General features: G+C 65.2%; 50 protein-coding genes, 2 tRNA genes, 1 pseudogene and 2 riboswitches (2 of these 55 running past the window's edge). Of the genes and pseudogenes, 33 read left to right on the forward strand and 20 right to left on the reverse strand.

The genetic code is table 11. The annotated features are described in order from the left end of the window. From OU995_RS16170 to gcvT, 4 genes are all read right to left on the reverse strand, one after another. Positions 1–564, reverse strand: the start of a protein-coding gene (locus OU995_RS16170) for an L-serine ammonia-lyase (protein ID WP_267831039.1). 903 nt of this gene lie to the left of the window's left edge; only the first 564 of its 1,467 coding nucleotides appear in the window; the start codon lies at positions 562–564; the stop codon falls past the left edge of the window. Positions 565–588: 24 nt separating this feature from the next. After that, positions 589–3,477 carry an aminomethyl-transferring glycine dehydrogenase gene (gene gcvP / locus OU995_RS16175; RefSeq protein WP_267831040.1) on the reverse strand — a complete coding sequence of 963 codons (2,889 nt, stop codon included), beginning with the start codon at positions 3,475–3,477 and terminating at the stop codon, positions 589–591. Positions 3,478–3,597: 120 nt separating this feature from the next. Further along, positions 3,598–3,972, reverse strand: a complete 375-nt coding sequence (gcvH, locus tag OU995_RS16180; RefSeq protein WP_267831041.1) for a glycine cleavage system protein GcvH — start codon at positions 3,970–3,972, stop codon at positions 3,598–3,600. 107 nt (positions 3,973–4,079) lie between these two features. Next, positions 4,080–5,207 carry a glycine cleavage system aminomethyltransferase GcvT gene (gene gcvT / locus OU995_RS16185; protein WP_267831042.1) on the reverse strand — a complete coding sequence of 376 codons (1,128 nt, stop codon included), beginning with the start codon at positions 5,205–5,207 and terminating at the stop codon, positions 4,080–4,082. A gap of 112 nt (positions 5,208–5,319) precedes the next feature. Next, positions 5,320–5,460: riboswitch (glycine riboswitch) on the reverse strand. A gap of 28 nt (positions 5,461–5,488) precedes the next feature. Then, a riboswitch (glycine riboswitch) is annotated at positions 5,489–5,612 on the reverse strand. Positions 5,613–5,716: 104 nt separating this feature from the next. Between gcvT and OU995_RS16190 the strand changes: the two genes are divergently transcribed. The 5 genes from OU995_RS16190 to OU995_RS16210 all read left to right on the forward strand — a co-directional run bounded on the left by OU995_RS16190 (position 5,717) and on the right by OU995_RS16210 (position 13,296). After that, complete coding sequence (locus OU995_RS16190; protein WP_267831043.1) at positions 5,717–8,530, forward strand: hypothetical protein; 2,814 nt, start codon at positions 5,717–5,719, stop codon at positions 8,528–8,530. A 55-nt stretch (positions 8,531–8,585) separates the two neighbouring features. Further along, the gene (locus OU995_RS16195) at positions 8,586–9,245 is read left to right on the forward strand and encodes a response regulator transcription factor (RefSeq protein WP_267831044.1); all 660 of its coding nucleotides are present in this window, start codon (positions 8,586–8,588) and stop codon (positions 9,243–9,245) included. Next, complete coding sequence (locus tag OU995_RS16200) at positions 9,242–10,609, forward strand: ATP-binding protein (protein ID WP_267831045.1); 1,368 nt, start codon at positions 9,242–9,244, stop codon at positions 10,607–10,609. Before OU995_RS16195 ends, OU995_RS16200 begins: the two co-directional genes overlap by 4 nt. Before the next feature lie 149 nt (positions 10,610–10,758). Continuing rightward, positions 10,759–11,553, forward strand: coding sequence for a DUF4349 domain-containing protein (locus OU995_RS16205; protein ID WP_267831046.1), 795 nt, complete (start codon positions 10,759–10,761; stop codon positions 11,551–11,553). Positions 11,554–11,661: 108 nt separating this feature from the next. Next, a complete protein-coding gene (locus OU995_RS16210) occupies positions 11,662–13,296 on the forward strand; it encodes a DegQ family serine endoprotease (protein ID WP_267831047.1) in 1,635 nt (544 codons plus the stop codon). Positions 13,297–13,388: 92 nt separating this feature from the next. Here the strand turns inward: OU995_RS16210 and OU995_RS16215 are convergent, their stop codons facing one another. Then, positions 13,389–13,700 (reverse strand): c-type cytochrome, encoded by a 312-nt coding sequence (locus OU995_RS16215; protein ID WP_267831048.1) that lies wholly within the window; start codon positions 13,698–13,700, stop codon positions 13,389–13,391. A 317-nt stretch (positions 13,701–14,017) separates the two neighbouring features. Between OU995_RS16215 and OU995_RS16220 the strand changes: the two genes are divergently transcribed. The 4 genes from OU995_RS16220 to dnaQ all read left to right on the forward strand — a co-directional run bounded on the left by OU995_RS16220 (position 14,018) and on the right by dnaQ (position 17,473). Beyond that, positions 14,018–14,206: a TIGR04438 family Trp-rich protein gene (locus OU995_RS16220; protein ID WP_420714735.1), complete on the forward strand. Its 189-nt coding sequence runs from the start codon at positions 14,018–14,020 to the stop codon at positions 14,204–14,206. Between the two features lie 440 nt (positions 14,207–14,646). Next, complete coding sequence (locus OU995_RS16225) at positions 14,647–15,555, forward strand: tetratricopeptide repeat protein (protein ID WP_267831050.1); 909 nt, start codon at positions 14,647–14,649, stop codon at positions 15,553–15,555. Between the two features lie 79 nt (positions 15,556–15,634). Next, positions 15,635–16,471 carry a prolipoprotein diacylglyceryl transferase gene (gene lgt, locus OU995_RS16230; RefSeq protein ID WP_267831051.1) on the forward strand — a complete coding sequence of 279 codons (837 nt, stop codon included), beginning with the start codon at positions 15,635–15,637 and terminating at the stop codon, positions 16,469–16,471. Positions 16,472–16,741: 270 nt separating this feature from the next. After that, positions 16,742–17,473, forward strand: coding sequence for a DNA polymerase III subunit epsilon (dnaQ, locus tag OU995_RS16235; RefSeq protein ID WP_267831052.1), 732 nt, complete (start codon positions 16,742–16,744; stop codon positions 17,471–17,473). Between the two features lie 97 nt (positions 17,474–17,570). On the opposite strand, the gene OU995_RS16240 is transcribed toward dnaQ, so the two are convergent. Continuing rightward, positions 17,571–17,747, reverse strand: a complete 177-nt coding sequence (locus tag OU995_RS16240) for a hypothetical protein (protein WP_267831053.1) — start codon at positions 17,745–17,747, stop codon at positions 17,571–17,573. Positions 17,748–17,790: 43 nt separating this feature from the next. Between OU995_RS16240 and OU995_RS16245 the strand changes: the two genes are divergently transcribed. The 10 genes from OU995_RS16245 (at position 17,791) to OU995_RS16290 (ending at position 26,575) form a co-directional block, all read left to right on the forward strand. Then, positions 17,791–17,865 (forward strand) — tRNA-Val (locus OU995_RS16245). Between the two features lie 118 nt (positions 17,866–17,983). Beyond that, positions 17,984–18,058, forward strand: a tRNA-Val gene (locus OU995_RS16250). A 350-nt stretch (positions 18,059–18,408) separates the two neighbouring features. Then, positions 18,409–19,698 (forward strand): hypothetical protein, encoded by a 1,290-nt coding sequence (locus tag OU995_RS16255; RefSeq protein ID WP_267831054.1) that lies wholly within the window; start codon positions 18,409–18,411, stop codon positions 19,696–19,698. A 26-nt stretch (positions 19,699–19,724) separates the two neighbouring features. Beyond that, positions 19,725–20,000, forward strand: a complete 276-nt coding sequence (locus tag OU995_RS16260; RefSeq protein ID WP_267831055.1) for a hypothetical protein — start codon at positions 19,725–19,727, stop codon at positions 19,998–20,000. 9 nt (positions 20,001–20,009) lie between these two features. Beyond that, positions 20,010–21,074 carry a DUF2169 family type VI secretion system accessory protein gene (locus OU995_RS16265; protein ID WP_267831056.1) on the forward strand — a complete coding sequence of 355 codons (1,065 nt, stop codon included), beginning with the start codon at positions 20,010–20,012 and terminating at the stop codon, positions 21,072–21,074. After that, entirely contained in the window at positions 21,071–22,216 is a 1,146-nt protein-coding gene (locus OU995_RS16270; protein ID WP_267831057.1) for a beta-ketoacyl synthase, read from the forward strand. The genes OU995_RS16265 and OU995_RS16270 overlap by 4 nt, the downstream gene beginning before the upstream one ends. Next, entirely contained in the window at positions 22,207–23,259 is a 1,053-nt protein-coding gene (locus tag OU995_RS16275; protein ID WP_267831058.1) for a DUF4150 domain-containing protein, read from the forward strand. Before OU995_RS16270 ends, OU995_RS16275 begins: the two co-directional genes overlap by 10 nt. Positions 23,260–23,285: 26 nt before the next feature. Further along, positions 23,286–24,275 (forward strand): type VI immunity family protein, encoded by a 990-nt coding sequence (locus OU995_RS16280; RefSeq protein ID WP_267831059.1) that lies wholly within the window; start codon positions 23,286–23,288, stop codon positions 24,273–24,275. A gap of 146 nt (positions 24,276–24,421) precedes the next feature. Further along, the gene (locus OU995_RS16285; protein WP_267831060.1) at positions 24,422–25,411 is read left to right on the forward strand and encodes a type VI immunity family protein; all 990 of its coding nucleotides are present in this window, start codon (positions 24,422–24,424) and stop codon (positions 25,409–25,411) included. Positions 25,412–25,657: 246 nt separating this feature from the next. Further along, positions 25,658–26,575, forward strand: a complete 918-nt coding sequence (locus OU995_RS16290; protein WP_267831061.1) for an NUDIX hydrolase — start codon at positions 25,658–25,660, stop codon at positions 26,573–26,575. Between the two features lie 10 nt (positions 26,576–26,585). On the opposite strand, the gene OU995_RS16295 is transcribed toward OU995_RS16290, so the two are convergent. Next, positions 26,586–27,317, reverse strand: a complete 732-nt coding sequence (locus OU995_RS16295; RefSeq protein ID WP_267831062.1) for an arginyltransferase — start codon at positions 27,315–27,317, stop codon at positions 26,586–26,588. Between the two features lie 33 nt (positions 27,318–27,350). Continuing rightward, positions 27,351–28,151, reverse strand: a complete 801-nt coding sequence (gene aat, locus OU995_RS16300; protein WP_267831063.1) for a leucyl/phenylalanyl-tRNA--protein transferase — start codon at positions 28,149–28,151, stop codon at positions 27,351–27,353. Between the two features lie 59 nt (positions 28,152–28,210). On the opposite strand from aat, the gene OU995_RS16305 reads away from it, so the two are divergent. Both OU995_RS16305 and OU995_RS16310 read left to right on the forward strand, forming a co-directional pair. Next, positions 28,211–28,558, forward strand: coding sequence for an ArsC family reductase (locus OU995_RS16305; RefSeq protein ID WP_267831064.1), 348 nt, complete (start codon positions 28,211–28,213; stop codon positions 28,556–28,558). Positions 28,559–28,571: 13 nt separating this feature from the next. Beyond that, positions 28,572–29,258, forward strand: coding sequence for a riboflavin synthase subunit alpha (locus OU995_RS16310; RefSeq protein ID WP_267831065.1), 687 nt, complete (start codon positions 28,572–28,574; stop codon positions 29,256–29,258). A 295-nt stretch (positions 29,259–29,553) separates the two neighbouring features. On the opposite strand, the gene OU995_RS16315 is transcribed toward OU995_RS16310, so the two are convergent. Beyond that, on the reverse strand, positions 29,554–31,269 hold the full coding sequence (locus OU995_RS16315) for an asparagine synthetase B family protein (protein ID WP_267831066.1): 1,716 nt from the start codon (positions 31,267–31,269) through the stop codon (positions 29,554–29,556). Between the two features lie 173 nt (positions 31,270–31,442). Between OU995_RS16315 and OU995_RS16320 the strand changes: the two genes are divergently transcribed. Together OU995_RS16320 and OU995_RS16325 are read left to right on the forward strand one after the other, a co-directional pair. Beyond that, positions 31,443–32,549: a glycosyltransferase gene (locus OU995_RS16320; RefSeq protein ID WP_267831067.1), complete on the forward strand. Its 1,107-nt coding sequence runs from the start codon at positions 31,443–31,445 to the stop codon at positions 32,547–32,549. Beyond that, positions 32,546–33,676, forward strand: coding sequence for a glycoside hydrolase family 99-like domain-containing protein (locus tag OU995_RS16325; protein WP_267831068.1), 1,131 nt, complete (start codon positions 32,546–32,548; stop codon positions 33,674–33,676). The genes OU995_RS16320 and OU995_RS16325 overlap by 4 nt, the downstream gene beginning before the upstream one ends. Before the next feature lie 3 nt (positions 33,677–33,679). Here OU995_RS16325 and OU995_RS16330 read toward each other — a convergent pair whose 3' ends face one another. The 9 genes from OU995_RS16330 to OU995_RS16370 are packed head-to-tail and all read right to left on the reverse strand — an operon-like array spanning position 33,680 to position 43,319. Beyond that, complete coding sequence (locus OU995_RS16330; protein WP_267831069.1) at positions 33,680–35,080, reverse strand: 3-deoxy-D-manno-octulosonic acid transferase; 1,401 nt, start codon at positions 35,078–35,080, stop codon at positions 33,680–33,682. After that, positions 35,073–36,545 (reverse strand): lipopolysaccharide biosynthesis protein, encoded by a 1,473-nt coding sequence (locus OU995_RS16335; RefSeq protein WP_267831070.1) that lies wholly within the window; start codon positions 36,543–36,545, stop codon positions 35,073–35,075. Before OU995_RS16335 ends, OU995_RS16330 begins: the two co-directional genes overlap by 8 nt. Next, complete coding sequence (locus tag OU995_RS16340) at positions 36,542–37,636, reverse strand: GNAT family N-acetyltransferase (RefSeq protein ID WP_267831071.1); 1,095 nt, start codon at positions 37,634–37,636, stop codon at positions 36,542–36,544. Before OU995_RS16340 ends, OU995_RS16335 begins: the two co-directional genes overlap by 4 nt. Then, the gene (locus tag OU995_RS16345; RefSeq protein ID WP_267831072.1) at positions 37,633–38,979 is read right to left on the reverse strand and encodes a glycosyltransferase; all 1,347 of its coding nucleotides are present in this window, start codon (positions 38,977–38,979) and stop codon (positions 37,633–37,635) included. Before OU995_RS16345 ends, OU995_RS16340 begins: the two co-directional genes overlap by 4 nt. A 16-nt stretch (positions 38,980–38,995) precedes the next feature. Further along, complete coding sequence (locus OU995_RS16350) at positions 38,996–40,177, reverse strand: DegT/DnrJ/EryC1/StrS family aminotransferase (protein WP_267831073.1); 1,182 nt, start codon at positions 40,175–40,177, stop codon at positions 38,996–38,998. Further along, positions 40,174–40,974 carry a hypothetical protein gene (locus tag OU995_RS16355; RefSeq protein ID WP_267831074.1) on the reverse strand — a complete coding sequence of 267 codons (801 nt, stop codon included), beginning with the start codon at positions 40,972–40,974 and terminating at the stop codon, positions 40,174–40,176. Before OU995_RS16355 ends, OU995_RS16350 begins: the two co-directional genes overlap by 4 nt. A gap of 12 nt (positions 40,975–40,986) precedes the next feature. After that, positions 40,987–42,117, reverse strand: a complete 1,131-nt coding sequence (locus tag OU995_RS16360; protein WP_267831075.1) for a hydrolase 1, exosortase A system-associated — start codon at positions 42,115–42,117, stop codon at positions 40,987–40,989. A gap of 44 nt (positions 42,118–42,161) precedes the next feature. Further along, positions 42,162–43,049 (reverse strand): hydrolase 2, exosortase A system-associated, encoded by an 888-nt coding sequence (locus OU995_RS16365; protein ID WP_267831076.1) that lies wholly within the window; start codon positions 43,047–43,049, stop codon positions 42,162–42,164. 18 nt (positions 43,050–43,067) lie between these two features. Next, positions 43,068–43,319: an acyl carrier protein gene (locus tag OU995_RS16370; RefSeq protein ID WP_267831077.1), complete on the reverse strand. Its 252-nt coding sequence runs from the start codon at positions 43,317–43,319 to the stop codon at positions 43,068–43,070. 121 nt (positions 43,320–43,440) lie between these two features. Between OU995_RS16370 and OU995_RS16375 the strand changes: the two genes are divergently transcribed. From OU995_RS16375 to OU995_RS16390, 4 genes are read left to right on the forward strand one after another with little or no spacing between them, the layout of a single operon-like run. After that, complete coding sequence (locus OU995_RS16375) at positions 43,441–45,123, forward strand: acyl-CoA ligase (AMP-forming), exosortase A system-associated (protein ID WP_267831078.1); 1,683 nt, start codon at positions 43,441–43,443, stop codon at positions 45,121–45,123. Then, complete coding sequence (locus OU995_RS16380) at positions 45,110–46,366, forward strand: pyridoxal-dependent decarboxylase, exosortase A system-associated (RefSeq protein ID WP_267831079.1); 1,257 nt, start codon at positions 45,110–45,112, stop codon at positions 46,364–46,366. The genes OU995_RS16375 and OU995_RS16380 overlap by 14 nt, the downstream gene beginning before the upstream one ends. A 13-nt stretch (positions 46,367–46,379) precedes the next feature. Next, positions 46,380–47,417, forward strand: coding sequence for an acyltransferase family protein (locus OU995_RS16385; protein ID WP_267831080.1), 1,038 nt, complete (start codon positions 46,380–46,382; stop codon positions 47,415–47,417). A gap of 12 nt (positions 47,418–47,429) precedes the next feature. Next, the gene (locus tag OU995_RS16390) at positions 47,430–48,341 is read left to right on the forward strand and encodes a sialate O-acetylesterase (RefSeq protein ID WP_267831081.1); all 912 of its coding nucleotides are present in this window, start codon (positions 47,430–47,432) and stop codon (positions 48,339–48,341) included. On the opposite strand, the gene OU995_RS16395 is transcribed toward OU995_RS16390, so the two are convergent. After that, complete coding sequence (locus tag OU995_RS16395; protein WP_267836282.1) at positions 48,325–50,238, reverse strand: acid phosphatase; 1,914 nt, start codon at positions 50,236–50,238, stop codon at positions 48,325–48,327. The two genes, OU995_RS16390 and OU995_RS16395, sit on opposite strands and share 17 nt — an antisense overlap. A gap of 329 nt (positions 50,239–50,567) precedes the next feature. On the opposite strand from OU995_RS16395, the gene OU995_RS16400 reads away from it, so the two are divergent. From OU995_RS16400 to OU995_RS16425, 6 genes are all read left to right on the forward strand, one after another. Next, positions 50,568–52,685, forward strand: coding sequence for a type VI secretion system Vgr family protein (locus OU995_RS16400; RefSeq protein ID WP_267831082.1), 2,118 nt, complete (start codon positions 50,568–50,570; stop codon positions 52,683–52,685). Positions 52,686–52,697: 12 nt separating this feature from the next. Continuing rightward, positions 52,698–53,963, forward strand: a complete 1,266-nt coding sequence (locus tag OU995_RS16405) for a DUF2169 family type VI secretion system accessory protein (RefSeq protein ID WP_267831083.1) — start codon at positions 52,698–52,700, stop codon at positions 53,961–53,963. A 2-nt stretch (positions 53,964–53,965) separates the two neighbouring features. Continuing rightward, the gene (locus tag OU995_RS16410) at positions 53,966–54,322 is read left to right on the forward strand and encodes a DUF4150 domain-containing protein (RefSeq protein ID WP_267831084.1); all 357 of its coding nucleotides are present in this window, start codon (positions 53,966–53,968) and stop codon (positions 54,320–54,322) included. A 141-nt stretch (positions 54,323–54,463) separates the two neighbouring features. Beyond that, complete coding sequence (locus OU995_RS16415; protein WP_267831085.1) at positions 54,464–55,390, forward strand: hypothetical protein; 927 nt, start codon at positions 54,464–54,466, stop codon at positions 55,388–55,390. Between the two features lie 23 nt (positions 55,391–55,413). Continuing rightward, complete coding sequence (locus tag OU995_RS16420) at positions 55,414–56,424, forward strand: hypothetical protein (RefSeq protein ID WP_267831086.1); 1,011 nt, start codon at positions 55,414–55,416, stop codon at positions 56,422–56,424. Positions 56,425–56,426: 2 nt separating this feature from the next. Next, complete coding sequence (locus OU995_RS16425; RefSeq protein WP_267831087.1) at positions 56,427–56,912, forward strand: hypothetical protein; 486 nt, start codon at positions 56,427–56,429, stop codon at positions 56,910–56,912. Positions 56,913–57,126: 214 nt separating this feature from the next. Here OU995_RS16425 and OU995_RS16430 read toward each other — a convergent pair. Beyond that, a pseudogene (locus tag OU995_RS16430) lies at positions 57,127–57,259 on the reverse strand (IS5 family transposase) (its annotated part continues 520 nt past the right edge of the window); the annotation flags it as partial.

A 57,259-nucleotide genomic window follows, 5' to 3' on the forward strand; every position in this document is an offset into this window, starting at 1 on the left:
CAGCGCCAGCAGTTCGGCACCGGTCTTGAAGGGGTAGGGCAGCACCGTCGTGTCCGGCGCAATCTGCTTCTGGCGGGAGCCATCGGCCAGCACTTCTTCGGTGACCACAAAACCGCCACCCACCGAGTAATACACCCGGTTCTGCAGCTCGTTGCCATCGGCATCAAACGCGATCAGGCGCATGCCGTTGGCATGCAGCGGCAGGCTCTGGCGCCGGTACAGCACCAGGTCCCGCGCTTCATCAAAGGCGATCTCATGCTCGCCGCCCAGCGCCAGGCGCTTGCGGCCCCGGATGTCTTCCAGCAACGCGGGAATGCCCTCCACATCGACCGTGTCCGGCTCATGGCCGGCCAAGCCGAGCAGCACGGCCTTGTCGCTCCCGTGCCCCTTGCCGGTGGCGCCGAGCGAACCGTAGAGCGCGGTGGCCACGCGCACCGTGCGCTCCAGCTGCCCTTCATGCCGCAGACGCTGCACAAAAAGCCGGGCCGCCCGCATCGGGCCGACCGTGTGGGAGCTGGAGGGACCGATCCCGATCTTGAAAAGGTCAAAAACAGAAACGGCCATCAGGGCACCCCCTTGAGCTGAGACTTACGCGTAGTCCGACACCGGCGGGCAGCTGCACACCAGGTTGCGGTCGCCGTAGACGTTGTCCACACGACCCACCGGCGACCAGTACTTCACCTGGCGCAGGGCCGCGACCGGATAGGCCGCTTCATCCCGGCTGTAGCCATGGGTCCATTCGGTCTTCAGCAGGCTTTCGGCGGTGTGCGGCGCATTAACCAGCGGGTTGTCCGCCTGCGGCCAGTGGCCGGCTTCCACCTTGCGGATCTCTTCACGGATCTGGATCATGGCCGCGACAAAACGGTCCAGTTCGAACTTGGATTCGCTCTCGGTCGGTTCCACCATCAGCGTGCCTGCCACCGGGAACGACAGCGTCGGCGCATGGAAGCCGTAGTCGATCAGGCGCTTGGCCACGTCTTCGGCGGAGATGCCGCTGCTGTCCTTCAGCGGACGCAGGTCCAGAATGCACTCGTGGGCCACGCCGCCGCCCTTGACGCCGTCGATGTTGCCGCTGAAGTGGATGTCGTAGTGGTCCGACAGGCGGGCCGCCACGTAATTGGCCGACAGGATGGCGGTTTCGGTCGCGGCCTTCAGGCCGGCTTCGCCCATCATGCGGATGTACATCCAGGAGATGGGCAGCACAGCGGCATTGCCCAACGGGGCGGCACTCACCGCACCGATGGACGTCTTTTCACCCAGGCCGGCGCTGCGATGGGCCGGCAGGAACGGCACCAGGTCTTCCACCACGCAGACCGGACCAACGCCCGGGCCGCCACCGCCGTGCGGAATGCAGAAGGTCTTGTGCAGGTTCAGGTGGGACACATCGCCCCCGAACTGGCCCGGCGCCGCCACGCCCACCAGGGCATTCATGTTGGCGCCGTCCACATAGACGCGGCCGCCATGCTCATGCACCAGCGCGCAGATTTCCTTCACATGCGTGTCGAACACGCCATAGGTGGAGGGGTAGGTGATCATGATCGCGGCCAGTTGGGCGCTGTGCTGTTCGCACTTGGCCTTCAGGTCGGCCAGATCGATGTTGCCTTCCTTGTCGCACTTGGTCACCACCACCTGCATGCCCACCATCTGGGCGGAAGCGGGGTTGGTGCCGTGGGCCGATTCGGGGATGAGGCACACCTTGCGATGCGCTTCGCCGCGCGATTCGTGCCAGGCCTTGATGATCAGCAGGCCGGCATATTCGCCTTGCGAGCCGGCATTCGGCTGCAGCGACACACCCGCATACCCGGTCGCCTGGCACAGCCAGGCGGTGAGCTGCTGGTCCAGCTGGGCATACCCCTGCAGCTGGCTTTGCGGTGCAAACGGATGCACCTGGGCAAACTCCGGCCAGGTGATGGGGATCATCTCGCTGGTGGCATTGAGCTTCATGGTGCACGAGCCCAGCGGGATCATGCTGCGGTCCAGCGCCAGGTCCTTGTCCGACAGCTGGCGCAGGTAACGCAGCATCTCGGTTTCGGAGTGGTGGCGGTTGAAGACCGGATGGGTCATGAAGCTGCTGCTGCGCACCAGCTCGGCCGGGATCAGGGCTTGCACCGCAGCGGCGCCTGCGAAGGCGTCCGGCACCGTCTTGCCCTGGGCGAAGACGGTCAGCAGGGCCTGGAGGTCGGTGCGGCTGGTGGTTTCGTCCAGCGACAGGCTGATGCTGTCTTCGACCGCGCGGCGCAGGTTCATGCCCGCAGCGACGGCAGCGGAGAGGATCGCGGCGGTGTGGGCGCCGGTCTGCACATGCAGGGTGTCGAAGGCCGCTTCGTGGGCCAGCGTCAGGCCCAGGCCCTTCAGGCTCTTGGCCAGCACGGCGGTGTAGCCGGCCACGCGTTGCGCAATGCGCTTGAGGCCTTGCGGGCCGTGATACACCGCGTACATGCTGGCCACCACGGCCGGCAGCACTTGAGCGGTACAGATGTTGGACGTGGCCTTCTCGCGGCGGATGTGCTGCTCGCGGGTCTGCAGCGACAGCCGATAGGCGGGCTTGCCATGGCTGTCCACCGACACGCCGACCAGGCGGCCCGGCAGGCTGCGCTTGAATTCATCACGGCAGGCCATGTAGGCGGCATGCGGGCCACCGGCGCCCATCGGCATGCCGAAGCGCTGGGTCGTGCCCACGGCGATATCGGCGCCTTGCTCGCCCGGCGCCTTGATCAGCGTCAGGGCCAGCAGGTCGGCGGCCACCACCAGCAGGCCACCTTGGGCATGCACGGCATCGGCGATCGGCTGCAACGGACGGATCAGGCCGTTCACGCCGGGGTATTGCACCAGCGCACCGAAGCATTCAGCCTGGCCGGCATCCGTGGCGGGGCCGACCTGCACGGTGATGCCCAGCGGCTCGGCGCGGGTGCGGATCACTTCCAGGGTCTGGGGCAGCACATCGTCGGCGACGAAGAACACCTGGCTCTTGCTCTTGCCCACGCGGGCGGCCAGGGTCATGGCTTCGGCGGCGGCGGTGGCTTCGTCCAGCATCGACGCGTTGGCGATGGCCAGGCCGGTCAGGTCGCAGACCATGGTCTGGAAGTTGACCAGCGCTTCCATGCGGCCCTGCGAGATTTCTGCCTGATAGGGCGTGTACGCGGTGTACCAGGCGGGGTTCTCGAGGATGTTGCGCAGGATCACGCCCGGGGTCAGGGTGCCGTAATAGCCCTGACCAATGAAGCTCTTGAGCAACTGATTGCGACCGGCGATGGCCTTCAGTTCGGCCAATGCCTGGGCTTCGGTGACCGCCTCCGGCAGGTCCATGCGCGCGGCGCGCTTGATGCTGGCGGGCACGATGGCGTCGATCAGCGCTTCGCGCGAGGCGGCGCCGATGGCGGACAGCATCAGGGCTTCATCGGCGGCATCCGGGCCGATGTGGCGGGCATGGAACTCGATGTTGTTCTCGAGTTCGGCAAAGGAGGGCAGGGCGGACATGGCGGTGATCCTGAAGGGCGGCGAGGCGGGCGGCCGGCGAGGGGCGGGGCAGGGGGATCCGGCAACCGTGGGCGGGCAGGGCCAGCGGCCCTGCGCGCCACGGTCATTGAAGCAACGGGATCAGCTGTTCTTCAGCAGTTCGTCGTAGGCGGTGCTGTCCATCAGGCCATCCAGCTCGGCCGCATTGGCCAGCTTGACCTTGAAGAACCAGCCGGCCTTGAGCGGGTCGGAGTTGGCCAGGGACGGGTCGTCGCGCAGCGATTCGTTCACTTCCACGATCTCGCCGGACACCGGAGCGTAAACGTCGGCAGCGGCCTTCACCGACTCCACCACGCCCGCCACTTCCTTGGCGGCATAGGTCTTGCCAACTTCCGGCAGGTCAACAAACACCACGTCGCCCAGGGCGTCCTGGGCATGCACGGTGATGCCCACGGTGGCGGTGCCGTCGGCGTGGATCTCGACCCATTCATGGTCGGGCGTGTACTTGATGGTCATGAGAGGCTCCGTCAAAAAGGGCGGAAGAGTCGCTGAAAAATCCGGATCAGATTCCGGGTGGATCCAGGTGGATCCCGTGGGATCCGGGCGGATGTGCTGAAACAGGCTCAGCCGCGGAAGTATCCGTTGGGTGTGAACGGTGTGGAAGAGACCGTCATCGGGGTGCGCTTGTCGCGCACCAGGGCGAACAACTGGGTGCCCAGTGCCGCGTGGGCCTTGGCCACATAGGCCAGGGCCACCGGCTTGTTAATCGTGGGGCCCAGCGTGCCGCTGGTGACCACGCCAACTTCCTCACCGGTCTCGGTGACCAGCTTGGCGCCTTCGCGCACCGGCATGCGTTCGCTGCCCACCAGGCCCACCCGCTTGCGGGCTGCGCCTTCGGCCAGTTGGCGGCCCACCACGGCGGCACCGGGATAACCGCCGGCACGTTCGCCGCCCACACGGCGCACTTTCTGGATGGCCCAGGTCAGCGAGGCTTCCACCGGGGTGGTGGTGGTGTCGATGTCGTGCCCATACAGGCACAGGCCGGCTTCCAGCCGCAGCGAATCCCGCGCGCCCAGGCCGATGGGCTTCACTTCGGGTTGGGCCAGCAGCTTGCGCGCCAGTTCCACCGACCGGTCGGCGGCCACCGAGATTTCATAACCGTCTTCGCCGGTATAGCCCGAACGGGTGACGAAGGTGGGGATGCCGTCCAGTTCAAAGAAGCCGCCGGTCATGAACACCAGCTTCGCCACGTCGGCATTCAGGCGCGACAGCGCGGTCACCGCCTGCGGGCCCTGCAGCGCCAGCAGCGCCTGGTCGGGCAGCGGGCGCACCTCGCAGCGGCCCCCCAGATGCTTGTGCATGTGGGCGATGTCCTGGTCGCGGCAGCCGGCATTGACCACCACAAACAGGCCATCGGTACGGCGGGCGACCATCAGGTCATCCAGGATGCCGCCCTCGTCATTGGTGAACAGGGCATACCGTTGCTTGAACAGTTCCAGCCCGATGATGTCCACCGGCACGAGGGTTTCCAGGGCGGCGGCGGCGTCATCGCCCACCAGCAGCACCTGGCCCATGTGGGAAACGTCGAACAGGCCAGCCGCCGTGCGGGTGTGGCGGTGCTCGGTCATCACGCCGGTGGGATATTGCACCGGCATGTCGTAGCCGGCAAAGGGAACCATTTTGGCGCCCAGTTCCAGGTGCAGGGCGTGCAGCGGGGTCTTGAGCAGGGGCGTGGTGACGTCAGCGGACATGGGAGAACTCCGGGGCATTCAAAAGACCGTCCCGACCATGGCGGCGAAGCGTTGAGGCGCCGGGAGTGCCCGAGGCGATTCAACAATCCGCAGCCGGCTGGCTGGGGTGGGGGATGCCCTCGCTGTCCGCTTTACCTGAGAGATTGGCCATCGGCCGTGCCAACGCACGGTCGCGGCTTGCCCCTTCGGTGGGCGGGCTCAACACCCAGCGCATGCGCTGGCATCCACCCCGCCTCTCTCCAGTGAGGAACGTCTGCGGTGCCGGAAACGCCGGTGCTGCAGACGTCTTGTCAGTCCTTTTGCCTGAGCGTTCGCAGCCGTTGCATCGGTTTTCCGGTGCCTCCACCACTGCGCCTTCGGCGGCTCCCCTGGCTTGCGCGGGGAACTCTCTCCTGACGCTCGCATTGTAGTCATGGATTGCTAGCGCGGCGACTTGTCATCCGAACTCTGTGCGAAACGGCCTCCACCAAGACGGCCCACTTGATGAGAGGCCAGCCGGCCTGACTGCCATGATGACTTATCGGATCAGCGACGCGATCACCAGGGACAGCATTCCGCTCCAAGCGATGCATCGGGCCGATTCATCCCCCCAGCCACCTTTGACGCTGCCCAAGGCTGCGGTCACGCCGCCCGATGTGGCGGATTGGTATGGTGCACCACCCGCTCAGGCTCGTGAATTGCTGGACCGCGAATGGAATGTGCGGACCAAGGTGCAGTTTGTGCCAGACAACTTTCTGGTGTTGCCGAAGCAACTCCAGCTCTCGCCAGCGGGCAGCGCGGACTGGGTGGACCCGTTGGGCGCCGAGACGGCGCGCGCCAACGCCACGCTGCTGCCGTTGGCACCGGCCCGTCTGCCGACTGAAAGGACAGGCAGCGGGGTCAACGTCACGCCAAGCTCGGGCACAGGCCCTTCTGCAGGGACGCTCTGGTCCAAGGCCCTGCCGCATGGGTCGGTCCTGCAGCTCCAGCCTCCCTTGCACGCCAGCGCCACCGCGTCCCCGCTGTTTCAGGCTGCCTTGATGACGAGCGGTGTCACCGATCTGTTTGTGGTGGATGCGCTGGTGCCGCCGCCGGACGCGTCCAAGGCCCCGCTGGCGTTCAACCAGAAGAATCCGGCCGTGCCGGCCGTGCTGAAGCGGCAGGCGGAATGGCCCTTGCGGTCGGACGGACCGTTGGCCACCTTCGATGTCAGCACCATTCGGCCGGTCCAGGGGCAGAAGTTCCCCATGCCCAGAATGCAGATGAACTTCCAGTTGTCCGACACCGCTGGCGGCAAGTTGACGCATCAGTGTCGTGTGCATTGCCTGAATCTGGATGATCCCCAATGGTGCCGGCAGATGCTGCGTGGGCTGATGGTGGACTCGATGGACCCCAGCAAGCGGCCGCTCATGCCGGCGGTGATGTGTGAGGACGGTGCCAACAAGTCAGGTGTGGTGGCCACGGCGCTGCATGCCATGCAATGCCTGGAGGCCATGAACCTTGGCACCCTCCGCATGAGCAGTCCCGAAGACCTGGCCCGCCAGATGGACGCGTTTGTGGCGGCCGGTCAGGCTCAGCGCAGCCCCTCCTTTGCGGCCATGTTGGATGGCATCGACATGCCCAAGCTTGCCAATGACATCTGGGAAGCCTGGACCGACAACCTGAGTTCGCCGGAGACCATGGCGGTGCAGGTACGCCAGCAGCTGTTGAGGGGTGGCGTGCCGACCGTTTCTGATGCGCAGACCGCAGGCGCCAGCGCGAGCGATGTTGTGGATTCGTCTTCGACCCCGGGTGCCGCAGTCACGTCACGGTCCGTCGCGCAGCGGCCGGCGCCTTTGACCTGGGATCGCGTCGGCAGCCCGGTGTCTCACATTTCGGACGATTCGGGGTGTCTGTCTGCGGATGCTCAGCAGAGCAGTCGCGATTCGGTGTTCGACTTCCAGCCGTTGCATCCGTTGCAGCCGGTGGCGGAACTGTCGGAGGAAGAACGCGCGCGCAGCCAGCCAGCCTCCCAGCGCGGCGCGGTGCCCGGCACGGAGGGAGTGCAGACGCCTGCGTTGCCCACGGCGGTGGCTTCGACGCTCTCTCGATTCATGGACAGCTCCGCGACCACCGGCCATTTCAAGGAAATCTCCTTGCCAAGGCACGACGGCGGTCGGGCGCGAACGCTGACGCCTTCCAACCGCATCTCGGACAAGGCTTACGCGACCCTGAGCCGCATCGGCACGGCGCGGCCGGACCGCCCGGCCAAAGCGCAGCAGCCGACCGTGTCGCCGGACGTGCCTCAAGAGCTGAACTACGAAAGGACTGCGTTCCGCGACGATGGGACGCCCCGCATGAATGTGGGTGAACAGACGTTGCTGATGCATCACACCCGCGAGCGGGCGGAGCAGGCAACGAGCGCGGACTTGGCGGCCCTTCATCCGGACGTTCGCCGCGCGTGGTTGCCGGGGGGTGACAGCTTTGAGCGTTTCAAGCTGCAATTGGACGGTTTTGTGAAGGAGATGACGGCCCCCACCGGCCTGTCGGGCTATCTGCGCGCGAAGCTGTCCGATCCCGTCACCCGTGCTCTGGCGCCGCACATCGCGTGGGCCACTACGCTGGCGGAGGAGATTCAGATCGGTCTGGCGCGCGCCATGGAACCGACCCATAGCGCAAATAACGCGGTGCCGGATCCGAGTCAAGCGGCGCTGTTGACCCGGGAAACCATCAAGCAGTTGCTGGAGCAGCGCTTCAATGCGCTGACACCGAGCCAGCAGAGCCGCTGGCGCGAGCGCGTGTCTGGCAAGAGCGATCGCTTCAACCAGGCGCTGCAGGAGAGCCGGCGGCAGGTGGAAGACCTGCCGCTGCGGGTGATGCCGAGAGCGGAGTTCGAGAAGCGGGAGGGAGGAGGGGCCAGGACCGGGGTGGTTCCGTTGTTCTTCACCAAGGCGCCACCGGTGAATCCGAAGGAGCGTGCCGAAGCGCTCGCCGCCGCAGCGGCCAGGGGCGCTAAAGGCGCAACGTCAGGGGCTGCCGCCTCCAGGGCACTGGCAGAAGCCGGCGCACCTGGCTCGCGCAACCTTGAGGCGGACGAGCTCGCTTCCGGTTCTCGCGACAGCATCCGGTCCCGCGACAGCATCCGGTCTGGCGACAGTATCAGCACCAACACCTCCATGACGTCCGTGCAAAGCTTCGCTTCGGGCATCAGCGACATGGAAACGGTCGAGTCGCTGCCCGAGCCGGCCGAGCCCCGGCGTCCCCGTCAGCTGGACTTCAGTGACATCCGCAGCCGGGTGGACCAGGCCTGGGCCCCGCACTGGGTGTTGTCGCTGACTGCGCAGGTGGGGGGACGGACCGCCTGATCCGAGCGGTCCGGGGTCTCCCCAGGAGTCCGCTGGCGCGGGCACAATCGCCGCCATGCGACTCCTGTTGGTAGAAGACGACTCGATGATCGGCGAGCAGTTGCTCGAACTGCTGCGCGCCGATGGTTATGCGGTGGACTGGGTGCGGGATGGCGAAATGGCCGACACGGCACTCCAGTCCCAGACCTACGACCTGGTGCTGCTGGACCTGGGCCTGCCCAAGAAGGACGGCATGCAGGTGCTGCACGGCCTTCGCGGGCGCAAGCAGACCATGCCGGTGCTGATTGCCACGGCGCGTGATGCCCTGCAGCAGCGGGTGGCCGGGTTGGATGCCGGTGCGGACGACTACGTGCTCAAGCCTTTTGAGCTGGACGAGCTGCTGGCCCGCATCCGCGCCTTGCTGCGCCGGGCCGCTGGGCGCGCCGAGCCTGTTTATGAGCACATGGGGGTGACCATCAACCCGGCCACCCGGGAGGTGACGGCCCATGGGCAACCCGTGACGCTCTCCGCCCGCGAGTGGGCGGTGCTGGAGCCGCTGATTGCGCGGCCCGGCATCGTCCTGTCCCGCCAGCAGCTGGAAGAAAAGCTGTATGGCTGGAAGGACGAAATCAGCAGCAATGCGGTGGAGGTCTACGTCCACGGCCTGCGCAAGAAGCTGGGCGCGGAGCTGATCCAGAATGTGCGAGGCGTGGGCTACCGCGTTCCCAAGGAATGAGGGTGCTGCCACGTTCGCTGCGCTACCGGCTGGTGCTGTTCCTGCTGGCGGCCATGCTGCTCAGCGCCCTGGTGCAGGGCGGCAGTGCCTACCGCAATGCCCTGGCCGAGGCCGACGAGATCTTTGACTATCAGATGCAGCAGGTGGCCCTGTCCCTGCGCGCCGGCATGGGCACCGGCCTGCCGCTGCCGCTGGGCGAAGAGCAGAGCATCGATCTGATCGTGCAGGTCTGGGGCCTGGACGGCACGCCGCTGTATCGGTCTGCCGGCCCGGACTGGCTGCCGCAGCGGGCTGTGCTGGGTTTTTCCAATGTCGATCTCAAAGGTAAACGCTACCGGGTGCTGGCCATCCAGGGGCGTTTCCAGGTGGTACAGGTGGCGCAGGACCTGTCGGTGCGCCAGCGCATGGCCGGCCAGTTGGCGTGGCGGACGGTGTTGCCCACCGCGATGATGCTGCCGTTGCTGGCCATGGTGGTGTGGTGGGTGGTGAGTTATTCGCTGGACCCGTTGCAGCGGGTTCGCCAGCAGATTTCCCGCCGTGCGGCACAAGACCTGTCCCCGGTGGACGTGGCCGACCTGCCCAGCGAGGTGGAACCGCTGGTAACCGAACTCAATGCCTTGCTGGACCGGGTGCGGCAGGCCTTCGACACCCAGCAGCGGTTTGTAGCGGATGCGGCGCATGAGTTGCGCTCTCCGCTGGCGGCGCTGAAGCTGCAATTGCAAGCCTTGAAGCGGGCGCCGGACGACCAGGCCCGCGCCCAGGCGACGGATCGGCTGGCCACGGGCATTGACCGGGCGGGGCGCCTGATCGAGCAGTTGTTGACCCTGGCCCGCCAAGACAGCAAGAAGGTGCCGCCACCGCCCGAAGCGATTGCGCTGGACGCGTTATGCCGGGACGTGGTGGTGGAAGCCAGCACCCTGGCGCAGGCGCGCGGCGTGGACCTGGGGTTGGGGCGCTGCGATGCGGTGGAGGTGAGCGGTCAGCGGGATGCACTGCAGATTCTGCTGCGCAACCTGCTGGACAACGGCGTTAAATATGGCCGCAGCCGGGTGGACCTGAGCCTGGAGCGCACTGCCCATCAAGCCTTGGTGGTGGTGGAGGACGACGGCCCCGGCATTCCGGATGCGGAACGGTCCCGGGTGTTTGACCGCTTCTACCGGTCTGAAGCACAGGCGCAACAGGCCCCGGGGAGCGGTTTGGGGCTGGCGATTGCCCTCAGCATTGCCAGCGACCATGGCGCCACGCTGAGGCTGGGGCACAGCACGGGTCTTGGCGGACTGAGAGTGGAATTGGCCTTCCCGCTGAATCACCTGCTGAATCACCCGCTGAACGTGCCGCCGACCTTGCCAGCAACCCTCCCTTAGAACGTTTCCCCGGCAGGGTCCAAAACGCTGCCACCGACCGCTTGAAGCCTTCGGCGTCACCTCGGAGGAGAGCGTGATGCTGGCTATTTCGCATTTCCTTGCATCGTCGCTCTTCGACGCGACGACTAACCAGAACAATCGGAATTTTGATGATTCGTATGCTTCTTGTCGGCCTGTTTGTGGCCTTGGCGACCGGGTGCTATCAGCAGCCTGATTCCGCGTCCTTTTCCCCGCGTGCGGTTCCCGAGAAAGTCGGAATGCCCTCTGCCAAGCAGGAACGGCGGCGCACGTTGGCCTACGCCCATACGGTCGAGATCGATGTGCCGGAAAACAAGTTGGCTTCCATTCAGGCCACCATGCTAAAAGCCTGCCAGGACGCTGCGGCTCAACAATGCGAAGTGTTGGAATCGCAGCTGAAGACCGGTGAATATCCGTCGGCGTTTCTGAAGTTGCGAGCCCGGCCCGAAGGCATCCGGATCTTGCTGGCCACTGTGGGGCAACAAGGGGACATCACCGGTCAATCCACCACGGCGGAAGACCTGGGCGGGCCGATTCGCGACAGTGAGAAGAAATTGTCCATGCTCAAGGCCTATCGGGATGAGCTGGAAGCCCTTCGCAAGCGCCAGTTGCAGGACGCCGACAGCCTGATCAAAATCACCCGTGAGCTGGCTGAGGTGCAGAACGAGCTGGAAGACGCCACCGGGGTACTGGCCGTGCTGGAGAAGCGCGTGGACACCGAATTGCTGTCCATCCTTATCGAGCCGAGGCGCCAGAAATCGTTCTGGAAACCGATTTCGAGTGCTGCCTCCGATTTCGGCGGAAGCCTGTCGCGAGGTATTTCATCGACGATCATCGGCGTCGCCTTTCTCCTGCCCTGGACGCTCCTCATCGGCCTGCTGGTCTGGGTGGGGCGTAAGCTCTGGCGGCGCCGCAATCAGGCCTGAGGCCGGGATGCCGATTTTTTGCAGGTCCGGACCGGTTTAAGAAACATCTAAGGCAGCGGTCTCACACTTCAGCCATCGACTCTGATTGACCTCCAAGAGGTGATTCACATGGCACAAGTGGAAAAGATGATCTCGGCCAAGAAACTGGTGTGGGCGCTGGCCGCTGCCGGCGTGCTGGGCGCCACCGGCGGTGCCCTGGCCATGCGCAATGCGAAGGTGTCCAACGAAGCGGACGTGGCTGCTGCGGGCAGCACGTCCTCCGGCACCTCCACCGGGGCGTCGTCCGGCGCTGGCAGCTCCGCAGCGGTGGATGGCGCACAGGTCGCCGCCGTGACCACACCGCTGGGGACGGCGGTGGCCCCGTCCGTCGCCACGGCCACCACTACAGCCGCCACCCAGCCGCCGGCCGGTCTGCCCGACTTTGCCCAGATCGCCGCCACCCAGGGGCCGGCGGTGGTCAACATCAGCGTGTCCGGCACGGTCAAGACCCGCAGCGCCCGTGTCCCGCAGATCGACCCGGACGACCCGTTTTATGAATTCTTCCGCCGCTTCGGCATTCCTGGCGGCCCCGGTGGCTTTGGTGGTGACCAGGACGGCGGCAGCCGCCAGATCCGCGGCCAGGGCTCTGGCTTCATCGTCAGCAACGACGGCATCATCCTGACCAACGCCCATGTGGTGCAGGACGCCCAGGAAGTGGTGGTCAAGCTCACCGACCGGCGTGAATTCCGCGCCAAGGTGCTGGGCAGTGACAAGTCCACCGACGTGGCCGTGCTCAAGATCGACGCCAAGAACCTGCCCACGGTGCGGCTGGGTGCCACCAAGGACCTGCGCGTGGGTGAATGGGTGCTGGCCATTGGCTCCCCCTTTGGTTTCGAGAACAGCGTCAGCGCCGGTGTGATCAGCGCCAAGGGCCGCTCGCTGGGCCCGGAAGAAAGCCGCGTCCCCTTCCTGCAGACGGACGTCGCCATCAACCCCGGCAACTCGGGCGGCCCGCTGTTTAATGCGCGCGGAGAGGTGGTGGGCATCAACTCGCAGATCTACAGCGCCTCGGGCGGTTATCAAGGGCTGTCCTTCGCCATCCCGGTGGAAGTGGCCAACAAGGTCCGCCAGCAGATCCAAAACGGCGGCAAGGTGCAGCATGCCCGGCTGGGGGTCATGGTCCAGGAAGTCAACCAGGGCTTTGCCGATTCCTTCAAGCTGGAGCGGCCGGAAGGGGCGCTGGTGGCCAACGTGGAAGAAGGCAGTCCGGCTGCCAAGGCTGGCCTGCGCCCCGGGGATGTGATCCTGAGCTTCAAGGGGCAACCGATTGTGGCCAGCGGCGACCTGCCGGCCCTGGTGGACCAGTCCAGCCCGGGGGACCGCATCGCCATGGAAGTGTGGCGCGGCGGCAAGCGTGAACAATTGACGGCGGTGCTGGGCGATGCCAACGACAAGGCGGCGCGTCAGGCCAAGAATGACGACAGTCCGTCGGCCGCGCAAGGCAAGCTGGGGCTGGCCCTGCGGCCGCTGCAGTCGGAAGAGCGTCGTCAGTTGGGCATCCGCGAGGGGCTGCTGATCGAGGAAGTGTCCGGTCCTGCGGCGCGTGCCCAGGTACGGCCCGGTGATGTGCTGCTGGCGGTGAATGGCACGCCGGTGCAGTCGGTGGAGCAGGTGCGTGGCCTGCTGCAAAACGCTGAGAAGTCGGTGGCCCTGCTGGTGCAGCGGGGCGGCGACAAGATCTTCGTACCGGTACGGATCGGCTGATCTGGCGGTAGAGAAGAACGACCTGGGATGCCTCGGTCGTTGCTCCGAGGGGGCTCGCGCGTGGTGGCGCGAGCCCCCGTTTTTTTAGTGGGTCACTTGGTGCTGAGAATCCACTTGACCAGGGTTTCGGCCTCGGCCTGGGTCACCTGGGTGTTGGCCGGCATCGGCACCGGGCCCCACACGCCAGAACCGCCCTTGATGACCTTCTCGGACAGCTTCTTCACAGCGTCCTTATCGCTCGCATACTTGGCGGCGACGTCCTTGTAGGCCGGGCCCACCAGCTTCTTGTCGACGGCATGGCAGGCCATGCAATTCTTCTTCTGGGCCAACTCCTGGCTGGCCAGGGCAGGTGCGGAGGCGAGGGCGGCCATCACGGTGGCGCAGGCGATCAGGGCAATTTTCATGGCATCCTTTCAAATCGTTCCGGGAGCATACCCGGAAGGAAACGGTTGGCAACGGTTGGAAAACGTTGACATTCGGTTCGCCCCAATCGGTTCCGTTTGGCTACATTTCAGCCCGCTGCATCCCGCGCGCCGATGTGCGCATCGGGAAAGCGGCAATTTGAAACAAGCACAAGGGTTTGGCTGGGGCAGGCCGAGCTCAAAAGATTGTAGTGTCGGGTCGGCCGCGCCGTTGGGCGTCCGCAACGAGGAGAGTGGTGATGTGGTTCATTGTGGTTGGGGTCTTGCTCCTGCTTCTGAAGGTGGCTGAAGTAGGCCCAGTGGCCGACTTGAGCTGGTGGTGGGTGTTGGCTCCGTTTGGCTTTGCGGTGGTCTGGTGGGAGTTTGCCGACAAGACCGGCTACACCCAGCGCAAGGCCATGGACCGTCTGGACGAGCGCAAGGAACAGCGTCGCCAGGAGGCCATGTCCAAACTGGGGACCTCCGACAAACAGCGCCGCCGTCGCTGAGCGCAGCATGCCGCATGGGTGGAGGCGCCCATGCTGTCATCGCACAAACCCAGGGGGCCGATACGGCCCCTTTGTCATTCGTCAACCCTTGTTTTTGTTGGCGGGTCCCCGAGGTCAAGCATCTGCGGATCGCCCGTGTGTCGCGCGCTGGGTGCCGGATCTGTCCGCGAATCGACGGCCCCATTCGTTGAGGTCATGCCGGAGACGATAAGCTCAGGCCCATCAGATGCTCCGAGCGGGCGTCCTCATTGAGATCAATAGAACGCGAGGTGCTTAGGATGATTGGCAAGATGCAGCAGTGCCGGAGTAACCCGGGACCCCGTGCCGACCATCGGCCCCTCGCTCGTGGTTTTCGCACCGCCTTGGGCGGGTTGCTCCTGGCCCCCGCGCTGCTGCTGGCAACGCCCCTGGTGCATGCCGCGGTGTTCAAGGATACGGGCTTGCAGACCCTGCTTGACGCGGGCCAGGCGGACCAGCTTGAAAAACTGGCGAGCCAGCGCCTGAAGGCCACCCCCGACGACCCGCAGGCCACCGCGGCCCTGGCGCTGTCGCAACTGGATCTTGCTGACGGTGAGGTGCTGCGCCAGAACATTCAGCGGCTGGAGCAGTGTGTACAGAAGACGCCGCAAGAGGCGAGTTGCTCTTACGCCCTGGCCTTGGCCCTGGTGATGCAGGTGAGAGGTGGCAGCAAATTCAAGGCGCTTGGGGCCTTGGGGCGGGTCAGTGAGCTGCTGCAAAAGGCGATGTCCCAACTGCCGGATGCCCCGGAGCCGCGCAGCGCGCTGCAGCAGTACTACCTGGCACTGCCGAGCTTTGTGGGGGGCGGGGAATCCAAGGCGCGTGGCCTGGAGCAGGGCGTGCAGGACAGCGATCAGTTGCATCTGCTGCGGGCGCGGGCGGCCGCGTCCAAGAAGGATTGGGCATCCGTGGAGCGCGAACTGCGTGCTGTGCGCACCCGCCGTCCGGAGCTGCTGCTGGAGCAGCGGGTGCTGGGCAGCGATCTGGGTCGGCAATGGATGCATGATGGCCAGCATGCCAAGGCCAAGGCCTGGTTGGAAGAGCTCGCGCGCCAGCAGCCGCAGCAAGCCATGCCGCTGTACGGCCTGGGCCGGGTGCTGGATGCCATGGGGGACCATGACGCCGCCGTCGCCACTTATGAAAAAGCCAAGTCGCTCAACGGTGCCGAGCAACTGGCCCTGGATCACCGCATTGGCATCGCCCTGCAGGACAAGGGTGACAAAGCCGGCGCCCGTGCCGCCTTCGAACGTTACCTCACCCATCGCCGCGCCAGCGCCAGCAACATCGAGGATTGCAAGCGCCGGCTGGCCGAGATCGGCGCCGCAGGCTGATGGTGGGGCGCACAGCGTGTGGTGGCCTCGCGCCGCCGCACTATGATTCGGGGCCTCGCCGCCGGCAGCAACTATTCGCATGACTCACCCCCTGATCCACCCTCAGTTCGACCCGGTCGCCTTCCATGTGTTTGGCTGGCCCATCCACTGGTATGGCCTGACCTATCTGGCGGCCTTTGGCCTGTTCCTGTGGCTGGCCAATGTGCAGGTGTCGCGCCCCTGGAATGCCCAGCGCGGCTGGACGCGGCAGGGCGTGGACGACCTGCTGTTCTTCGGGGTGCTGGGCGTGGTGCTGGGCGGGCGTATGGGTTATGTGCTGTTCTACAAGCCCGGTGAATTCCTGAAGCATCCGCTGGACATCTTTGCGGTGTGGCAGGGCGGCATGTCCTTCCATGGTGGCTTGCTCGGGGTGATTGTGGCGCTGGCGTTTTTTGGCTGGCGTCGGGGGTTCAAGTTCTTCGAAGTGGCTGACCTGGTGGCGCCCTGCGTACCGACCGGGCTGGCCATGGGCCGGCTGGGCAACTTCATCAACGGCGAGTTGTGGGGCCGCCCGGCGGATGCTTCCGTGCCCTGGGCGATGATCTTCCCGCAGGCGCATGACCAGATTCCACGCCATCCCTCGCAGATCTACCAGTTTCTGGGTGAGGGTGTGCTGCTCTTCATCATCCTCTGGCTGTTTTCCCGCAAGCCGCGGCCGATGGCAGCCATGTCCGGCCTGTTCCTGATCGGTTATGGGGCCTTCCGTTTTGCTGCGGAATACTTCCGCGAGCCGGATGAGTTTCTGGGTTTGCGTTGGTTTGGCTGGAGCCAGGGTCAATGGTTGAGTGCACCGATGGTGGTCGCCGGCCTGTTGATGATGATCTGGGCTTACCGCCGCGTGCGCGGGGTGGGGACACCGTCGGTGGCGCGTACCTGAGGCATGTCGCTGAGGCATGTCGCTGAGGCACGCCATTGAGATGTGCCACTGAGATGTGCCACCGAGGGATGCCACCGAGAGATGTCACCGAGAGATGCCACTGACACAGGCACCTCAGACCAGAGCCCGGGGCATGCATCTGCAGCTTGCATCGAGCGCGTTGATCAAGCGTTGATCGAGTGTTCATTGAACGTTGATGGATCATGCGCCCTGACCGCCTTCATTTTGTCTGCGGAGCCCCTGGCGGGCGCCGCTTTGCTTGGCTGAATCATGAGACAGATCTTTTTTGACACCGAAACGACAGGCCTGAATCCGGAATCCGGTGACCGTGTGGTCGACATCGGCTGCGTGGAAATGGTCAACCGGCAACTGACTGGCCGGCATCTGCACTTCTATCTGAACCCTGAGCGGGACATGCCGGAAGAAGCCTTCCGGGTGCACGGCCTGAGCAGCGAATTCCTGTCGGACAAGCCCAAGTTCGCCCAAGTGGTGGATGAGCTGTTGGAGTTCCTGCGGGGTGCTGATCTGGTGATCCACAACGCGGCGTTCGACGTGGGCTTCATCAATGCAGAACTCAAGCGCGCCAAGCGCGAGCTGCTGCATGAAGTGGTGGCCAGTGTGACCGACACGCTGTTGATGGCCCGCGACATGTTCCCGGGCAAGGCCAACTCGCTGGATGCCTTGTGCCGCCGCCTGGAGGTGGACAACAGCAACCGTGAGCTGCACGGCGCCGTGAAGGATGCGGAGCTGCTGGCCGAGGTCTACATCCGGCTGACGCGGGGTCAGGACTCGCTGGTGATTGACGATTCGGACACGTCGTCGCCAGGGCAGGGTGGAGAATTGGAAGTGGCGGCGATTGACCTGAGCAGTTTCCAACTGCCGGTGCTGACGGCCACGGAAGAAGAGCTGGCGCTGCATGAAAAGGTGTTGGCCGAGCTCGACAAGGCCAGTGGCGGCAATCGCATCTGGAAGGCGCCTGCGGCGGAGTCCGCTGCGGCGTAAGGCGCGGCGTCTGCTGCGGTCCTTACTGGGGATTTGCTGGGTGTTTGTTGGGCGCTCGTTGGGCGTCTAGTGTTGGGCAACTTGTTGGGCGACTCCGTCAGTCGCCTTGACGGTCACCTTGGTCGTCCAGTTGACCGCCGTGTTGACCGTGTTGTTGGCCTTCGCTTCGCCTGTTGTTTTGCGGAGCTTCTGGCGTCGGTGCGATTAACAAAATTTGCCGGCAAGAGTCGTTAAGAAAAACACCAGAACCTGTTGAGTTGCCCTGAAATTCCATGGCATACTCTTGGTCTTTCGCGGCGAGCCCGAAGCAACAAATCGGGCGGTTAGCTCAGTGGTAGAGCACTGCCTTCACACGGCAGGGGTCGCAGGTTCGAACCCTGCACCGCCCACCAGTTTGTGTCTTGTCTGATGATGGGACTCAGTGCTGGGGTCGCGAAGTCGCGAAAGGGTATTGAATAACCCGGACTGTCTTAAGCGCACTGTATTTCGTACAGAGCGCACCAGATAACCGGGCGGTTAGCTCAGCGGTAGAGCACTGCCTTCACACGGCAGGGGTCGCAGGTTCGAACCCTGCACCGCCCACCAAAGGCCGAAGCCTCGCAGATCATTGGATTTGCGAGGCTTTTTGCTTTCTGCGGTGTGTTCTTTGCTTTTGGAGCTTCGGCGTTTGGAGCTTCTGCGTCTGGTCTCTCTTCCACGTCTGCCCCGAGCGCGCGCGCTCCATCACTGCCACTGTCGTCCGGCCCAGGCCCTGCGGGAGTGATGGCCGACGTGAGTGGCCGAGCCTCTGTGGCGTGCGAGCGAGGACGTGACTTTGGTCAGCTACAAAGGGCCTTCGCCAGCAAGATCCGACCCCTACACTGCAAACCGCCTCCATGAGGAAGAGCGGATGACCGGTGGCCGGCGTCCGCTGTTTTCAGCTCGTTGGCCCACGCATGCTGTCGTTTCACCCACTCACAAGCACTGCTTCCAAGCTCGTCGACCATCACCTCGACGGGTTGGGGTACGGGTGGCGCCGGCGCTCCGATCGATTCGATCATCCGGACTTCGACGTCGCCGACCTTGTCGCTTACGACGACAGAATGCTGGCGTCGCAGGAGGCGCTCGGCGCATTGCACCAGGCAGGGACTGACGTCACCGACCATGCGCATCGCCTGCTGAAGCATCCGTTGCGGCTGGCCGAGCTCTTTGCCCTGACCGTGCATGCCGTGGCCTCCAATGAAACGTGGCTGCTCAACACCTGCCACGACCTCAGTGTTGGACTCCCGGAACATGCTGAAGCCTTTGATGCGGCGCTTGCCTGGGTTCCCGCGTCGGACGCCTTGGCTCATGCGATCAAAGCCTTGCCGCTGCAGCGTCGGCTTGCGCTTGAAGCCCGCCGACGCCTGGACATGCCGGCTTTGGTGGACGCCACACTGCTTGAGTTGGCCACAGCGCCATGGGATGACCAACGCCTTCCGGCGGCAATCGCGTTTTCCTGCGACATCGGACGTCGCGATCTCTCTGGGCGTTTAGCACCGCTGCTTGAGCATCCGGATCCCGAAGTGCGTGGGGAGACTGCGCGATATCTGGTCATGCTCGCGCCGAGGGACAACCAGACGCTCGCCGCCCAGGTCAGCACGACACTGCAAGCACTGCTTGCTGCATCAAGCCCAACAGAACACGAGGCGTCCAGTCGTGCAGCCCAGGCCCTTGTCCTGCACCAGCCAGAGGCTGCACGCGAAGTTCTGCCCGATCTGTTCACTCGAGCGCCTCGTCTGGCCGTTCAACTGCTGGGGTGGTTGGGCGATCCAGCGGGCGTGCCGACGCTGATCCACGCGATGCGCCATCAAGAATTGGCACGCGTCGCAGGTGCGTCCGTCAGTCTGATCACGGGATCTCATCCCGGTCGTGACGGGTGGGCGGGGCAGCGGCCGGACCGGCGCCCACGTGATGCGGCGCCCGATGCGATTCCCGCCATCGAGGCCGATGCGGGTCTCCCTTGGCCGGATGCTGACGCCTTTGCAGCCTGGTGGCAGGCCCACGGCGATGCCATCGGCACACATCAGCGATTCGCCGGCCTGTCGGCCCTGCCGCCCGGGTGGCGCGAGGTGTTGCGCCGTGGTCCCTTGCGGTGGCGACCGATGGCAGCCGACAGGCTCCAACACCACCATCAAGGGCCCGCATTTCCAACCGATGCGCCAGCTTTTCGCCAATTGACCTGGATGGCTGGCTTGCCCGCTTGACCTGTTTACCGCAGAAGGATCGCACCGTGACCGTTTCCGTTGACCTTTCGACTGCCAAGCCTGAGACGCCAGACGGCGCCGCCTTACCCTCTCACACGGCCCCCCACGCGCGCAATATCACCGAGCCCGCGCTGATGCCGCAGGAACTGCTCTTCGAGGCGAGCCAGCAAGTCACCATCCGCTGCGGGAAATCCAGCATCACCTTGTATCCGAACGGCAAGATCGCCCTGCGCGGTGAGTACATCGTGAGTGATGCCGAGGGGGTGAACCGCATCGTCGGCGGTCAAATCGAATTGAACTGAACGTTCACCATGTGGCAGGTCGACAACCGCACGCGCTACGTCGCCGATGGCGCCTGGCATCGAGATTCAGAAGGGAGTGAGGTCTGGGTGGTTGCCGTCAAGGCGACCTATGACGTGCTCAATTCCGGAACCCTGCGCCTCGCGCGCGTTCAAGAGCCGCTTCATTCGGGGCCGGAGCCCTTCCCTGGGCTGGAGAGCCCTCGCTGGGAGACCGACTTTGGGCCGCGAAAGGCGGCGACCGACGTTGTGCTGACCGGACATGCCTACGCCCCTGCTGGTGTGGACGGGCAGCCTCGGCCGGTGGATCAGATGGTGGCCGGGTTCAGCGTCGGACCCGTGCAGAGGCGCTTGCGTGTCTGGGGCGACCGCCACTGGCAGTCCAATACAACAAACGCCTCAGCATCAACGCCCACGCCGTTCCTACGCATGCCGCTGGTTTTCGAGCGCGCGTTTGGTGGTCCCGGCGACATGAACAGCCAGATGGCTGCGAACCCTGTCGGCCAGGGATGGCCGGGCTCGATCGGATCTGGCCGGAGGTCGCTGCCCAACCTGGAGGTCGAAGGTCATCCGATCCTTGGTCCCGGCGATCAGCCTGAAACCGCTGGTGTCGGCGTGGTTGCCAGCCATTGGCCCATGCGGAGCCGTCATGCGGGCACCCATGATGACGCATGGATGCGTCAACGCTATCCGTTACCTCCGGGCGACCAAGACCCCAGGTTCTTCCAGATCGCTCCGCCCGCACAGCAGGTGCCTGGGTACCTGAGGGGCGGCGAGCCGGTTTCCTTGTTCAACCTCACCCCGCCAGGCTTCGCGCGGGAGGGCCGTATCGACTTCCGGTTGCCACGGCTGAGCCTCGCTTTCACGACGCAGTTCAATCAGGGGCCCAAGGAGCGCAGCCGATCGGTCATCCACACGGTGATCCTGGATACCGATGCACTGCGGGTGATCGTTGTCCATCACATGGCACTGCCTTGCCACGCACGGGTGAATGAACTGCGCAAGACAGTCGTGGAGGAGTTGGCTCGGCCGCTCGACCGCGATATTTGGGTGGCCGCTCACGAGGAACCGGTATGAGCACCGATATGCCTCTGTGGTTGCTGGCCGCCTCCTGCTGCTTTCCCTCGGGGCCGACCATTGCGCTGGCGGACGCGGCCTTGCGTGCCCAGTTGAGGCTGACGCGCCGCCACCCGAGTTACCGGGACCGCGCAGGCGTTCCTGCCCAGGTGAGCAGCTTCCCAGACCCGGAAGGGCGTATTGAAGGCAGTCCGGATGCCCATCGATGGGGCTGGCTGGCGCGCCACGCGCTGGCGCAGCTGACGACGGCGCTGGCGCCGCATTGGGAGTCTCTGCTGCATCGCCCGCGTTGGCTGTGGCTGGTGCTACCCGACGAGCACCGGCCGGGTGTGCCAGCAGACCTGCCTGGCGCCTTGCGACAGGCAATGACACAAGACCTCTGGCCATGGTCGAAAGTGCATGTGGTCCGTGGCGGCCATGCTGCCGGGCTGCTTGCGCTGGAGCAGGCGCGGAACGCGCTCCGAGAGGCGTCGAAGACGTCGGGAGCAGCCCCACCCCTTGCCGTTGTCCTGGCCACGGATGCGGCAACAGATGCTGAATCGCTTGCATGGCTGGACGCCCAGAATCTGCTGCACGGCGCTTACGTGCATCGTCCCGCTGGCCCTCGTGCGCTCGCGCATGGGCGAGTCCCTGGTGAAGGCGCTGCCGCCCTGGCCTTGATGACAGCGCCTGAGCCATCCGGTTTTGGCGCACCGCCCTGGGCTCGGCTGCTGGGGTGTTCGACGGCGCTCGAGCCCACGGATCGCCACGGGGGGCGTCCCTGTGTCGGCGCAGGGCTTTCAGGTGCCGCGAGGAATGCCATGGCTCAGGCCGGGAGCAGCCGGCCGCCGATCGGGCTGCTTTTTTCCGACCTGAACGGCGAGCCTTATCGGGCTGACGAGTTCGGCTTCACGGCGCTACGTCTCGGCCCCGATCTGCGAGACGGGTGGCAGAGGAAAACGCCGGCGATTGTGAGCGGTGACCTGCATGGCGCCAGCGGTGTGGCGAACCTTGCGATGGCGGCGTATCAACTCTCAAAACTGGCGACCGGGCAGGGATGCCTCGTGCTGTCGAGCTCGGACGATTCCCTTCGAGGGGCAGCGCTGCTCGCCAGTGCTGGGGCCGGAAGCAATCTGCCTATGGAGGTGCAGGCATGGCGGTAAGCATCAACATCAACGGGCTGACGCTCTGCCACAAGGGCAGCGGTGGCGTGACCCTCAACACCTTGCCGGACGTTTGCAAGACGCCCGATAAGGGGGTACCGCTGCCTTACCGCAACGAGGCTTACTCACGCGACCTGGTCAAGGGCACCACCAGCGTCTTCGCCGATGGCCACATGAGCATCGCGAAATACGGCAGCCAGTTTCACAAGAGCGTCTACGACGAGGCCGGCAGCATGGGTGGCGTTGCCTCCGGCACTCACAAGGCCGAGGCCGAGTGGATCACCCACAGCTTCGACGTCTTCTTCGAAGGTCAACCGGCCTGTCGCCTGACCGACAAGATGTTCATGAATCACCGCAACACGGTGAACATGGCCGGGCTCAAACAGCGCGATCTGCCGCAGTCGGATCAGGACTTCTATGACGAGCTCTGCCGCATGGCGTGCGAGTGTCTGTCGCAGAAGGGGTCGATGACCCAGGGGCAGACGTTCCAGGACTGCGTGCGCAAGAAGATCGACGAGGCGCATTACAACGGACGCTATCCGAAGCCAGACGCCAAGATGTGGCGGGAAGTTCCCTATGACAGGGGTTCCGGGTGGGACATGATTGGGAGCAAGTCAAATCCGGGGTTGCCGACGTCTAACTTCATTCGGCCCGACTCGCGACGGCTGGACGTGGTGCGGCTTGGTCAGGATGGGAAACCGACCAAGATCATCGATATGAAGTTCGGCGGCGATTCGCTTTCGCCGAGAGCGGCGAGAGACTACGAAGACATTGCACAAAAGCACACGGGCTCGGCCGAAGGATTCGAGGAATTCCGCGTCGAAGAGAAGTGCGACTGCGACGATGGCGACAATCCGCCAAAGCAACCGTCCCCCGCGATGGCTCCGGTCGAGAACAAAGAGGGCATGCTCGATAAGTTCGGCAAGGCGCTAGAGCAGACAACCGGCATCAAGCTCGCTGGTGGGGCGCTTATCGCGTTTTTCGTGGTTTCTGAAGTTTCACGGATCGTCTTCCCCCCTCGTAACCTGATTCTTGTTCCCTGAGCACCAGCACATATCTGACGACCGACATGACAACACGAGACATCATTGCTCAATTGGTTGAGGCGAACGGCGGCGCGACTGTTCTGGACCGCATTCACTTGCCCTACGCAGATCCCAAGGCCGGCCCTGCGGCCAAGTTTGGGTTAGGTGCGGAGCTTTATCTGCCTGATATCGATCGATCACTGCTGCGCACGCATGCAGCAGACTTTTTGTGCGATTTCTGGTCAATATTTCCCGACCAAGTTGACGAATTTCTGCGGAGCGATGCCAGGCGCTCGAAGCCATTCAAGGGCGACCCGCGCGCTGCCATTGAACAGGACATCGCACGCGAGAAACCGGAAGAAGGCTACTCAGGTGCGCTGTTTGGTTACGTCGATATCGGGCTTCCCAACGACGACGTGCCCCCCTATCAGGCAAGCCTGCTAGTCAGTCGAAGCGGGGATCCACGGCCTTCATTTTTCCAGGGATGGATGCCATTGGCATCGCCTACAGAAGACTTGCATATTGCCACTCTTCGTGATCGATTCCTGGTATGGTGCCAGCGCTTCAAGCCACTCCACGGCTCCGCGGGTTTCTCGCTGATTGTCTGCCCTGGCATGGAACAGAACAGTGTCTATGCCTTACAGCTCATGACCCGATTCCCGGGCTTCGATTTTCCGAGCACAGTCGGTTTTACGCGGGAAGTCGGGGACGTGCATGACCGAATCAAGTCGGTCAGTTGGCTGACCGCATTGAGCGACGAACTTGTGGCGCAGTTGGGTGGTCTAGCGACGATGCGACAGGCGCTGGAGCCTGCATGCACGGTCCACGCATACGACGGCGGCGTCGTGATCCAGGCAGGGCCTACGCCGCGCCTGGGGGATACGCACGCCAACGACATTCCAGCGGAATACCGGATCGCGGCACGTTTCACCCGACCTGTCCGATTCGAGGATTACGACGAAGGACTGTTCCGCGTCCCGAAGGATCTCAACAAACGAGAAGAGACCCTTAAATGGATCAGGCGCTTTGACTGATGAAGTTGCCGTCTGTGTGGGCGGTGGAGATGAACCCTTCCCAAGATGAGCTCGCCATTTCGCAGCGCCTCGGTAGCGCCGACAACTGTGATCACACGGGTCTCATCCCGGTTCCCTGAGCACACGCAGCCGACTTGACCCTCTACATGGCGACCACAGACACCATTGCCGAATTGGTCGAGGCGAACGGCGGCGCAGCCGTCCTTGATGGCATCCATTTGCCTTACGCCGACCCCAGGTCCGGACCTGCAGCCAAATTCGGGTTGCGCGCAGAACTCTATCTACCTGATATCGACCGATCAATGCTGCGCACTCAAGCTGCGGATTTTCTCCATGACTTCTGGTTGATGTATCCCGATTCAGTCAACGAATTTCTTCAGCGCGATAAAAAGCGTGCGAAAAAATTTAGCGGTGATCCTCGCTCTGCGATCGAAGCGGACATTTCAAGTTACGCAGCAGAGACCGGTTACTCAGGGGCACTGTTCGGCCGGGTTGACATTGGATTGCCGAACGACGACATCCCTGTCTACCAGGCCAATCTGCTAGTCAACCGAGTTGGGGACATGGACCTTTCCTTTTTTGATGCCAGCACGCCGCTGGCATCAGCATCTGGGCAGTTGCACACCGAACTGCTGCTTAAACGATTCTTGGCTTGCTGCCAACGCTTCAGGCCGCTCCATGGCTCGGCAGGCTTCTCATTCATCGTGTGTCCAGGCATGTCACAAAATAGTGTCTATGCCTTGCAGCTCATGAATCGGTTCCCAGGTTTTGATTTCCCGAGCGCAGTCGATTTCACGATGGAGGCGGGCGGGGTGCACGATCGGATCAAGTCCGTCAACTGGCTGACGGCATTGGGCGACGAACTCGTGGTGCAGTTGGGTGGTTTAGCAACGATGCGACAGGCGCTGGAGCCTGCATGCACGGTCCACGCATACGACGGCGGTGTGGTAATCCAGGCCGGGCCAACGCCTCGACTCGGGGATGCCTACGCCAACGACATTCCGGCGGAATACCGGCTCGCGGCACGTTTCACCCGACCTGTCCGATTCGAGGATTACGACGAAGGACTGTTCCGCGTCCCGAAGGATCTCAACAAACGAGAAGAGACCCTTAAATGGATCAGGCGCTTTGATTAATGGAACCGCCGTCCGAGCCGCCGGAGGGCAGAAGATCGCCCCACACAAGGGTGCGTTCGGACTCTCAGCGCAATTTTCATAGCCGTTGGCTGACATCGTCCAGGCGAGGGCGGGTCTATGGTGTGTCTTTTCAACTCCGCAGCCCCCACTCGGAGCCGCATTCTGCAGCCGTGCTTGGCCGCGTAGAAGATGGCCTGGAGTATCTGCAGATTGGTCAGGCCGACGTTGCCGCGCACAATCGCATGAATGTCCGCTCCTCCCACCTCACACACCACCTTGACTGACGCCACCTCGGCTGCCATTTCCACCCCTGGCGCTGCCCCCGGTCTGCCTCGCGAGCTGACCGAAATTCTTGCGCGATGCCTCTCCCGAGCGGCCCAGCCGGTGCCGCAGGGGCTACTGCGTTTCAGCCTGGGCGAGTGGCCGCTGGGCTGGATTCATCCGATGCGTGTGCCGGTGCTGCAGGCCTGCTGGCCCGAACTGCAACTCGCGCCAGGACGAGCTGTCTGGGACGCGGTGGGCCTGGACCTTGCGCAACGTTCCGCGCGGCTGGCCGCCGTGGCGGCCGCGCTCCGGTCACAAGGGGCGATTACCGGCTGGCGAGACGAAGCCTTCGCCTGCGAGCAGCCGGTGCCCGACCCCTGCACCGCGCCCGGCGACACCTTGTTCGAGCTGGAACGCAGCGCCTTCCGCTTCTTCGGGTTGATGAGCCGCGCCGTCCATATCAATGGATTTCTCCCCGGCGGCCGCCTGCTCTGCGGGCGCCGCGCCTTGGACAAGGCCACGGATCCCGGCCGGCTGGACAACCTGGCCGCAGGAGGTGTGCCCGTGGGGGAGCCCTGGCAGGACTGCGCTCGCCGCGAGCTATGGGAAGAGGCCGGTGTTCCTTTGTCCCTGAGCCAGGGGCTGACCCCACGCGGCCAGCTTCGCAGCACCCGCATGACGCCCGAGGGTCTGCATGACGAGGTGCTGCATGTCTACAGCCTGGTGCTTCCCCCCGGCTTTGTCGCCGTCAATCGCGATGGTGAGGTCAGCGAGTTCCTGTCTCTGGATCTCGAAACGCTGGCTCAACGCCTGCGGCAGGATGAATTCAGTGTGGACGCCGCAGCGGTCACGGCCTGGGGGCTGCTGCACGCGCAGGGCCGCGCGGACCTCCAGGCCTGAGCTTGAAGCCTCAGTCCACCCGCTCCACCCGCTGCCACTGCCCGTCGCGCAGCAGCTCATGCGGCAGGAACCGCGACTTGTAGGCCATTTTGTCGCTCTGCGCGATCCAGTAGCCCAGATAGAGATGGGGAAGCCCCAGCTCGCGGGTCTGGCGCAGTTGCCACAGCACGTTGTAGGTGCCGTAGCTGGCCTTGGTTTCGGGCTCGTAGAAGGTGTAGACGGCGGATAAGCCGTCGCTGAGGATGTCCAGAATGGACACCATCTTCAGCGCACCGTCCGGCGACCGGAACTCCACCAGCCGGGAGTTCACCCGGCTCTGAAGCAGGAATTGGGTGTATTGGTCCACGCTGTCGTGGTCCATGCCTCCGCCGCTGTGGCGGCCCGCCTGATACCGCAGGTACAGCTGATAGTGCTCATCGCTGTAGCCCAGCCGCATCACCCGCGCCTGCAGGTCCGCATGCTGGGCCCAGGCCCGACGCTGGCTGCGGTTGGTTTGAAACTGCCCGACCGGAATCCGCATCGGGATGCAGGCCTTGCAGCCGTCGCAATAGGGCCGGTAGGTAAACATGCCGCTGCGCCGGAACCCGGCCGACACCAGGGTCGAATAGGCATCCGCATGGATCAGATGACTGGGGGTGGCCACCTGCGACCGTGCCTGCCGGTCCGCCAGATAACTGCACGGATAGGGCGCGGTGGCATAGAACTGCAGCTCGGCCAGCGGGAGTTCCTTGGGATGGGTCACGGTGGTGCAGCGCGGTCGTGCGGCGGTTGCGGGTCAAAGGGTGGGGGCAGCGTCGGAGGCATCGGCGGGGCCCTCCTCCGGCGCGGGTGGACCCCCGTCGCCGGCCTCCAGATGGGCCCACAGGCGAGGATGATAGGTCCAATCCTGCGGTGCTGGCTGTCCCACGTACTGTGCCAGATGGGATTCAAAGGCCGCTCGTGTGACCGGTGCCGCGCCCAACGAGGCCAGGTGGCCGGTCTGCTGCTGGCAGTCGATCCACGGAATGCCGTGCTCGCGGCAGAGGCAGACCAGGGCCGCCAGGGCGATCTTGGAGGCGTCGGTCCTGCGCATGAACATGGATTCCCCATAAAACATCCGCCCCAGGTTGACGCCGTACAGCCCGCCGACCAGTTCCCCGTCCATCCAGGTCTCGACGCTGTGCACCGTGCCTTCCTGCGCCAGTTGCAGATAAGCCTGCTGCATGTCCGGGAGGATCCAGGTGCCGGCCTGGCCGTCGCGCGGTGTGCTGGCGCAGGCTTTCAGGACGACGTCGGTGGCGGTGTCCACCCGGATGTCGCAACCGGGGGTGCGACGGAAGCGGGCGAGGGTCTTGCGCAGCGAACGTGACAGCTTGAAATCGGCGGTCTTGAGCACCATGCGGGGCTCGGTGCTCCACCAGAGGATGGGCTGACCCTCTGAATACCAGGGGAAGATGCCCTGCGCATAGGCGGCGCGCAGGCGGGCGGGCCGGAGGTCGCCGCCGGCCGCCAGCAGGCCGGGCGCATCGCTGCGCGGACCGAGGGCGCGGCGGGTGGGCGGGAACTCCAGGGAATCGTCGTCGAGCCAAGGGATCATGGCTTCATGGTAGCGTGGAGGTTTCCCGGTTTCCCGGTTTCCCTGATTCACCTCTCCTCATGATCACCGTTTACGGCATTCCCAACTGCGACACCGTCAAGAAGGCCCGCACCTGGCTGGACGAGCAAGGCCTGACCTACCAGTTCCACGACTACAAGAAGCAGGGCGTGCCTGCGGACCAACTGCCGCACTGGCTGGAGAGCCTGGGGTGGGAAAAGGTGCTCAACCGAGCTGGCACCACCTGGCGCAAGCTGGACGAGGCCACCAAGGCTTCGGTGACCGATGCTGCCAGCGCGGCGGCGGTGATGGTGGCGCAGCCCAGTGTCATCAAGCGGCCGCTGGTGGAATGGGCGGATGGCCGGCTGACGGTCGGTTTTTCCGCCGACCTGTTTGCTGCCCATCGCTGATCAAGGATTCGACATGTTTACCGGCATCGTTCAAGGCATTGCCTCCGTTCATCGCATCACTGACAAAGAGGGCTTGCGCAGTTTCACGCTGGACTTCCCGAACGGATTTTGCGAGGGGCTGGAGATCGGCGCGAGTGTGGCCTGTGATGGCGTGTGCCTCACGGTGACGGAGTTGCGGGGCGACACCCAGGCCGACTTTGACGTCATGCAGCAAAGCCTCAAGCTCACCACGCTGGGTCAGTTGCGGGAGGGGGGCCACCTCAATGTGGAACGTGCGGCGAAGGAGGGGGCCGAGATTGGGGGGCACCCATTGTCCGGGCATGTGGACTTCATGGCGACTCTGGTCGAGGTCCGCCAGCCGGCCAACAACCATGTCATGCGCATGGCGGTGCCGGCCCCCTGGATGCGCTACATCTTTGCCAAGGGTTATGTGGCGGTTAATGGTGCGAGCCTGACGGTGGCCGAGGCGCACCGTGACTCGGACGGTTCCGGCTGGTTTGAAGTCTGGCTGATTCCCGAGACCCTGCGCATGACCACCTTTGCCGACAAGTCCGTGGGTTCTTTGCTGCACATCGAAATCGAACGCCAGACCCAGGTTCTCGTCGACACCATCCGCGACGCCGTCTTTGAAAAGGTCGGAGCGCTCCTCCCCGCCCTCAAAGCCTTCGCCCAAGACAAAGGCCTCCCCCTCGACCTCTGATCGGCTCAACCCGCGCGGGCAACGCCCGTCGCGCCCTCCAGCCACACCCGTGGATCTGGCTTTGCCGGCCACCGGTTAGCGCTCCTCGAGCGCAGAAGCGAAGCGACTGATCGGCTCAACCCGCGCGGGCAGCGCCCGTCGCGCCCTCCAGCCACACCCGTGGAACTGGCTCTGCCAGGCCACCGGGTGGCGCCCCTTGGGGGCAGGAGCGAAGCGACTGGGGGGCCAACAATACTGCGCCCCTTGGGGGCAGGAGCGAAGCGACTGGGGGGCCTACGCCCTCGACTGGGGGGCCCTAACTCCTATAGTTGGGACGATGGCCCCGCAGCCACTGCTCCAGCATGATCAGGATCCAGACCATCTCCCCGTAGTACCCGGGGTGTTCCGGCAGCCGCTGCTTCAGCAAACTCTGGATGAAATCCGCCCGCACGATGCCGCGTCCGGCCAGGCTGCCCAGCGAATCCGCCGCCAGCGCGCCCAGCCCCGCATCCCGCGTGGCCCACACGCCAAACGGCAGCCCAAACCCCTGCTTCTTCTTCGTGATGATCTCGTCCGGCAGGAAGCCACGCAGCGCCTCCTTGAAGAACCACCGCAGCTGCAGCCCGCGCAGCTTGAACGACGGCGGTAGCCGCTGCGAAAACGCCAGCAAGCCGTCGTCCAGCATTGGAAATCCGACCTGCATGCCCGCCAGCCCCGTGGTGCCCACCACCTTGGGCAGGTCGGTATCCGCCAGCGTGTAGCGCCAGTCAAACGCCAGCATCCGGTCCACCAGATGGCCGGCCTTGGTGGCGCCCCACACCTGCCGCTGCTGTTTCTGCGGCGCCAGCGTGTCCACCCGCCGCAGGAAGTCCTGCTCCAGCACCTGCGCCTGACCCAGCCGGGTGAGCAGGTTGTAGCTCTGCAGCCGGTCCGGCATGGGCACGCGCGCCTGGTCGATATAACTCGCCCCCTTTTTCAGCAGGGGCAGGCGCCCCAGTGGCGACCCCAGCACCGGCTCCAGCAGGCCGCTGCGCAGCGGCCCGGGAATGCCGTCATACCAGGAGAACACCGTCTGCTTCGCATACCGGGTGTTGCCGCCAAACAGCTCGTCCCCGCCATCCCCGGCCAGCAGTCGCCGAACGCCATCGTCATGGGCCACCCGGGCGCAGTAATAGGCGGGCAGGGCGGAACTGTTGCCAAACGGCTGGTCGTAAAACGTGGCGACTTTGGTGATGCCGTCCACCAGGTCCCGGGGCGTCACGTAGTACTCGTGATGGCGGCAACCGAAGTGCTTGGCGGCAATCCGCGCAAAGGCCATCTCGTCATAGCCCTCGGCCTCGAAGCCGATGGAGTAGGTGTCCGCCGGGCGGCCCGCCACCTGGCTGATCATGCCGGCCACGGTGGAGCTGTCGGTACCGCCGCTCAGGAAGCAGGCCGCATCCGTGCCGTCCAACTGTCGGCGCACCGCGTTCTCCAGCAGGCCCAGAAATTCCTGCTTCAGGCTGCCGAGGTCCGCCACCGGCTCAGGATGAAAGCTGGGCACCCAGTACGGTTGCACCCGCAACTGCCCGTGCTCGAACACCGCCACATGGCCGGGCGGCAGGCGAAACACATCCCGGAAGATGGTGCGAGGGGCGGGGATGACGTGGAAGTAGAGGTAGTCGAACAGCGCCTGCGGGTCCAGCTCGGCCGCGACCAGGCGCCCGGACTCGTCCGGCACTTCCGCCAGGGCATCTGCCCGGGTGGCGAAATGCAGCTGCTGCCCCACCACGCGGTAACACAGCGGTTCAATGCCGAAGCGGTCTGTGGCCAGCACCGTGCGGCCCTCCGCCTGGCGCCAGCCGACCGAGAACCGGCCGCCCACCTGGGCCAGCGACTGCGCCGGGTCGGGCTGCATCAGCAGGGCCTGCCAGGGGCGGGCCAGCGCCGCAGCGTCGTCAGCGCCAGGCCGGGCCAGGTCATCGACCGCACCCGTCAACGAGGCCGGGAACCGAGGCTGACCGGAGCAGAAAAACGAGTCGCGAACTGACATGGGCCTCCCGAAGTGCGCGGCGATTATCAGCGTGCCCCTGCCTGGGGCGTCCCGCAAAGCCGTCCATTCCACCCATCTTGGGGGCATGGCTGGGGTAGTGTTCCCCCGAATGGGGGCGGGTGCGGCCTGACAATCGCCGCTTTCGCGCCCGGGTGCGGTGCGAGGAGTCCGTCTTGCAGGTTCACTGGTTACCTCATGCCTATAACCCCGCGTATGCCGGGGTGCGACTGCGTTGCCTGATCCCTCAGGGGGAGCTGGCGCGCCAGGGTGTGGTGTCGCGGTTGCTGCGGGAGGGCGACCCGTTGCCCGGCACCGGGCTGGTGGTGGTGCAGGCCAAATGGCTGCTGGACGCAGGCAGCCCGGAGCGTTTGCGCGAGCGCAGTCAGCAACTGCGGCGCGCCCGTGAAGCGGGTGCCACGCTGGTGCTGGACAGCTTTGACAACTATTTTCTGAATGAATCCGGCGATGCCGACCGGGCGCGCCTGCTGGACGCCTATCGGGACAGCCTGCCGATGTTCCAGGCGTTCACCGTGTCGTCCCCGGGGCTGCAGCCGCTGCTTCAGGCGCAACTGCAAGCGCTGGCTCAAGGGATTCCCGGCACTTCGGTGCAGGTGGTGGGCGATCCGGTCGAAACCCCGGACGCCCTGCGGTCCTATGAGTCGTGGCCTCGCCGCATGCATCCCGGGCGCTGGGCCGGCCACTGGCGCGCCTGGCGAGAGCTGCAGGAGCATCGGCAGGCGCGGCAGCAGGCGCGGCAGTTGCTGTGGTTTGGCAATCACGGCAGCGCCTATGCGGCGGGCGGCATGGCGGAGCTGGAACGCATCATCCCCTTGCTCAACAGCGTGGCCAAGCAGCAGCCCCTGCGGCTGACGGTTGTGAGCAACTCCGAGCAGCGCTACCGGGAGGTCATGGCGTCGGCCACCTTCGCCCACCGCTACCGTCCCTGGGATCGGCTTCATTTCCTGCGCTTGCTGGGCGAGCAGGACCTGGTGCTGCTCCCGGCGCGGCTCACCGCCTTCACAGTCGCGAAAAGCAACAACCGCATGCTGCTGGCACTGGCCCAGGGCGTGCCGGTGATGACCGACGCCTTGCCCGACTATCTGCCCTGGCGTGACTTCTGCGCCATCGATGACTGGGACCGACTGGCACGACATGTGCGTGACCCTTCCGAACTGGCGGCCCGGGCGAGCGGGGCCATGCCGACCATCGCCAGAGACTATTCCGCCGCCGCCATTGCCCAGCAATGGCACGACACCTTGATGAAGATACAGCGACGATGAATGATTCGACCGGCACCCGCCCGTCCTCTTCCCCGCAGGACCCCCTGCTGATTGCCATCGTGCTGCCGCAGTTTCATCCGATTCCGGAAAACGACGCGTGGTGGGGCAAGGGCTTCACCGAGTGGCGCAATGTGGCCAAGGCCCGGCCGCTGTACAAAGGCCATCACCAGCCGCAACTGCCGGCCGATCTGGGGTTTTACGACCTCCGGCTCGCGCAGGCCCGGGCCGCACAGGCCGATCTGGCGCGGCAATATGGCATTGGTGGCTTCTGCTACTACCACTACTGGTTCCATGGGCGCCGCCTGCTGGAGCAACCGGTGGAGGCCATTCGGGCCAGTGGCGAGCCGGATTTCCCCTACTGCCTGGCCTGGGCCAATGAGCCCTGGACCCGCGCCTGGAACGGTCTGGACCGTGAAGTGCTGATGGCTCAGCAGTACAGCGCCGAGGACGACGAGGCGCACATCCGCGCGCTGCTGCCGCATTTCCGGGACCCGCGCTACATCCGGGTGGCGGGTCGGCCGCTGTTCATCGTCTACAAGGCCGACCAGTTGCCGGACCCCCAGGCCACCTTCGGCCGCTGGCGCGAGATCGCCCGTCAGGAAGGGGTGGGCGAGCTGACGCTGGCGCAGTTCGAATGGAGCGGTGCGGGCTCCGGCAGCGACATCCGGCAGGTGGGCCTGGACCTGTCCATTGAATTTGCACCAGACTGGCGGCAACTCGGCGGGCGGCATTTCACCGGCTGGAAGTCGCGTCTGGCGATGCAACTGGGGCTGCTGCCCAAGGCCTATGGGCAACATCAGTTTTATGACTATCAGCGCATGGTCGACAAGGTGCTGGCCAAGCCGACACCGTCGTATCCCTTCCTGCGCTGTGTCAGCCCCGGTTTTGACAACAGTGCCCGCCGTCCGCAGGGCGCCACCGTGCTGATGAACAACAGCCCGGCCGCCTACCAGCGCTGGCTGGAGTCCGCATTGCGCTGGACGCGGGACCATCAACCGCCAGACCGCCAGGTGGTGTTCATCAACGCCTGGAATGAATGGGCGGAAGGCAACCATCTGGAGCCCGACACCCGGGATGGGCATGCCTACCTGGCGGCCACCCTGGCGGCCCGACAAGCCAGTCGCTGACCGCTAAGGGCCGACCCAGGCCGCGCAAGCCTGCTGATGGCGCGCCACAGATCCACGCATGGATGCCAGCACTTCTTCGGTGCGGTGCAAGTCGTCCTGAATGGCCGGTGAGCCCGTCATCGCGGCGTGCCAGTAGGCCAGCAGCGATGCTTTGTCGGTGCAGGTGTGCAGCACGCCCTGGTCGCGCAGCAGCCGGTAGACCGGGTAGGAGGGATAGGTGGTGTTCCACCCGTCCTGGATGGTGAGCGGTTTGCCCAAGCCCAGCGGCTCCAGCACGTTGTGATCCACACCGACGTGAGCCACACTGGCGGCGGCATAAAAATCCCGCAACTCGCCGACGGTGTCCAGCACCAGGCAGTTCACCTCAGGCGCTAACGGCGCATCCGGCACGGCGGAGCGGCGCACCCAGCGCAGCCCCCGGGCGTCTATCTGCGCCAGCAGGGCCTGCAGCCGCTCCTTGTTTTCAGGATGGCGGGGCGCCAGGATCAGCAGCGCCGTCGGATGCTGCGCCAGCAGCTGATGGAAGGCGCCCAGCACTGCCTGCTGCTCGTGCAGTTCGGTCACGCAGCCGCCCACCACCGTGGGTCGCTGACCGTCGATCAGGGCGCCCAGCAACACGGGGCTGCGCGCTTGCGACACCTGCCAGTGCGGCCGCTGCATCGCATCGAACTTCATGTTGCCGGTGACATGGAGCCGGTCGCGGGGGGCGCCGCGCTCGGCCAGTGCGGCGGCGGTGGCTGGGTCCTGCACACACAGCACATCCAGCGCCTGCAGAAAATCGCGCTCCAGCAGGCGCCGCTCCATCTGGTCCAGCCGCGCCGGGGGGGCATAGTGATACAGCCAGCCATTGAGCAGCAAGGTGGCCGCGCCGCTGCGGCGTGCCTGGCGCAGGAAGGCATAAGAGAAGCGGCACGGCGCATCGGACGGCAGGCAGGGAATCTCCGCCAGGGCCAGCACCTGCGGCGGCAGTTGCTCGGCCAGTCGGCGGGCGTCGTGGCTGTGGCCTCGGCTCAGGCACACCACCGCACCCGGCAACCGGGCCAGATAGGCGTCTTGATAGTGCGCATGTTCGGTGATCAGCACCGGCCGCAGATCCGGCCGCTGGGCCACCAGCCATTCCAGCATCGGCGCCACCGCATTGAGTTCACCGATGGTGGTGATGTAGAGCCACAGCGCCGGGCCGCGCGCCTGCGGATCGGACAGCGAAAACACGCCCTGGGTGTTGTTGCCCCGCCAGTCGCTGAGTTGCTCCAGCGCGCGGAAGGCGGCCCACCGCAAAGCTTCGCCGGGGCCGGCGGATCGACCCGTGCGGCTCTGCCGGGGTTGGCCCGGCTGGGAGGGCGGGACCGGGGGTGAAGGGGGGGCAGGGCGGCCGGGCGCCTGGTCGGTGAGGGCTTCAGGCATGGCGACTCCGCAAATGGCTCAGCGCGCGGCGCACTTCACCCATCACCGGGTGATGCAGCCAATGGGCGCAGGCAATCCAGGACAGGGTGCCGGCGGCGATGCAGACCAGCAGGCGCGGCAGGAGCGGCAGCGACCATTCGGCGCAGGCCAGCTCGGCCAGCGCCAGGCCGGCACAGCAGCCCAGCGCCAGTTTGGCGCTCGCCCAGCTCGGCGCAAACAGCTCACGCGGACGGGCCTGCAGCACCGTGGTCAGATGGTGGGTGTAGAGCAGGGTCTGCACCAGATTGCCAATGAGGAAGACGGCGGCAACCGCCTGGAGGCTCCAGAACGACGCCACCAGCACACATGCCAGATGCAGCGGGCCATACCAGAGGGCCACGGTGAGTCGTCGTTTGACGTTCCCGGTGGCGGCCAGCGCGTTGGGCGCCAGCACGGTCAGTGCATAGGGCAGGGCGGCGATGGCCAGCAAGGTGGCCAGCGGTGCCGCCTCCACCCACTGCGCGCCAAACAGCAGGGCCAGCACATCGTGCGACAACAGCGCAACACCCCCAAAAAACGGCCAGGCCACGCCGCTGTAGATGGCCGTGCCCTTGGCATAGGGGGCCACCAGGCTGTGTCCGGCGCGATGGTCGGCCGCAAAAGCGGGTGTCGCCACCCGCAGCACGGCCGAACTGACCGTGGTGGCCAGCAGGTCGATCAGCCCGGTCGCCCGGCTGAACAGGCCCAGCGAGGTGAACCCGAACTGCTTGCCGATGATCAGCTCATGCCCGTTGCGGGAGCCGGATTCCACCAGCCGCGACGCCGTGAACATCGCGCCAAAGCGCAATTGCCGGCCTGCCCCGCGCAGACGGGGCCACAGCAGGGCCTCGCGCGGGCGCAGCCACACCAGGATCACCACCTGCATCGCAATGCCCGCCACCGGCCCCCAGGCCAGGCTGAGCGCACCATGGCCATGCCAGGCCAGGAAGATGCTGGTGGCGGCATTGGCCAGGTTGGCACTGACCTGCACCACACAGACCGTGTGAAAGGCCATCTCCCGGTTGAGCAGTGCAAACGAGGGCGACGCCAGCGGCAGCATCACGAAGTTGAGGCACAGCACCAGCAGCAGGTCAGCCAGCAGGGGCTCGTGGTAATAACTCGCCAGCAGATGGCGCCCGAGGAAGATGATCAGGGCCAGGCCCCACGCCATCATCAGCGTGATGGTGAAGGCGCTGCGCAGCTTGTCCCGGTCCAGTTCGCGCTCCTGGATGAGGTATTCGGACACGCCGAAGTCGCGCAAGATGGACGCCAGATTGGTCACCACGGCGCAGAGCGAATACACGCCCACCTGCGTGGGTGTGAGCAGCCGCGCCAGGATCATCGTGCTGGGCACGGTGATCAGCAGGCTGAGATAGCGCTCGGCAAACGACCAGGCCAGGGCGCCACGGACGGACTTGGCAGCGTCGGAGGACTTGGGGGCGGTCATGAAGTGGACGCCTCCGCCACCGGGGGCGCCGTGGCTTCCAGGGCGGGGGCTGGGGCGCCCTGCCGACGAGCCAGCGCCCGGTGCAGCGATTGAATCCATCCCCAGCGGTAGCGGGTGCCGTGGTAGATCTGGCGGGTGTGGGCCGTCCAGCGGGTGTGCCACTCCATCACCTTGCCGTAGAACTCGATCCGCCGGAGGGCCCCACCGGCGGCTGCGTCGGCGAAGAGTTGTTCAAACTGCTGCTGGCGCATCAGCGTGGAGGGGGACACCGCCTTGTGCGCTTCGTCATAGGCGGTCTTCAGGATCACGATGCGGTCGCCGCAGAGGATGCACAGGTCCATGGCCACCACCTCGTCGTTGAAGCGATATTGATAGAGCCGGGCGCGCCCCTGCCGGCAGAAGTTCTGCAGCATCGCGAGGTAGAAGGCGTATTGGGGATGTCCCGGTGCGATGGCCGTGCCTTCGTTGCCCTTCCAGCCACTGGCCTCCAGGCGGCCGTAGTGGGCCAGCGCCGGCGCCACGTCCTCCACCGTGGTCAGGCATTCCAGGCGCGCCTGGATGCCGGAGGTCTCCAGCTTCTTCTGCTGCTTGCGCAGGTTCTGGCGCAGGTTCTTGCCGCGCGCTTCCCAATAGGCGTCGAATGGGCCGTCGATGTCGACCCACGCGGTGTTGATGTAGTCCTGGCTGCGCCAGTGTGATGTGTCGGCCGGCCGGGGGTGAAACAGGCTGTCGAGCTGGGTGATGCCCACGGCCAGCGCCAGGGGCGGCAGGGCCCGCGTCAGGTCGGCGGCCAGGGGTTCCAGCGCGGCCCCCGGTGCGCTCAGCCAGGCACCCAGGGGGAGCTGGGAGGGTTGGAAGGTGGTCCATTGCCCGCGGCGGCCTTTGACCAGAATCGCAGCGGCCGTGGGCGCCTGCACCGGCCCGTGCAGTGCCAGCAGCTCACGGCCACTGCCAAAGGCGGCCAGCAGAGGCTGGATGAAGCCGCTCTCCAGGAAGGGCAGGCCCGTCACACGGGCCTGCAGGGTGTCCCAGGCGGCGGCATGCGCACCGAAGGCTTCGGCGGTGGGCAGGGGATGAATCGTCCAGGTCATGGGCGGGCTCGCTCAATGTGGGGTGGGGGCTGCTCGATCGGCTGGCCCAGCCGTGCCTCGTCCAGCACCTGCGCCAGCTCGGTGGTGCGGGCGCGGCGGGAGGATTGGCGGATCACGGATTCGTCCGGCAGCAAGGGGTGAGGCTGGGCCCAGTCGTCCAGGAAACGGTGCAGCGCCGCTTCAATGGCGACGCCATCCTCCAGCGCCGCCATGTCGGGCAGGCCGGCGCGGCGCATCAACTGGGCGGTGTCGCCCGCCGGGTCCGCCAGGGTCAGGATGGGACGGCGGGCGCGCAGGTATTCATAGGCCTTGGCTGGGATCTGGTCATTGCAGTCGCGCGACTGCAGCAGCAACAGGCCATCGGCGCGCAGCATCTCCGCGAGTGCGTCGACATACGGCAGCGCTGGAAGCACCTGCACCAGATCTGCCACGCCGTGCTGCTGCGCGAGTTGGCGCACAAAGTCGTCATGGGCGGTGGCCCGCAGGCGCAACTGGAAGCTGGCCGCGGACAGTCGGCCTGCGGCCTTGGCACGCGCCAGCGCCTGGAAGAGCCCGGCAGGGCTGCGCCAATCGGGATAGACCACGCCGCTGTGCAGCAACACACGAGGGCCGGCAGTGGCGGCGCTTGTTGTGCTCAGGCGTGCATCGACGAAGTCGCCGCGCATCGGCGGCTGTTCCTGCCCGGATGGGTGTGCCGGCGCCTGCGCTGCGGCAAATGCCTCTTCGCTGTAGCCGTTTTCGATCACCCGCAGGCGGTCGGCACAGGCCGGGTATCTCGCCGCATACAGGCGGGCGGCCCCCGGCGTGGTGAAGGTCATGCGCCGCGCGCGGCTGAAGACCTGGCGCTCGACCGCTGCAAAGCTGCGCCACAGCACCGGATCGGCCGGGTAGCCGTCATGGGCCATGGGGTCACGGAAGTCCGCCACCCACGGGATGCCGGTGAGCCGCGCCAAGGCATGGCCGATGCGATGGGCGGTCGGAATGGGATAGGTGCTCCAGAGCACGTCCGGCCGCTGCTGGCGGATCATGGCCAGCCCGGCGGGCACGGCACCCAGCATCCAGCTGTTCCAGCGGTCCGGCCGCGCCATCCAGCCGGGATAACGTCCCGCCAGGGACAGATGCCGGGCCGCATCCAGCCCAAAAGCCTGGCGCACCGTCATGCCGGACGGCACTTCCTCCAGCAGATCGCTCGCAGCATGCTCATAGGCGCGCGGATGCACGGTCAGCACGCTGGGCCACCAGCCTTCTTCCGGCAACTGCTGGGCAAAGCGCAGGGCCCGTTGCACGCCGCTGGTCCCCGCCATCGGCGGGAACTGGAAGCTGATCATCAGCACACGTTTCATGGCGAGGGCGGGGCGCTCATGGGCCAAACAGGCGACGCACCTGCACCACGATGGTTTCCATCTCCTGCTCGCTGAGGTCCTGGTGACAGGCCAGTTGCAGCACATGGTGAGACCAGTCCACGCCCATGTCGCCATCCAGCTGCGGCACGCCGGGCCAAAGCCGGTCCCAGCGCGACACGGGGACGCCGAGACGGCGCATCTCCAAATAGCCCGGGTCCGGCGTGCGGACCCAGAGCGGGAAGACATACGGCGCGCTGTCGGCGGGCAGGCGTGGCATGAGCGGATGGAAGCCCTGGCTGCCGCGCAGGGCCTGCAACAGATGCTCGTAGTGGCGACGCCGGGCCTGGACGATGCGTTGACGGGGTACGCCGGTCGCCACCCAGGCACTGGCACGGGTCAGTGCCCGATGGGAGAGGGGCAGGTCGATCAGCCCCATGTTGGCATCGAGTGCGTCCTCGGCGGGGGCCCCTGCGGACGCAGTGTCCGTGGACGGCGCCGATGAGCGCCGCATCAGGCCGCGCAGGGCAAAAGCACCGCGGATCAGCCCGTTCAGGCCGGTCAGCCGGTCATGGCTGGCCCCCATATGCAGGATGTCGGCAGCGGCCTTGACCTGCTGGAGGGGAGGCACGGGTGTCAGCGCGGGCAGTTGCAGGTCCGGCCGGTTCAGCGCCAGGATGCCGCCTTCCGGCGCGGGGAAGAATTTGGTGAGGCTGGCAATCGCGACGTCGCCCCAGCCGCCCACCGGCCGCGTGCCGCTGCGGCCGAACATGGCATGGGCACAGTCCTCGATCAATGCAATGCCGTGGGCATCACACCAGGCGCGGTTGGCTTCCATCGGCTGCGGAAGGCCGAAGTAATGCGTGGCCAGCATGGCCTTGGCGCGGCGGGGTGCGTGGGCGTCCAGCCAGTCCAGCTGTGGTGCGCCGTGGGCATCGATGGGATAGAACACCGCCTGCGCCCCCAGCGTCAGCACTGGCGCCACCATCGTGGGGCAGTGGTAGGTGGGGAGCAGCACCACATCGTCCGGCCCGACGCCGACACATTCCAGCGCCAGCAGGATGGCCGCCCGGCCACTGGTGCTGAGCTGATGGCGTGGGTGATCCAGCAGGCTCGGCAGCGCAGCGTCGCGCCCACCACGGAAGGTCTGCCAGCCCATGACGGGCAGGCGAGGGGCCAGCGGGGAGGCAGGGCTGCTCATGGAAGCTTGGTGGTGGCGGAAGCCGAAGCGGGAGCCGACGCTGACGACGAAGCCGACGCCGACGCCGACGCCGACGCCGACGACGAAGTGGCCGGCGCGGAAGCCCCATCCGCAGGGACGTCCACATCCGCCGGCCAGCGGTTCATGGCCTGCAGCCGCTGACGCAGCGCGGGATGCCGCATGCCGGCGGCGTAGCTGCGCCGGGCGGCATCCACCGCCATGTCCACCTCGTTCAGGTCCAGTGCCACCATGCCCAGGTTGTAGATGGTGAAGGCGTTGTCGCCCACATGTTTGGCGGCCTCCTGCAACTGCACCCGCGCATCGGCGGTGCGCTTGTTCTCGTTCAGGTAGGTGGTGTAGAGCAGCCGCGCAATGGCATCCTCCGGGCGCCAGACCAGCGCGCGGCGGAAGTAGCAATCCACGGTGTAGCGGGCCTCTGGCGGCTGGGCTTTTTTGGTCAGCTCCCCATAACGCATCATCGCCACCAGGGCCCGGTGATGGTTGGGGAAGGCCCGCAGCGTGTAGTCCAGGTCGCTGCCGATGCTGCCGCGCTTGCAGCGGTAGAGCGCTTCGCAGGTGTCGATGAAGTGGGCACCTTCCACCAGTTGCAGCGGCGACATTTCCTTGGACACCGGGTCGATGGGAGGCAGGTCCTTCCAGTCGCGATAGTCATGCGGGCCGTAGTTGTTGGCCAGGCTGCCGCAGCCGGCCAGCGTCTGCGCACTGCTGTGTGCCATCAGCATCACGCCAGCCATGGCCATCAGCCACTGGCGTGCGGTGCGGGACCTTCCTTGCATGCAAATCTCCATTCAGTCCGCCGCCGAGGCGGGCAGGGGGCACTGGGCGTCAGCGGCCGGCTGGGACGCATGCGACGCGTGCGTCGCCTTGGTCATTGGGGCCGATGAGGTGGATGAGGCGGATGATGCGGATGAGGCCGGTGCCCGGCCTTGGCCACCTGCGGCCACAGAAACGGCAAAGGACAAGGTCCAGGACTCCACCTGAGCCCGCCACGCGGCGCTGGCAAAGGTGTGATCCGCTTCGGGCAGGTCTTCCCGGCGCAGGAGGGGGCGCTCCAGCAGGCCCTGCCAGGCGGGGCCTCCGGTGCGGCAGCGGTCCAGGAACTCCTTGGCCACCAGATCGTCGCCAGAGAGCATCAGCAGGATGGGGCCTTGAAACTCGCGCAGGCCAAGCGCCATGCGCTCGATGTAGTGCAGGGGGCGGTCCGTTCGACTGGGGGGCGATGCGCTGCGCGTCTGGCTGATCTTGCCCAGCAGTTCACGCACCGCCGACAAGCCAACGCCGCCACTGAGCAGCTTGCGCCAGAACGACCCCTGGCGCAGGCGGTCCCAGTAGTAGTGCCGCACCTGCGCGCGCGCCAGGCTCTCGGTGGTGCGCACCCAGGGGTTGGCCAGGCACAGGCCGGCGACGCGGGGATCCTGGCGGCGCTGCACATACAGCAGCGCAGCGGAGGCCGCATCACACAGCCCCCAGATCAGCACCCGCCGCAGGGCCGGGCGTTCCTGCTGCCATTGGTCGATGGCGGCTGAAATGTCGTCATCAATCTGCTCGAAGTCGCGGGCCTCCCCGGTGGCGTCGCCCATGCCGCGATAGTCGATGCGCAGGCAGGGAATGCCGCCGGTGGCCAGCGCACGGCCCAGCAGGGTGAACTGGCGGTGGCAGCCCACCCGGTATTGGGGGCCGCCCACGATCAGCAGCACCCCCAGGTCTTCCGACATCACGCATGGGTGGGGGTTCGGCGCCTGATCAGGCGCCGGGGCCTGCGGGTGTTGCGGCCGCTCGGTGGTGGACCGGAGCGTGGCAGATGCAACGGCGGGTTCGGTCAGGATGGCCAGGAGGTGCTCGCCCTGGCAGGCGACCGTCAGCACGGAATCGCGATAGCTGCTGCGGCAGCTGTTCGGATCGCTTATGGGATCGCTCATGGGATCGCTCATGGGATCGCTCGCGGGACCGCGCGTCAGATCCTTCATACGGTGGCTCCCCCAGCACTCTGCCGCGCCGTGGCTGGCGGCTTCGATGCGTTCAGCAGGGCCTGGACACTGGCGTCGATCAAGGCCGGTGCCACTTCGATTTCAGTCGCCGCCCAGAAGGAAGGGCCCTTCACCGCTGCGGCCTGCACGTGACAGCCGGCCGCTTGCCAGGCCGGAACGGCATGGGCGCCTGCGGGAGACAAGGCGGGCTCGTCGCGCAGGCTGGTCTCCAGCCAGATGACGTCGGCATAGCGGCTGTCGGGCTTGAGCTGCGCCTGTTCCAGCCCTCGGGCGAGGGCGGGCGACAGCGCATAACCGGCCACCTCCACCGGCTGGTCCTGCTCCAACTGCGCGCGCAGGGCCTGCATCTGCCCCTTGGCCTGGCCACCGACCAGATCGGCCGCCAGCTTCAGCCGCAGGAACTGCTGCAGTTGCAGCTTGCCTGCCGCCACGGGTTGCCACAGCATCAGATTCAATGGGCGCAGCGGGTGCGCCGCCAGCGCCGGGGCCAGCAGGGCGCCCGAACGCACGCCCCAGAGCCACAAGGGCAGGGCAGCGGTGGTGGGCCCACTGTGCATCGCACCCAGCCAGTCCGCCGCCAGGCGCATGTCGGCCTGCCAGTCCTCCCAGCCCGCGTCGCCAAAGTCCCCGCTGCTGTCGCCACAGCCCAGCAGGTCCATCATCAGCACCTCAAAGCCAGCGGCCGCAAAGGCCCGGCTGGTCAGCGCCAGCATCCGGCGGGATTTGTTCAGTTCCTCGGTGAAGGGCGGCAGCAGCAGCACCTGCCCCAGGGGCGTGTGGACGCCCTGCGCGGCATGGAAGACGCACAGTCGCTGGCCGCGTGGGCCGGCATCCAGGAAGAAGCTGCGGCACGCGGCGGTCATGGCCGGTCTGGGCGCCGCTCAGGCGGCCAACTTGCCGTTCAGGAAATCCGTCAGCGCACCCACCGTGGCGAAGGTGGAACCATCGATTTCGTCATCGTCCACAACGATGCCGAACTGTTCCTCCAGTGCGGTGATCAGGCTGACAACGGCCATGGAGTCCAGCTCCGGAAGGGCGCCCAGCAGGGCCGTATCCGGGGTGAAGGACTTGGCGCGTCCCTCCAGGCTCAGGACGTCGTCCAGAATGTCCAGCAGATGTTCTTGTGTGTTCATGTCGGCTGGAATCTTAACCGTCGGCCCCTTCACACACGCCCGCCAAACGCCCCCCCATCCCAAGGGGAGGCCCCCAGGAGCGTGCAGTCGTTCCGGGAGCGTGCATGAGATACTTTTTTCCATGCCTGCCCTCGACAGCCACCTGCTCCCGCACCTCATCCGGTCCAGCGCCGACCGCAACCCCGCAGCCCCCGCGCTGCGGGACGGTGCCCGCCTGTTGAACTACGGTGATTTGGCCACCCAGGTCGAGGCGCTGGCCCATGGGCTGCTGTCGCTGGGCCTGGGGCGTGCGGAGCGGGTGGGCATCTACCTGGACAAGCGGATCGAAACCGTGGTGGCCAGCTTTGCCGCGCCGGCCGCCGGGGCGGTGTTTGTGCCCATCAACCCCATCCTGAAGGCCGAGCAGGTCGGTTTCATCGTCCGGGACTGCGACGTGCGGGTGCTGATCACCTCGCGGGAGCGGCTGGCAGCCTTGCAGCCGATGCTGGCGCAATGCCCGTCGCTGCGGCATGTGGTGCTGGTGGACCCACCGGCAGAGGTCAGTGGGGGGACAGGCGCGGGCAAGGGTGCGGCGACTGGTGCGGCGACTGGTGCGGCCCCTGGCGATGGGGCGGCACCCTTCCCCTGGCTGCGTTATTCGGACCTGCTGGAGGCCCCCGCCCGCGCCGGCCATCGTGTCATCGACACCGACATGGTGGCCATTCTCTACACCTCCGGCTCCACCGGGCGGCCCAAGGGGGTGGTGCTGTCCCACCGCAACATGGTGGCTGGGGCCCGCAGTGTGGCCAGCTACCTGGGCAACCATGCGCAGGACCGTCTGCTGGCCGCGCTGCCCTTGTCCTTTGATGCCGGTTTCAGCCAGCTGACCACCGCCTTCCATAGTGGCGCGTCGGTCACGCTGCTCAACTACCTGATGCCGCGCGACGTGCTCAAGGCGCTGGAGCGCGACCAGATCACCGGCCTGACGGCCGTGCCGCCGCTCTACATCCAGTTGGCGCAGCTGGAATGGCCTGCCGCCGTCCAGCAGCATCTGCGCTATTTCGCCAATACCGGTGGCCGCATGCCGCGCGAGACGCTGGGCCTGCTGCGCCAGCGGGTGCCGTCCGCCCAGCCCTTCCTGATGTACGGTTTGACTGAAGCGTTCCGCTCCACCTACCTGCCGCCGGAGGAGGTGGACCGCCGCCCCGATTCCATCGGCAAGGCCATTCCCAACGTGGAAATCCTGGTGCTGCGCGAAGACGGCAGCCCCTGTGCGACGGATGAGCCCGGAGAACTGGTCCATCGCGGGCCGCTGGTCGGCCTGGGCTACTGGAACGATGCGGACAAGACCGCCGAGCGCTACAAGCTGCTGCCGGCCGGTACCGCCGGCCGCGAAGCCGGCCTGCAGCTGCCGGAATACGCCGTGTTCTCCGGCGACACCGTGCGTATGGATGCCGAGGGCTTTCTCTACTTCATCGGCCGTCGGGACGAGATGATCAAGACCTCGGGCTACCGCGTCAGCCCGACCGAGGTGGAAGAAATCCTCTACGCCACCCAACTGGTGGGCGAATGCGTGGCCTTTGGTGTGGACCACCCCACGCTGGGCCAGGCCATTCAAGTGATTGCCACCCCGGCGCCCGGTGCCGGCGTACTGGACACCGCCGCCGTGCTGGTGGCGTGCCGCGCACGCATGCCGGCCTACATGATCCCTGCCGGGGTGTTGGCCCGTAGTGGCCCGCTGCCCCGCAACCCCAATGGCAAGATTGATCGCAAGCTGCTCAGCACCGAGTGGATCGCGGCACTGGAATCCGATGCAAAGTCCTGAGACCCCGGCCGGCAAGGTGCCGCCGCAGCATGCGCCCCTGGAGCAGTTTCCGGTGGTGGACGGCCAGTTGCAGGTCGGCGGCCAACCCCTGTCGCGGCTGGCCGATCGCGTGGGCCGCACGCCGTTTTATGCCTATGGCCGTCACCAGTTGACGGCGCGGGTGCAGGCGCTGCGGGCGGCGCTGCCGGCCGGCATCGAGCTGCATTACGCCATGAAGGCCAATCCGATGCCGGTGCTGGTGGCGCACATGGCGGGCCTGGTGGACGGCATCGACGTGGCCTCGGGCGGTGAACTGCAGGTGGCGCTGGATGCGGGCGCGGACCCCCGCGAGATCAGCTTCGCCGGGCCGGGAAAAAGTGAACCCGAGCTGCGGCAGGCGCTGGCCGCTGGCATCCTGATCAACATCGAATCCTTCCGCGAGGTGGATCTGCTGGCGCGGCTGAGCGAGGGGACGGGTTATGCCGCCCGCGTGGCCGTGCGCGTGAATCCGGACTTTGAGCTGAAGTCCTCCGGCATGAAGATGGGGGGCGGGCCCAAGCAATTTGGGGTGGATGCGGAGCAGGTGCCCCAACTGCTGCAGTTGATCGCGGCGGCCGGCCTGGGCTTTGAAGGTTTCCATCTTTTTGCCGGCTCCCAGAACCTCAAGCCGGACGCCATCATCGAGGCCCAGCAAAAGAGCTTTGAGCTGGCGCTTCGTCTGGCCGAATCGGCCCCCGCTCCGGTGCGGGTGCTCAACCTGGGCGGCGGCTTCGGCATTCCGTATTTCCCTGGCGAGCAACGGCTGGACCTGGCGCCCATAGCCGCCAACCTGGCCGCCCTCCAGGCGCGGGCCGCGCAGGAGATGCCCGGCGCCAGGTTGGTGATCGAGTTGGGGCGCTACCTGGTGGGTGAGGCCGGTGTGTATGTCTGCCGCGTGGTGGACCGCAAGGTCTCGCGGGGACAGGTCTATCTGGTCACCGACGGTGGGTTGCATCACCATCTGGCCGCTTCCGGCAACTTCGGCCAGGTCATCCGCAAGAACTACCCGGTGGCCATCGGCAACCGCATGGGCGGTGAGCCGGAGCCCGGGGTGTCGGTGGTGGGGCCGTTGTGCACGCCGCTGGACCTGCTGGGCGAGCGCATGGCCCTGCCGCATGCCGAGCCCGGTGATCTGGTGGTGGTGTTCCAGTCCGGTGCCTACGGTGTCAGCGCCAGCCCGCAGAACTTTCTGAGCCATCCGCCCGCTGCCGAGGTGCTGGTGTGACGCGGCTGCGCCTATGAGCAGCCACGGACCCCGGCTGGCTCAGCTGGACGCGCTGCGCGGCCTGGCGGCACTGCTGGTGGTGGGCTTCCACTACACCACGCGGTTCGATCAGCTCTACGGACACCCCACGGCGCCGCTGGTGTCGCTGCCGTGGGGCCATTACGGGGTCAACCTGTTCTTTATGATCAGCGGCTTCGTCATCTTCATGAGCCTGGAACGCACCCGCCGGCCGATGGACTTCCTGGTGTCGCGGTTCAGCCGGCTGTATCCGGCCTACTGGGGCGCATTGCTGTTGACCTTCGCGCTGACGCATCTGCTGGGCCTGCCCGGCAAGACGGTGGGGTGGACCACGCTGCTGGTGAATGTGACCATGCTGCAGGAGCTGGTGGGGGTGCCGCATGTGGACGGGGTCTACTGGACCTTGACCGTCGAACTGCTGTTTTATGCGTGGGCGCTGCTGAGCTGGCTGCAAGGCGGTGGCCAGCGTCTGTGGCAGTTGCTGTGGCTCTTCCTGGCCGTGCGCGTGGTGTATGTGCTGGTCGCCGCGTTCGGCTCGGTCGACCTGCCCTGGTTGCTGCAGCGCTGGCTGCTGCTGCCCTACATCGCCTGGTTTGCGCTGGGCGTTGCGGTGTACCGACTGACGCAACAAGACGCCGTGCCTGCACCCCCTGCACGTCTGGCCTTGGCGGCGGTGGCCGTGATCGCCTTGGCGAAGGGCATTGGCGTCGGCCTGCTGGCCGTGGGCTGCTTTGTGCTGCTGCGCGGCGCCGCCCAGGGCCGATGGCGCTGGCTGGAGCATCCGATGTGGTTGTGGCTGGGCAGCATCTCCTACACGCTCTACCTGCTGCACGAAAACATCGGCTGGGCCCTGCTGCTGCGTCTGGAAGCCCTGGGCCTGCCGCCGACGGTGGCCATCCTGGTGGTGCTGGCCGTGTCACTGGGGCTCGCCCATGGATTGACCCGGTGGGTGGAGCAGCCGGCGATGCGCTGGATTCGCAGCCGTTATCAACAGTATCGGCTGCGGCATGCGGCCGTCGTGAGCGGTGGCTGAGCGCGCTGCGGGTTGGGGGCGGCCCCCTGGTGGGCGGCGGCCACGGCCGCACTGCTGACGCTGAGCGGTGGCGCGGCCGCATTGAAATTCTGGGCGGATGACCGCCGCACCGATCAATCCCTCGCCGCACGTGTGGCGACGATTCAGGACATTCCGGCGGACAGCCGCAGTTGTGACACCTGGCTGGCCGGTCGCATGCCGCTGGTGCTGGTGGCCATGGGCCAATCCAATGCCGGCAACCATGGGGATCTGCCCGCTCAACCGGCCGGCACCCAGGCCAAGCCGATCCCGGTGCTGCATCAGGGCCGTTGCGTGCTGGCCCAGGACCCTTTGCCGGGGGCGACCGGGCAAGGGGCGAGTGTTTGGTCCGCCCTGCACCAGCGCCTGGGCGGCCAATGGAATGGGCGGCCGATTGTCTGGATGGTGGTGGCGGTGGACGGGACGCGGCTGGACGACTGGACGGACGATCAGAGCCCGTTGCGCCGCTGGTGGGAGCGGCAGATCGATGCCACGGTGGCCACCGGCTGGCCCATTGCCGCTGTGTTGTGGCAGCAGGGGGAGGCCGATGCTCGGCAGGGCACCAGCACCGAGGACTACATGCACGGCCTGCGCCAGCTTCGCGCGCTGACCGAAGCGCATGGCCTGCCGGGCCCCTGGTGGTTGGCCCGGTCCACGTATTGCCCGCCCGTCGCCACGGACCCGATGCGCAAGGCCGTGCGGCAGGCGGTGGAGGACCTGTTGGAGGAGCCCACCAGCGGCTTTCGCGCCGGGCCGGATACCGACGCCTTGCCCCGCACCATGAGAAACGGCTGCCACTTCACCGCCGAAGGCGTCGAAGCAGCAGCCGCGTTGTGGCAACAGGCGCTGGTGGGTCAGCGCCCAGGGCCGTCATCGGCCCCTTCGGGCATCAGCCCTCGATCTTGATGCTCAGCGTCGTGCCGCTGTAGCTGGTCTTGATCTTGGTGAAACCGTCCACCGTGACGGTGCTGTAGCGGCCGGCCAGCGAGGTGCCGCTGGTCAGCACCTGCACCGTGTCGCCCGCCTTGACGCTGAAGCCCTTGGCGAACTTCACGCTCAGCGTGGCACCTTCTTCCACATTCACCGCACCCGCTGCCGCCAGACGGCCGGCGCCGTTGCTGCCCAGCACCACCTGCAGCGTGGAGTTGGCACGCTGGCTGAAGCGGCCGCCCACGGCCACTTGCGCGGCGGAGGCATTGCTGATGAGCGTGCCGCCCGCCATGTAGACGTCTCCCTTGCCCAGGGCCGAGGCGCTGTCGGCGGAGATCACACCGGCCTTGAGCACCAGGCCGCCGCTGAAGGTGTTGGCGCCGCTGAGGTGCAGGGTGCCGCTGCCGTCCTTGGTCAGCATGCCGGCGCCACTGATGTCATTGCGCCAGCTGTCTTCGGCATAGAAGCCGCCCAGCGAGCCATCCATCGTCACGGACACATCGCCATTGAAGGCGCCATAACCATCGGCTGCGGCCACGTAGTTCAGACGGCCCCAGCCTTCCGCATCGTCCATCACCAGCCAGCCGGAGGGCATGGCGGTGGTCTTCAGTACCACGCGGCGCTGATCGGCGCTGAGGTAGGGCAGGCGGGTTTCCAGCAGCACTTCGGCGCCCTTCGGCACCGTGGCGACCTTGGTCTTGTCGCCGTTCTGCGGCAGGCTGAACGTCATGCGGCGCAGGGCATTGGTGCGCAGCGAGGTCCAGTCGTTGAAGCGGTCATCGGTGGTACTGGCCGAATGGGCATAGGTCAGCAGGGCCGACGACGAGGTAACTCCAGCAGCCGACTGCATCGCCGATTGGGCCTGCTGATAAGCCGTGGCCTTGATGGCGGTGTCCGAACCGTTGGCAATCGAGGCGGCGGCGGACGCCATGCCCAGGATGCGGCCTCCGATCACGTCCATCGGCGAATGCATGCCGGCCAGGATGCGGTTCTCGCCCAGTTCCAGGGCGCGGGCCATCATCTCCTGATAACGCTGCGGCACCAGATAGGCCATGGCCATGGCCTTGCGCACGGCTTCGGCGGTGTGGCCGCTGATGTAGCCGCCGTCGGTGGCGGGTGTGCTGCTCTTGGCGGGCACCAGTTGTGGCACCACGATGACATTGCTGCTCCAGCGCCAGGGGCGGGCGTACTTGTAGAAGCGCTTGGCCGGCTCGGTGGAGGCGTTGTCGCCCACGTTGTTGATGAAGTCCACCGCCAGGCCCAGGGTCTTGTTGCCGGAGGCGGTGCTCACGCCCACATCGGCCCCGGTGTCGTTGTAGAGCACCGTGGTGGCATCGGCCGGCATGCTGGTGATGGTGGTGGTCTGGCCGGCGGCAGTGCGCCAGGCGCTGGTCAGCGGGCCCATGCCGTCGCTGATGCTGTAGCCCTTGCCACGGCGGTCATCCAGATAGGCGGCCAGCGCCTGCGCATCGGTGCGGGCGGCGGTGGCGGTGACCACGTATTGGATGTTGGCACTGTGAACGGTGGTGTCCAGCACCGTGCCGTCGGTGGCATCACCGGGGATGCCGCTCCAGGTGGAGGCCACCACGGCCGGGAAGCTGCCGTTGGCGGCGGCGGTGACGCCGGCATCCACGATCAGGGTGCTGGGCTTCCAGACCTTCAGGAAACCGGACACCACCCGCACGCCGGCATTGGTCTCCAGCGTGGCGTAACGGGCATCACCGCGCTGATTGGTGGCGGCGTTGTCGACAAAGGGAGGCACCGTGGTGGTGTCCTGCACGGCGGCGGTGTCGGTGGTGCCCAGGCCGGCCGGCATCGCGGGCAGGGTGGCAACGGCACCGTCATCACCATCGTCGCTGCCGCAGCCGGCCATCAGGAAGCTGGTCAGCAGGGCCAGCGCCACCGGGCGCAGCGGGAAATGATGCAGGGGGGAGCTGGAGGACGCGAAGGCGGCGGGGGAGGTCGGAGCGCGCATGGAGGGGACCGGGAAACCGGGGAGTGGGTTGCAAAAACCGCCGGACTCTAGGTGTCAAAAATGTCGCGATCGTGAAAAAGTCTTACAAGATCAAGGCATCCTGCCGGGGCAGTCAGGGTCGGAATTGAGCCAGGAGGGTCAAGTCATGTCCCAAAAAGTGACTTTGGACAATTCCCGGTGACGGGCCCGTCCCCCTAATCTCAGGGCTGGACGATTAGGCCCAGCCCATGCCCGCACCAACACCTTTTCGACTCAAGACTGCACTGCCCGACGACACCCTGCGTGTACACACCTGCACGGTGCGTGAAGCGTTGAGTGAGCTGGGTGACACCACGCTCACGCTGTTGAGCGACCGCAAGGACATCCAGGCCGCTGAACTGCTTGGCAAGCAGGCATCGCTGACGGTGGCGCTGCGCGATGACGCGCCTCGCCATGTCAGCGGTTACGTTTCACGGTTCGCCCGCAGCGGCTTTGAAGGCAAGTACAGCGTCTATCAGATGACGCTCAAGCCCTGGCCCTGGCTGATGACGCGCACCGCCGATTGCCGGATCTTCCAGGAAATGACGGTGCCGGACATCGTCAAGCAGGTGTTTGACGACCACCCGGTGGCGCGCTTCGAGTTCAATTTGATGCGCCCCTACCGCACCTGGAACTACTGCGTACAGTACCGGGAGACGGATTTCAATTTCATTGCCCGGCTGCTGGAACATGAGGGTATCTACTGGTACATCCAGCACGATGAATCCGGCCACAAGATGGTGGTGTGCGACTCCGCCAGTGCTCACGACGCCGTCGCCACGTGTGCCACGCTGCCGTTTTACGGGGGCAGTGGGCAAGTGCCGCCGCAGTTGGAGTATGTGTCGCAATGGGCCAATGTGCAGTGCGTGCAGCCGGGCAAGGTGGTCATTACCGATTACGACTTCCAGCGCCCGTCCAGTTCGCTGGAGACCAGCCAGGCGCGCAAGCGGGACTATGACTTGTCCGACGGGGAGATCTTCGATTACCCGGGCGGTTACATCCAGAACGGCGACGGTGCGCAGTATGTGGAAGACCGGCTGGACGAGTTGCAGAGTTCGTACGACCTCTACGACGGTGTGACCAACGCACAGGGCGTTCATACCGGGCATTTGCTGTCGCTGAGCCGGCATCCGACGGACGACCAGAACATCCAGTATCTGGTCACGTCGACGTCGCTGCACCTGCGCCAGGCGGTGAGTGAGGCGGGGTCTGGCTCGACTGATTTGAGCTGCAGCTTCAATTGCATTCCTGCGGCGCAGCAGTACCGGCCGACACGGCGCACGCCCAAGCCGGTGGTGCCGGGGCCGCAGACGGCGATTGTCACCGGACCGGCAGGCGAGGAAATTCACACCGACAAATTTGGCCGGGTGAAAGTGCAATTTCATTGGGACCGGCGCGGTCAGCGCAATGAGCAGAGCTCGTGCTGGGTGAGCGTGGCGCATCCGTGGGCGGGGTCCAACTTTGGTGGCGTTCACATTCCGCGGATTGGGCAGGAAGTGATCGTCGGATTCCTCGAAGGGGATCCGGACGCACCCATCATCATCGGACGGACCTACAACGGCGAGAACCTGCCGCCCTGGGACCTGCCGGCCAATGCGACGCAAAGCGGTTTCCTGACGCGCTCCACCAAGGGCGGCGGGTATGGCAATGCCAATGCCATCCGGTTCGAGGACAAGAAGGGCGACGAGCAGGTCTGGATCCACGCGGAGAAGAACCAGGACATCGAGGTCGAGAACGACGAGACACATTGGGTCGGGCGGGATCGGACCAAGACCATTGATCGGCATGAGACGACGCTGGTGAAGGGGAACCGGACGGAGACGGTGAACCTGGATGAAACGATCACGGTGCATCAGAACCGCACGGAGCGGGTGGATCTGGATGAGAAGGTCTCGATCGGGCTGAACCGGACGGAAGACGTCGGGGTGAATGAGACGATCTCGATCGGTTCGAATCGGTCGGTCACCATCGGCGGGATGAAGACCGAGACCATTGCGCTGGCGAAGGCGGAGACGATTGGGCTGGGGAAGGCGTTGACGATTGGTGCGGCGTATCAGACCTCGGTGGGGGGGCTGATGAATACGACGGTGGGGGCCTTCCAAACGGAGCAAGTGGGGCTCTACAAGCACACTACCGTGGGTCAGAACTACAGCGTCAAGGTGGGGGACTCGTTCCAGCTACAAGCGACAAACAAGATTCACCTGGTTGTCGGCAGCGCAAGCCTGACCATGTCGAGCGACGGCAAGGTGACGATCAGAGGGACCGAGTTTCTATTCGACTCCTCGGGGCCGGTTCAGATCAACGGCAAAGATATTGATCTGAACTGAGTGTGCCTTCCCATGCAATTCAAGAATCAAACACCGTTTGACGCTTTGGCGTTTGAGGGCGTTGACACGCATGACCGCGAGTATCACGTCGTCGTACTGTCAGCAAGCTACACGCTCCAACGCGTTGACGGGGTGGATGATTGGACGGCGGTACCAGACGACGGACGCACCGGACTGCCTGCCCTGCCGTTGACGCTTGCTGACGAACATTGGGGGGATCCCGTCACCACCAGTCTGAAGCGTGAGAGCGATTTGGTCCCTTACAAGCCCAGATGTGACGTCAGATGGGTGGGGGTTGCGTATGTAGGCGCGCCGCTGCCTCAGTTCCATGCGCGAATGGCCATCCGACAAGGGGACGACGTCAAACTTGACAAAACATTGCTGATCACGGGGCCCCGAGAGTTCATACGCGTTGGCGGACGGGAAGCCGCCGAGGCCAATGGCGATATGCCGAACTATCGACTCGGTCCACCAGAGCCTACATCGGCAGTTCCACTGCGCTATGAATACGCCTTCGGCGGGAACTGCCTTTTGAAAGCGTCTGGTAACGCCGAGCCCATCGTGAATGAGGTCTGCTACCGAAATCCAATCGGACGAGGGTGGTGGGCAAGGGAATACGTCGAAGCGCTTCTACGGACCGATGCCCGGTGGCCGGAACGTATGCCCGCTCCTCAAATATGGATGGGATCTCCGATCTCCGAGTGGACAGTCACCGCGCAATCTGGAAGTAAAAGCCCAGTGGAGATGGCCCAGATGCCCTATCCAACGATACCTGCTGGGTTCGGCCCGCTCGGCAAAGCTTGGGCGCCACGTCTGGCCTTGGCTGGGACTTATGACGCTGAATGGTTGGAGAACCGCCATCCCGATCTGCCGCGTGATTTCGACTTTGGTTTCTGGAATGGCGCGCCTGCCGACATGCAGATTGACTTCCCTGACGTGACGGGCGCGGGGGTGCTTATGGCGGTGCAAGGTTTGATACCGACAGGCGATTTATTGCGATGGCAAGTGCCCCCTCATCGCGCCTACGTACTTATGCGCCTTGATGACGGCTTGGTTCTACCCAATCCGATGCAGATTGATTTGATCGAGGTGGACAACAGTGACCCGTCCAACCCTCCGCGTTTGCGCATCGTTTGGCGTACCGCACTGCTCAAGGCTGCATCGCCGAGAGTGTTGGAAGCACGGTTTGAAACGGATCCAGGGCAACCGCTTTTGAAGCTGAGACCGTCGGCGCAATACCAGCGCCCAAGTTTGCCTTCGATCTCTTCCAGGAGCTGAGAATGGCTAAGAACCTTGTTGCCCGACAGCAGGTCGGATGGAAGGTGATCTGCACGCGTCCCGACGTTTGCAAAACGCCCATGGGGTCCAGCACGCCACCGGTCCCTTACCCCGTTTACTCGGAACTGATGTCATCGGCGGACGTCGCCAAATCCGTCCGGAGCAATGGCCATCCGCTGGTGATCCTGGACGATAGCTATACCGCCTCGACGATCGGCGATGCAGCGGGAGCCGCCAAAGGTGTTAGTAGCAGCACGGTGGCAGGGAAGTGCTACCCGGCCAAAGCGAGCGGTACGGTCAGGGCACAAAAGCATTGGCTGGTGCGTCATGGCGACGAATTCGAAATGAACGCTCCTTAATGTATGGCTGCTAGAAAGTCTGGCAATACCAAGGGTCGGGCGCAAGGCCCGGTCTCATCGAGTGGCAAGCGGGCGGAGGAGTCCAACGCTCCAGCGGCGCCTGAGGCGCCCGCCGAAATCTCCGGCGTTGACGGCCTGCAGATGGTGCTCGACCTTGCGGGAATGATTCCAGGTGCCGGCGCGGTGCCCGACTTGCTGAACGCTGCCATCAGCCTGATGCGGGGAGACTTCGTTGGGGCTTTATTCAGCGCCGGTTCGGCGGTGCCGGTGATTGGTGACGCTGCGGGTGCAGCGAAGATTGTCAAGAACGGCGAAAAGTACATGCAGGCCGTCGCGGCGGTCGAGAAGAAGGTGCTGCCGCACCTTCCTGCCCCAATGCGTAAGAAGGTGGAGGCCTATCTTGCGAAAGTTCGCAGCAAGCTGGATGACGTGCTTAGAAAGGACAAGCCGGAGAAGCCCGCCGACCGGAAAGCCAAAAGCAAGGATGATGATGGCGTCAGAAGCCAGGGGCAGAGCAAAGGACGATGCACGCTTCGGACTTACCACGAAGGTTGCCCAAGTGGACAGACTCCTCACCACGTCGTGCCTGACCACTGCTTCAGAATGCCAGAAAGTCAGGGGGGGCACGCCTATCCGGGCACCGAAAAAATCACGCATGCCAACGGGCTATGCATCTGCGTCGGAGGCCCGACAAAGAGCACTGGTGAGAATGGCACCAGCGTGAAGCGGGGAGCATTTAAGGGCAAAGACAAGGTCGCAAAGTGGTTTGGTGCATTGGCTGAACATGGCAAAATCCACGCTCTAATGGACGCGCAAGAGGCTGCGCTCGGAGCGGCCAACAACCCGCAGCGAACTGCGACGCTTGATCAACTGGAAGATGCAGGCGCGCGTTCTGCCGGGATCGTCACCGGGTGCGATCCAAAGGATCTGAAACGGCAATTGAGAGAACACCATCAGAAGAATGGCTTGCCACCGGATACACGGTTGCGAGCCGATCCATTTGGGAAGAATCCACCGCCCGCTACCTTGCAAATGGGCTCCCAGACAAGGGGCAGGACCGGTCGTTAAATTGCTTAGGGGAATGTTTCGATATGCCAAAAAACACCGCTTCAGTTTATTTTTTGGACGCGGTCTGTGTAGACCCGGACTGGCTCTACATCGCGACTCAGCTAGAAGATCTGGATCCCGAAGAGACATCGCATTCAAGGATGAGCGTCCTCGATCTGACTCAGCCATCGCAATGGGCGTGTCATGACTATGATGACAACATCGTGTCTGTGCACGCATATCGAATGGCAAAGGAAGAGCTGCCAGATGGAAGTCGATATGCTGCATTGGGAAAGCATGGAACCGTTCACTTCAACGAACGCAACGAGCCGACATTCGAGGAAGTGATTCCCGGCGCAGGAATGACCGACGGGAACTTTGGCGGCTTGATGTCGCATCTCCGCCTGATCGACGGACACCTGTGGGCCTGCGGTCAACACGGCCAGGTATATCGTCGGTTCGGCCGCGACGATTGGCGCCGTGCCGACGAGGGTATTCGTGTTCTCCTCAATCCATTCAACGAGGCTCAGGACATTGAGGGAATGTTGGAAAAGATGACCTCCGCCCCAATGCTGAGTTGTATTGACGGTTTCGCCAACGATGATGTCTACGTGGTAGGTCTCGGAGGTTTTATGGCGCATTTCGACGGAGCAGCTTGGACTCGGATCAATCTGCCTGTTGACGAGCATCTGGAGTGGGTGCGTTGCTATGGTCCCGACGACGTATGGGTCTGCGGCTTCAATGGAACGCTTCTTCGGGGTAATGCCCGCAAGGGCTTCAAGAGCCTCAGCGGGTTGGATGACCATCAAACGTTTGTATGCCTCACGAAGTTCAATGAGTCGGTCTATCTCTGCGCGGAAGAAGGACTGTTCCAGTGGAACGGAAAATCGATTGCGGCGGTGCGGACTGGCCTCAAGCCAGAGTTGCAGGATGCTTGGCGGGTTGACCATGTGGACGGAGTTCTCTGGAGTGTTGGGGTGACAGACATCGCACGCTTCGACGGAAAGGCTTGGCAGCGGATTGACCATCCAGATAACAAGCCCATTGGCGGGTAATCGTGCCATCGCCTCTTGCCGTTGATTCCGTACGCGCTCTTGTCGGATGGCGTGCCACAGAAGAGCGCTGGCAAGCTTTTTGGGATCATTGGTCCGGGGCCAAAATTCGGTCCGAGCATTGGCTAAGACGCGATCTTGCTTCGTTCAATTTAAGCTGGTTTGGTGGCGAGCTGGAGCTTGAACTGGCTTACGAGGGGGGCACCTTGACCGTGGATGAAACCTGGGCCCTGCGTAGCATGCGATTGAATGCAAATTGGGGACAACCGCTGCGCCTAAATTGGGGATGGGACATTGATCCATCCGCACTCGATCTGGCTTCATTCGAGCAAAAGTTAGCAGTGACTGGGCGGCGTCACGTTGACGGTGCCTCGTTTTTTTTGAGTCGTTCTGACGGGGTCGAACTGGCGATTCAACTGGATTGGTTCTGCGGCCATTCTGGGCCATTGAAAACCCTCTCGATCGCCGCGCTTGGAACAGCGAAGGGCTGATCGGCTCAACCTGTCTTGGACAACCCCGAAAACTGAGCGATGGCGTCCGGCGAAAATCCCCTGATTTAGGGCTACGCTGAACAAGCCGTTGATTTCGAGGCTGCGTCGTGCAGACGCGTTACCCGCTCGAATTGACGCCGTTTTGCCCTGCCCATGCCGAGTTTTTCGACCCTTTTGAGGCAGCAGGCGCGCTGCGCGCCCACTGCGGACGCATTCATGCCACCAGGCGCTTGCGCGCCAGGTAGATGTTGGCCAAGCCCAGCGCCACGAACGCCCGCGTCGCGTTCTTCGCCAGGCCCTTGTAGCGGACCTTGCTGAAGCCGAACTGGCGCTTCACGACTGCGAAC

This window comes from Roseateles sp. SL47, assembly GCF_026625885.1.
In the GTDB taxonomy this organism is placed as follows: Bacteria; Pseudomonadota; Gammaproteobacteria; order Burkholderiales; family Burkholderiaceae_C; genus Roseateles.

Coding starts and splice junctions, on each gene's coding strand:
- dnaQ (WP_267831052.1), top strand. CDS start 16,742: ATGAGACAGATCTTTTTTGACACCGAAACGACAGGCCTGAATCCGGAA.
- OU995_RS16345 (WP_267831072.1), bottom strand. CDS start 38,979: ATGAAACGTGTGCTGATGATCAGCTTCCAGTTCCCGCCGATGGCGGGG.
- OU995_RS16340 (WP_267831071.1), bottom strand. CDS start 37,636: ATGACCTGGACGATTCATCCCCTGCCCACCGCCGAAGCCTTCGGTGCG.
- OU995_RS16210 (WP_267831047.1), top strand. CDS start 11,662: ATGGCACAAGTGGAAAAGATGATCTCGGCCAAGAAACTGGTGTGGGCG.
- OU995_RS16240 (WP_267831053.1), bottom strand. CDS start 17,747: ATGGAATTTCAGGGCAACTCAACAGGTTCTGGTGTTTTTCTTAACGAC.
- OU995_RS16200 (WP_267831045.1), top strand. CDS start 9,242: ATGAGGGTGCTGCCACGTTCGCTGCGCTACCGGCTGGTGCTGTTCCTG.
- aat (WP_267831063.1), bottom strand. CDS start 28,151: ATGATCCCTTGGCTCGACGACGATTCCCTGGAGTTCCCGCCCACCCGC.
- lgt (WP_267831051.1), top strand. CDS start 15,635: ATGACTCACCCCCTGATCCACCCTCAGTTCGACCCGGTCGCCTTCCAT.
- OU995_RS16365 (WP_267831076.1), bottom strand. CDS start 43,049: ATGACCGCCGCGTGCCGCAGCTTCTTCCTGGATGCCGGCCCACGCGGC.
- OU995_RS16205 (WP_267831046.1), top strand. CDS start 10,759: ATGATTCGTATGCTTCTTGTCGGCCTGTTTGTGGCCTTGGCGACCGGG.
- OU995_RS16355 (WP_267831074.1), bottom strand. CDS start 40,974: ATGCAAGGAAGGTCCCGCACCGCACGCCAGTGGCTGATGGCCATGGCT.
- OU995_RS16190 (WP_267831043.1), top strand. CDS start 5,717: ATGATGACTTATCGGATCAGCGACGCGATCACCAGGGACAGCATTCCG.
- OU995_RS16325 (WP_267831068.1), top strand. CDS start 32,546: ATGAATGATTCGACCGGCACCCGCCCGTCCTCTTCCCCGCAGGACCCC.
- OU995_RS16255 (WP_267831054.1), top strand. CDS start 18,409: ATGCTGTCGTTTCACCCACTCACAAGCACTGCTTCCAAGCTCGTCGAC.
- OU995_RS16270 (WP_267831057.1), top strand. CDS start 21,071: ATGAGCACCGATATGCCTCTGTGGTTGCTGGCCGCCTCCTGCTGCTTT.
- OU995_RS16335 (WP_267831070.1), bottom strand. CDS start 36,545: ATGACCGCCCCCAAGTCCTCCGACGCTGCCAAGTCCGTCCGTGGCGCC.
- OU995_RS16305 (WP_267831064.1), top strand. CDS start 28,211: ATGATCACCGTTTACGGCATTCCCAACTGCGACACCGTCAAGAAGGCC.
- OU995_RS16420 (WP_267831086.1), top strand. CDS start 55,414: ATGCCAAAAAACACCGCTTCAGTTTATTTTTTGGACGCGGTCTGTGTA.
- OU995_RS16415 (WP_267831085.1), top strand. CDS start 54,464: ATGGTGCTCGACCTTGCGGGAATGATTCCAGGTGCCGGCGCGGTGCCC.
- OU995_RS16370 (WP_267831077.1), bottom strand. CDS start 43,319: ATGAACACACAAGAACATCTGCTGGACATTCTGGACGACGTCCTGAGC.
- OU995_RS16350 (WP_267831073.1), bottom strand. CDS start 40,177: ATGAGCAGCCCTGCCTCCCCGCTGGCCCCTCGCCTGCCCGTCATGGGC.
- gcvP (WP_267831040.1), bottom strand. CDS start 3,477: ATGTCCGCCCTGCCCTCCTTTGCCGAACTCGAGAACAACATCGAGTTC.
- OU995_RS16290 (WP_267831061.1), top strand. CDS start 25,658: ATGTCCGCTCCTCCCACCTCACACACCACCTTGACTGACGCCACCTCG.
- OU995_RS16395 (WP_267836282.1), bottom strand. CDS start 50,238: ATGGCCGGCTGCGGCAGCGACGATGGTGATGACGGTGCCGTTGCCACC.
- OU995_RS16310 (WP_267831065.1), top strand. CDS start 28,572: ATGTTTACCGGCATCGTTCAAGGCATTGCCTCCGTTCATCGCATCACT.
- OU995_RS16400 (WP_267831082.1), top strand. CDS start 50,568: ATGCCCGCACCAACACCTTTTCGACTCAAGACTGCACTGCCCGACGAC.
- OU995_RS16195 (WP_267831044.1), top strand. CDS start 8,586: ATGCGACTCCTGTTGGTAGAAGACGACTCGATGATCGGCGAGCAGTTG.
- OU995_RS16330 (WP_267831069.1), bottom strand. CDS start 35,080: ATGCCTGAAGCCCTCACCGACCAGGCGCCCGGCCGCCCTGCCCCCCCT.
- OU995_RS16275 (WP_267831058.1), top strand. CDS start 22,207: ATGGCGGTAAGCATCAACATCAACGGGCTGACGCTCTGCCACAAGGGC.
- OU995_RS16280 (WP_267831059.1), top strand. CDS start 23,286: ATGACAACACGAGACATCATTGCTCAATTGGTTGAGGCGAACGGCGGC.
- OU995_RS16360 (WP_267831075.1), bottom strand. CDS start 42,117: ATGAGCGATCCCATAAGCGATCCGAACAGCTGCCGCAGCAGCTATCGC.
- gcvT (WP_267831042.1), bottom strand. CDS start 5,207: ATGTCCGCTGACGTCACCACGCCCCTGCTCAAGACCCCGCTGCACGCC.
- OU995_RS16410 (WP_267831084.1), top strand. CDS start 53,966: ATGGCTAAGAACCTTGTTGCCCGACAGCAGGTCGGATGGAAGGTGATC.
- OU995_RS16375 (WP_267831078.1), top strand. CDS start 43,441: ATGCCTGCCCTCGACAGCCACCTGCTCCCGCACCTCATCCGGTCCAGC.
- OU995_RS16285 (WP_267831060.1), top strand. CDS start 24,422: ATGGCGACCACAGACACCATTGCCGAATTGGTCGAGGCGAACGGCGGC.
- OU995_RS16405 (WP_267831083.1), top strand. CDS start 52,698: ATGCAATTCAAGAATCAAACACCGTTTGACGCTTTGGCGTTTGAGGGC.
- OU995_RS16265 (WP_267831056.1), top strand. CDS start 20,010: ATGTGGCAGGTCGACAACCGCACGCGCTACGTCGCCGATGGCGCCTGG.
- gcvH (WP_267831041.1), bottom strand. CDS start 3,972: ATGACCATCAAGTACACGCCCGACCATGAATGGGTCGAGATCCACGCC.
- OU995_RS16385 (WP_267831080.1), top strand. CDS start 46,380: ATGAGCAGCCACGGACCCCGGCTGGCTCAGCTGGACGCGCTGCGCGGC.
- OU995_RS16215 (WP_267831048.1), bottom strand. CDS start 13,700: ATGAAAATTGCCCTGATCGCCTGCGCCACCGTGATGGCCGCCCTCGCC.
- OU995_RS16315 (WP_267831066.1), bottom strand. CDS start 31,269: ATGTCAGTTCGCGACTCGTTTTTCTGCTCCGGTCAGCCTCGGTTCCCG.
- OU995_RS16380 (WP_267831079.1), top strand. CDS start 45,110: ATGCAAAGTCCTGAGACCCCGGCCGGCAAGGTGCCGCCGCAGCATGCG.